This is a genomic window from Mucilaginibacter conchicola, from assembly GCF_003432115.1.
In the GTDB taxonomy this organism is placed as follows: Bacteria; Bacteroidota; Bacteroidia; order Sphingobacteriales; family Sphingobacteriaceae; genus Mucilaginibacter; species Mucilaginibacter conchicola.
Window position 1 is genome coordinate 1,960,243 of record NZ_QWDC01000001.1, and the last position, 57,671, is coordinate 2,017,913.

At 43.7% G+C, this 57,671-nt stretch carries 52 protein-coding genes (2 of these 52 only partly in view); 15 read left to right on the forward strand and 37 right to left on the reverse strand.

Translation table 11 applies throughout. From position 1 onward, the window contains the following. The 3 genes from D0C36_RS08860 to D0C36_RS08870 all read left to right on the forward strand — a co-directional run. On the forward strand, window positions 1-1,710 hold the 3' portion of the coding sequence (locus tag D0C36_RS08860; RefSeq protein ID WP_117391159.1) for a GumC family protein. It extends 717 nt beyond the left edge of the window; only the last 1,710 of its 2,427 coding nucleotides appear in the window; its start codon lies off the left edge, out of view; its stop codon occupies window positions 1,708-1,710. Between the two features lie 48 nt (window positions 1,711-1,758). Continuing rightward, window positions 1,759-3,168 (forward strand): exosortase Y-associated Wzy-like protein, encoded by a 1,410-nt coding sequence (locus D0C36_RS08865; protein ID WP_117391160.1) that lies wholly within the window; start codon window positions 1,759-1,761, stop codon window positions 3,166-3,168. Between the two features lie 247 nt (window positions 3,169-3,415). Beyond that, window positions 3,416-4,840, forward strand: a complete 1,425-nt coding sequence (locus tag D0C36_RS08870) for a hypothetical protein (RefSeq protein WP_117391161.1) — start codon at window positions 3,416-3,418, stop codon at window positions 4,838-4,840. Between the two features lie 76 nt (window positions 4,841-4,916). Here the strand turns inward: D0C36_RS08870 and D0C36_RS08875 are convergent, their stop codons facing one another. Then, window positions 4,917-5,417, reverse strand: coding sequence for an RICIN domain-containing protein (locus tag D0C36_RS08875; RefSeq protein ID WP_117391162.1), 501 nt, complete (start codon window positions 5,415-5,417; stop codon window positions 4,917-4,919). A 121-nt stretch (window positions 5,418-5,538) separates the two neighbouring features. On the opposite strand from D0C36_RS08875, the gene D0C36_RS08880 reads away from it, so the two are divergent. Then, window positions 5,539-6,426 (forward strand): dienelactone hydrolase family protein, encoded by an 888-nt coding sequence (locus tag D0C36_RS08880; protein WP_117391163.1) that lies wholly within the window; start codon window positions 5,539-5,541, stop codon window positions 6,424-6,426. A 32-nt stretch (window positions 6,427-6,458) separates the two neighbouring features. On the opposite strand, the gene D0C36_RS08885 is transcribed toward D0C36_RS08880, so the two are convergent. Together D0C36_RS08885 and D0C36_RS08890 are read right to left on the reverse strand one after the other, a co-directional pair. Beyond that, a complete protein-coding gene (locus tag D0C36_RS08885; RefSeq protein WP_117391164.1) occupies window positions 6,459-6,944 on the reverse strand; it encodes a DUF6176 family protein in 486 nt (161 codons plus the stop codon). Window position 6,945: 1 nt separating this feature from the next. Further along, a complete protein-coding gene (locus tag D0C36_RS08890) occupies window positions 6,946-9,339 on the reverse strand; it encodes a TonB-dependent receptor domain-containing protein (protein WP_117391165.1) in 2,394 nt (797 codons plus the stop codon). Window positions 9,340-9,544: 205 nt separating this feature from the next. Between D0C36_RS08890 and D0C36_RS08895 the strand changes: the two genes are divergently transcribed. Continuing rightward, entirely contained in the window at window positions 9,545-10,645 is a 1,101-nt protein-coding gene (locus D0C36_RS08895) for a hypothetical protein (RefSeq protein ID WP_117391166.1), read from the forward strand. A 117-nt stretch (window positions 10,646-10,762) separates the two neighbouring features. On the opposite strand, the gene D0C36_RS08900 is transcribed toward D0C36_RS08895, so the two are convergent. The 6 genes from D0C36_RS08900 to D0C36_RS08925 all read right to left on the reverse strand — a co-directional run bounded on the left by D0C36_RS08900 (window position 10,763) and on the right by D0C36_RS08925 (window position 17,280). Continuing rightward, window positions 10,763-11,224 (reverse strand): hypothetical protein, encoded by a 462-nt coding sequence (locus D0C36_RS08900; RefSeq protein ID WP_147321969.1) that lies wholly within the window; start codon window positions 11,222-11,224, stop codon window positions 10,763-10,765. A gap of 101 nt (window positions 11,225-11,325) precedes the next feature. Next, window positions 11,326-11,997, reverse strand: a complete 672-nt coding sequence (locus D0C36_RS08905) for a hemerythrin domain-containing protein (protein ID WP_117391168.1) — start codon at window positions 11,995-11,997, stop codon at window positions 11,326-11,328. Window positions 11,998-12,033: 36 nt separating this feature from the next. Further along, window positions 12,034-12,606: an RNA polymerase sigma factor gene (locus tag D0C36_RS08910; protein ID WP_117391169.1), complete on the reverse strand. Its 573-nt coding sequence runs from the start codon at window positions 12,604-12,606 to the stop codon at window positions 12,034-12,036. Between the two features lie 34 nt (window positions 12,607-12,640). Then, on the reverse strand, window positions 12,641-13,432 hold the full coding sequence (locus D0C36_RS08915) for a hypothetical protein (protein WP_117391170.1): 792 nt from the start codon (window positions 13,430-13,432) through the stop codon (window positions 12,641-12,643). A 93-nt stretch (window positions 13,433-13,525) separates the two neighbouring features. Then, complete coding sequence (locus tag D0C36_RS08920; protein ID WP_117391171.1) at window positions 13,526-14,158, reverse strand: response regulator; 633 nt, start codon at window positions 14,156-14,158, stop codon at window positions 13,526-13,528. Between the two features lie 59 nt (window positions 14,159-14,217). Beyond that, window positions 14,218-17,280 (reverse strand): sensor histidine kinase, encoded by a 3,063-nt coding sequence (locus D0C36_RS08925; RefSeq protein ID WP_158557095.1) that lies wholly within the window; start codon window positions 17,278-17,280, stop codon window positions 14,218-14,220. 134 nt (window positions 17,281-17,414) lie between these two features. Here D0C36_RS08925 and D0C36_RS08930 point away from each other — a divergent pair, with 134 nt between their 5' ends. Continuing rightward, window positions 17,415-17,825, forward strand: coding sequence for a hypothetical protein (locus D0C36_RS08930; RefSeq protein WP_117391173.1), 411 nt, complete (start codon window positions 17,415-17,417; stop codon window positions 17,823-17,825). Window positions 17,826-17,831: 6 nt separating this feature from the next. On the opposite strand, the gene D0C36_RS08935 is transcribed toward D0C36_RS08930, so the two are convergent. After that, the gene (locus D0C36_RS08935; protein WP_117391174.1) at window positions 17,832-19,769 is read right to left on the reverse strand and encodes a LuxR C-terminal-related transcriptional regulator; all 1,938 of its coding nucleotides are present in this window, start codon (window positions 19,767-19,769) and stop codon (window positions 17,832-17,834) included. Window positions 19,770-19,995: 226 nt separating this feature from the next. Here D0C36_RS08935 and D0C36_RS08940 point away from each other — a divergent pair, with 226 nt between their 5' ends. The 5 genes from D0C36_RS08940 (at window position 19,996) to tssD (ending at window position 24,013) form a co-directional block, all read left to right on the forward strand. Further along, window positions 19,996-20,361 carry a DUF4870 domain-containing protein gene (locus tag D0C36_RS08940; RefSeq protein WP_117391175.1) on the forward strand — a complete coding sequence of 122 codons (366 nt, stop codon included), beginning with the start codon at window positions 19,996-19,998 and terminating at the stop codon, window positions 20,359-20,361. 110 nt (window positions 20,362-20,471) lie between these two features. Then, the gene (locus D0C36_RS08945) at window positions 20,472-20,996 is read left to right on the forward strand and encodes a hypothetical protein (protein WP_117391176.1); all 525 of its coding nucleotides are present in this window, start codon (window positions 20,472-20,474) and stop codon (window positions 20,994-20,996) included. Next, a complete protein-coding gene (locus D0C36_RS08950; RefSeq protein ID WP_117391177.1) occupies window positions 20,993-22,429 on the forward strand; it encodes an ankyrin repeat domain-containing protein in 1,437 nt (478 codons plus the stop codon). The genes D0C36_RS08945 and D0C36_RS08950 overlap by 4 nt, the downstream gene beginning before the upstream one ends. A gap of 12 nt (window positions 22,430-22,441) precedes the next feature. Further along, complete coding sequence (locus D0C36_RS08955; RefSeq protein ID WP_117391178.1) at window positions 22,442-23,425, forward strand: ankyrin repeat domain-containing protein; 984 nt, start codon at window positions 22,442-22,444, stop codon at window positions 23,423-23,425. Window positions 23,426-23,467: 42 nt separating this feature from the next. Then, complete coding sequence (tssD, locus tag D0C36_RS08960; protein WP_117391179.1) at window positions 23,468-24,013, forward strand: type VI secretion system tube protein TssD; 546 nt, start codon at window positions 23,468-23,470, stop codon at window positions 24,011-24,013. Window positions 24,014-24,079: 66 nt separating this feature from the next. Here the strand turns inward: tssD and D0C36_RS08965 are convergent, their stop codons facing one another. The 4 genes from D0C36_RS08965 to dcd all read right to left on the reverse strand — a co-directional run bounded on the left by D0C36_RS08965 (window position 24,080) and on the right by dcd (window position 30,031). Further along, window positions 24,080-26,353 carry a GH92 family glycosyl hydrolase gene (locus D0C36_RS08965; protein WP_117391180.1) on the reverse strand — a complete coding sequence of 758 codons (2,274 nt, stop codon included), beginning with the start codon at window positions 26,351-26,353 and terminating at the stop codon, window positions 24,080-24,082. A 102-nt stretch (window positions 26,354-26,455) separates the two neighbouring features. After that, a complete protein-coding gene (locus D0C36_RS08970) occupies window positions 26,456-26,737 on the reverse strand; it encodes an ATP-dependent Clp protease adaptor ClpS (RefSeq protein WP_117391181.1) in 282 nt (93 codons plus the stop codon). A 61-nt stretch (window positions 26,738-26,798) separates the two neighbouring features. Next, window positions 26,799-29,474, reverse strand: coding sequence for a TonB-dependent receptor plug domain-containing protein (locus D0C36_RS08975; RefSeq protein WP_117391182.1), 2,676 nt, complete (start codon window positions 29,472-29,474; stop codon window positions 26,799-26,801). A 20-nt stretch (window positions 29,475-29,494) separates the two neighbouring features. Further along, window positions 29,495-30,031: a dCTP deaminase gene (gene dcd / locus D0C36_RS08980; RefSeq protein WP_117391183.1), complete on the reverse strand. Its 537-nt coding sequence runs from the start codon at window positions 30,029-30,031 to the stop codon at window positions 29,495-29,497. 400 nt (window positions 30,032-30,431) lie between these two features. Between dcd and D0C36_RS08990 the strand changes: the two genes are divergently transcribed. The 3 genes from D0C36_RS08990 to D0C36_RS09000 all read left to right on the forward strand — a co-directional run bounded on the left by D0C36_RS08990 (window position 30,432) and on the right by D0C36_RS09000 (window position 32,515). Next, window positions 30,432-31,070 carry a 4'-phosphopantetheinyl transferase family protein gene (locus D0C36_RS08990; RefSeq protein ID WP_117391185.1) on the forward strand — a complete coding sequence of 213 codons (639 nt, stop codon included), beginning with the start codon at window positions 30,432-30,434 and terminating at the stop codon, window positions 31,068-31,070. Window positions 31,071-31,073: 3 nt separating this feature from the next. Beyond that, window positions 31,074-31,805, forward strand: a complete 732-nt coding sequence (gene lipB, locus D0C36_RS08995; RefSeq protein WP_117391186.1) for a lipoyl(octanoyl) transferase LipB — start codon at window positions 31,074-31,076, stop codon at window positions 31,803-31,805. Between the two features lie 101 nt (window positions 31,806-31,906). Beyond that, entirely contained in the window at window positions 31,907-32,515 is a 609-nt protein-coding gene (locus tag D0C36_RS09000; protein WP_233524452.1) for an SGNH/GDSL hydrolase family protein, read from the forward strand. Between the two features lie 337 nt (window positions 32,516-32,852). Here D0C36_RS09000 and D0C36_RS09005 read toward each other — a convergent pair whose 3' ends face one another. Further along, window positions 32,853-34,202, reverse strand: coding sequence for a hypothetical protein (locus D0C36_RS09005; protein ID WP_117391414.1), 1,350 nt, complete (start codon window positions 34,200-34,202; stop codon window positions 32,853-32,855). A 294-nt stretch (window positions 34,203-34,496) separates the two neighbouring features. Here D0C36_RS09005 and D0C36_RS09010 point away from each other — a divergent pair, with 294 nt between their 5' ends. Then, window positions 34,497-35,858, forward strand: a complete 1,362-nt coding sequence (locus tag D0C36_RS09010) for an APC family permease (RefSeq protein ID WP_117391188.1) — start codon at window positions 34,497-34,499, stop codon at window positions 35,856-35,858. Here D0C36_RS09010 and D0C36_RS09015 read toward each other — a convergent pair. From D0C36_RS09015 to D0C36_RS09120, 22 genes are all read right to left on the reverse strand, one after another. Next, window positions 35,830-36,666: an amidohydrolase family protein gene (locus tag D0C36_RS09015; RefSeq protein WP_117391189.1), complete on the reverse strand. Its 837-nt coding sequence runs from the start codon at window positions 36,664-36,666 to the stop codon at window positions 35,830-35,832. The two genes, D0C36_RS09010 and D0C36_RS09015, sit on opposite strands and share 29 nt — an antisense overlap. Beyond that, complete coding sequence (locus D0C36_RS09020; protein WP_117391190.1) at window positions 36,653-37,510, reverse strand: fumarylacetoacetate hydrolase family protein; 858 nt, start codon at window positions 37,508-37,510, stop codon at window positions 36,653-36,655. The genes D0C36_RS09015 and D0C36_RS09020 overlap by 14 nt, the downstream gene beginning before the upstream one ends. A 94-nt stretch (window positions 37,511-37,604) precedes the next feature. Further along, window positions 37,605-38,369: an SDR family NAD(P)-dependent oxidoreductase gene (locus D0C36_RS09025; RefSeq protein WP_117391191.1), complete on the reverse strand. Its 765-nt coding sequence runs from the start codon at window positions 38,367-38,369 to the stop codon at window positions 37,605-37,607. Between the two features lie 2 nt (window positions 38,370-38,371). Then, window positions 38,372-40,036, reverse strand: coding sequence for a UxaA family hydrolase (locus tag D0C36_RS09030; protein WP_117391192.1), 1,665 nt, complete (start codon window positions 40,034-40,036; stop codon window positions 38,372-38,374). Window positions 40,037-40,134: 98 nt separating this feature from the next. After that, window positions 40,135-40,944, reverse strand: a complete 810-nt coding sequence (locus tag D0C36_RS09035) for an OmpA family protein (RefSeq protein WP_117391193.1) — start codon at window positions 40,942-40,944, stop codon at window positions 40,135-40,137. Window positions 40,945-40,968: 24 nt separating this feature from the next. Then, window positions 40,969-41,634: a DUF2461 domain-containing protein gene (locus D0C36_RS09040; RefSeq protein WP_117391194.1), complete on the reverse strand. Its 666-nt coding sequence runs from the start codon at window positions 41,632-41,634 to the stop codon at window positions 40,969-40,971. A gap of 26 nt (window positions 41,635-41,660) precedes the next feature. Beyond that, window positions 41,661-41,942 (reverse strand): hypothetical protein, encoded by a 282-nt coding sequence (locus D0C36_RS09045; protein ID WP_117391195.1) that lies wholly within the window; start codon window positions 41,940-41,942, stop codon window positions 41,661-41,663. Window positions 41,943-41,952: 10 nt separating this feature from the next. Continuing rightward, window positions 41,953-42,528 carry a DUF420 domain-containing protein gene (locus tag D0C36_RS09050; RefSeq protein WP_117391196.1) on the reverse strand — a complete coding sequence of 192 codons (576 nt, stop codon included), beginning with the start codon at window positions 42,526-42,528 and terminating at the stop codon, window positions 41,953-41,955. Between the two features lie 98 nt (window positions 42,529-42,626). Then, window positions 42,627-43,328 carry an SCO family protein gene (locus D0C36_RS09055; protein WP_117391197.1) on the reverse strand — a complete coding sequence of 234 codons (702 nt, stop codon included), beginning with the start codon at window positions 43,326-43,328 and terminating at the stop codon, window positions 42,627-42,629. After that, on the reverse strand, window positions 43,328-43,675 hold the full coding sequence (locus tag D0C36_RS09060; protein ID WP_117391198.1) for a cytochrome C oxidase subunit IV family protein: 348 nt from the start codon (window positions 43,673-43,675) through the stop codon (window positions 43,328-43,330). Before D0C36_RS09060 ends, D0C36_RS09055 begins: the two co-directional genes overlap by 1 nt. Window positions 43,676-43,694: 19 nt before the next feature. Then, a complete protein-coding gene (locus tag D0C36_RS09065) occupies window positions 43,695-44,405 on the reverse strand; it encodes a cytochrome c oxidase subunit 3 (RefSeq protein ID WP_117391199.1) in 711 nt (236 codons plus the stop codon). Window positions 44,406-44,412: 7 nt separating this feature from the next. Next, window positions 44,413-44,994 (reverse strand): cytochrome c oxidase subunit 3, encoded by a 582-nt coding sequence (locus D0C36_RS09070; protein WP_317126764.1) that lies wholly within the window; start codon window positions 44,992-44,994, stop codon window positions 44,413-44,415. Then, window positions 44,991-45,890, reverse strand: a complete 900-nt coding sequence (gene cyoE / locus D0C36_RS09075) for a heme o synthase (RefSeq protein ID WP_117391200.1) — start codon at window positions 45,888-45,890, stop codon at window positions 44,991-44,993. The genes D0C36_RS09070 and cyoE overlap by 4 nt, the downstream gene beginning before the upstream one ends. After that, the gene (locus D0C36_RS09080; RefSeq protein ID WP_117391201.1) at window positions 45,887-46,948 is read right to left on the reverse strand and encodes a COX15/CtaA family protein; all 1,062 of its coding nucleotides are present in this window, start codon (window positions 46,946-46,948) and stop codon (window positions 45,887-45,889) included. Before D0C36_RS09080 ends, cyoE begins: the two co-directional genes overlap by 4 nt. Window positions 46,949-47,090: 142 nt before the next feature. After that, window positions 47,091-48,983: a cytochrome c oxidase subunit I gene (locus D0C36_RS09085; RefSeq protein ID WP_199501976.1), complete on the reverse strand. Its 1,893-nt coding sequence runs from the start codon at window positions 48,981-48,983 to the stop codon at window positions 47,091-47,093. An 18-nt stretch (window positions 48,984-49,001) separates the two neighbouring features. Continuing rightward, the gene (locus D0C36_RS09090) at window positions 49,002-50,201 is read right to left on the reverse strand and encodes a cytochrome c oxidase subunit II (RefSeq protein WP_117391203.1); all 1,200 of its coding nucleotides are present in this window, start codon (window positions 50,199-50,201) and stop codon (window positions 49,002-49,004) included. Between the two features lie 50 nt (window positions 50,202-50,251). Continuing rightward, window positions 50,252-51,511 (reverse strand): quinol:cytochrome C oxidoreductase, encoded by a 1,260-nt coding sequence (locus D0C36_RS09095; RefSeq protein WP_117391204.1) that lies wholly within the window; start codon window positions 51,509-51,511, stop codon window positions 50,252-50,254. A gap of 12 nt (window positions 51,512-51,523) precedes the next feature. Further along, the gene (locus tag D0C36_RS09100) at window positions 51,524-52,099 is read right to left on the reverse strand and encodes a c-type cytochrome (RefSeq protein WP_317126765.1); all 576 of its coding nucleotides are present in this window, start codon (window positions 52,097-52,099) and stop codon (window positions 51,524-51,526) included. Next, entirely contained in the window at window positions 52,092-52,628 is a 537-nt protein-coding gene (locus D0C36_RS09105) for a DUF3341 domain-containing protein (RefSeq protein ID WP_117391206.1), read from the reverse strand. The genes D0C36_RS09100 and D0C36_RS09105 overlap by 8 nt, the downstream gene beginning before the upstream one ends. A gap of 2 nt (window positions 52,629-52,630) precedes the next feature. After that, window positions 52,631-54,103, reverse strand: a complete 1,473-nt coding sequence (gene nrfD / locus D0C36_RS09110; protein WP_117391207.1) for an NrfD/PsrC family molybdoenzyme membrane anchor subunit — start codon at window positions 54,101-54,103, stop codon at window positions 52,631-52,633. A 27-nt stretch (window positions 54,104-54,130) separates the two neighbouring features. Further along, entirely contained in the window at window positions 54,131-57,229 is a 3,099-nt protein-coding gene (locus D0C36_RS09115; RefSeq protein ID WP_117391208.1) for a TAT-variant-translocated molybdopterin oxidoreductase, read from the reverse strand. A 39-nt stretch (window positions 57,230-57,268) separates the two neighbouring features. Beyond that, a protein-coding gene (locus D0C36_RS09120) for a cytochrome c3 family protein (protein WP_117391209.1) crosses the window boundary here: on the reverse strand, window positions 57,269-57,671 show its 3' portion. Its footprint extends 866 nt past the window's final position; only the last 403 of its 1,269 coding nucleotides appear in the window; its start codon lies beyond the right edge, outside the window; its stop codon occupies window positions 57,269-57,271.

The window sequence follows — 57,671 nt, forward strand, 5'->3', positions numbered from 1 at the left end:
GCTAATATTTTGAATGAGATAATGAAATCATATATCAAATATGATCTTATTCAAAAAAGGCTCTCGGCTAACCAAACAGCAGAATTTATTGATAATCAATTATCTTTTATTGACCAGGCAACCAATAAATCGGGGAACAACTTAGCTGCTTACAAGGCTGTTAACAACATGACAGACATTGGAACTGCCTCTGCTGATGTTGTTGCCAAACTTTCAGATTACGAAAAGCAAAAGGCAGTACTAAAAATTGAAATGCTCGGCATAGATCGTTTGACGCAGCAATTGACCAGTAATAATAACAAAATAGATATTAATTTAGATCTGGAAGGCAATCTTGACGCCCTGGCCAGTGGTTTGGTATCGCAACTAAACAAGCTTATTTCTAATAGAGATGAAATGGCAGCGCAGTACAATACCAATTCTGCGCCTATGAAATCTATTGATAATCAAATATCAAAAATTAAAGATGCGATACAAAATAATATCCTTTCGTTAAAAAGCCGAAAACTTGAACAATTAAAATTTATTGACCAGCAAATTAATTCAATCAACGGGGCAATTAAAACTATTCCAAAAAAAGAGCAGCAATTTGTAAAGCTTAATGCAAATTTTGAGGTAAACAACAAAGTCCGTTCTTATTTATCGGAGAAAAAGCTTGAAGCAGAGATGAACGCTGCAGCAGTAGTTCCGGGTGCATCAATTGTAAACACAGCTTACCCAAGCGGTATTTCGATAGCTGCAGACTCAACCCGAATTTACGCCCTCGCTATCATGGCGGGTTTAGCAGCGGGGGTTGGTCTTATTTTATTAGTTCGCTTTCTTAATCCGTACATATATGATAAAGAAACCGTAGAGGCACTTACTCAAACCCCTATCATTGGCGTAATAAGACAATTTCCTTCTTTTATCGATAAAAGCAATACACAGGCATTATCCTTATCCAGGCCCAAATCTGTTTTCGCCGAATCTGTACGTTCGGTCAGAACAAACTTAAGCTTTATGGCCGGCCACAAAAAAAGTAAGATAATTTGCATAACATCTGAAATTTCCGGAGAAGGCAAATCATTTGTTACCATAAATTTGGCAAGCACCTTGGCGTTAATCGATAAAAAAATAATTTTAATAGCAGGTGATCTGCGAAAATCAAGGTTACATCACGCATTCGGCCTTAATAACGATAAAGGCCTAAGTACTTATTTATCAAATCAACACACATTAGAAGACATACTGGTGCATGATGAGCCTCATAAAATAGATTTCATCCCATCAGGCCCGGTTCCTCCAAATCCATCAGAGTTGCTACACACCGACAAGATGAAAACTTTTTTGCAAGAGCTATCCTCTGTCTACGATTATGTGCTCGTGGATACCGCGCCTGTTGGCTTAGTTTCTGATGCAATTCCTCTTATCCGGGAGTCGGATATCAATCTATTCATCATCAGGTCTGGAAAATCTCAATTAAGGGCCGCCAATATCCCGGAAAGGTTATCACGAGAGTATGGTTTAACCAATATGGCTATCGTTCTTAATGCTTTCGGGAACGATGCGTTGCATTCAAATTATTACACTACAGATTACAGTAAAGGCGGCGGCAACGAAACTTATTACTATTCAGATTATTCTGGCTATGCGGCTTCGGGCTATTATGAAGATGAGCCTAAAAAATGGTGGCAGTTTTGGAAGCTTAGCGATAAAAACGCTAAAGATTAATCTATCTTAAATCCAGGTTAAGAAGAAGATATTGCAAATAATCAGACAATGATTAAGAACAGTCCGTTTCGCTATCTTATAATCTATTTACCCTTTTTGCTTGCGTTACTGCTACGCAGCGATCCGCATGTTTCTTATTTAACAGCCTGGGCTGGTTCTTTCTTTATTTTCTTTATATCGTTTAGTGGTTTTTTAAAAGTCCTGCCTAAAGATTATCCTGTCTCGCAGCAGTTAATGCGCCCAATTTTCTTTATGCAACTCATTTTTGTTGGTTATATGAGTTGTACCTCAATATTTTACTACGTTGGTATTTTAGGCTATAAATATTTTGATTACGTAGGTAAAAGCCTCGGTATTTACGCATCTTCTTTTGATACAATTGCTCAATGCCAACGGTATTATGCACTTGGGCATGCAGCTTTGGTACATGGCATTTTCATGGCAATGAAATATCCGGTAAAAGAAAAATATGTTGCCTATGTACCCTCTATTAGCAATCTGTTATTGGGAATGTGCGTTATCTGTTTTCCGCTGGGGGTGGTATTTGCTAAAATTGGTGCATTAAGTCAATTCAGCGTTGCATTTACCGGTTTAAGCTTCGTATCAGGTACAGTTGGTTTAGCCTTTGCAATTCGCGAGAAAAAAAAAGGCAACTATTACTTTGGCATTTGTTTGTTCATGTTAAATCTTGTAAGCTCATTGTCCTCTGGATTTAAAGAACCGGTAATTGTTTGTGTTCTTTTACTGGGTGTATACCTTCTGCCTATATTTGGGAAAAAGATAATTCCTTTTTTCAGCGTCATCTTACTCTTTCTCTTTTTTGTGTTGCCCACGTTTATAGGAAACTTCCGCAATTTAACAGGCAATGGGGTTGACGTTATAACCGCCCGAGACGAAAGCATTAACGCTGTATTAAATAGCGGAAAAGAGGGCCTGTTAGAAGATAACTGGGTGTTTTTAACAGACAGGATATCTGAAATAAAAATGTTTACTCAATTTGCAGACAACACCCCATATTTCACACCATATTATCAATTTAAGTTAGTAAAAAACGCCATTAGTATGATTATCCCGCGTTTTTTTTGGCCGGATAAACCAGTGGTCGAAGATTTAGTGATGGAGCGGGTTTACACTGCACAAATTACAAGCAGGGATTCCTCGGTATCTGCCAAGCCCGCTTTTATTGTAGATTGCTATTTATCATACGGGGTGATCGGCGTTTGGATAGGCTTGTTTTTATATGGTTATTCAGCCCAGCGTATTGCTCAAAAAGCAGATCAATTATTTGGTGGTTATTTTTTAGGTACCTCAGTTATTTTTGCCGGTTTGTTTCAAATTTATTGGCGAGGTAACTGCTTTGAATTTATGGCAAATAACATATTCTGGAGCTATGTAACCATGCTTATTATCTTTCGTGTTTTAAGGGCACGGAGTATTTTAGAACTAAAAACAAACTAAGCCCGGGATTAGCTGCACCGCTATCTTTGCTATCCACGAAACCGAAGCACTTGTTTGTACTTTAAAGTTTATTGAAGCATTTGCACTTCAAACCGCCCGATAAACAATCACCCTATTCTCGCCTATACAAGTAAGCTAAAAACACCCTCCCCGTTAAGCCTTATCGCCCTCAATCTATACGTTTCTGCCTCAGTACTTTAGCCAGCACAAATAACAAACTCATTCACTTAACCTTACCTAATTAATCATGAGCATTTTTGATGACATTGCCGGCGCCTTTGAAGATCTTTTTAATGAGATAAAAAAAGGCGTTGATACTGTATTTAACAGTATTGTTAATCTTGCAGAAAAAGTAACACAGGCAGTTGAATTGGCATTTCGTAAAACTGCCGAAATTGCCGAAACTGTTGTTGACGCCCTAAAAGATGTGGGCATAACCCTTTCGCAAGGCGTAGTAGATGGCGCTAACATCGCTATAAATTTTGTTGAGAAAACAGCCCAGGACGTTCTCGACAGATTTAAAATACCTGAAGTGCCCGAGCCTACTCCCGAGTATAAACAAGCGATCAGTAAAGCTATTGCTTCTGTATTTTCAAAAATAGCTGCAGAAGGCCAGGAGTATGATGTATTTGGAATATTAGCATCGGCATGTAACGCTAAAGATCTTAACTACCAGATGCTTGAACTGGGATCAAAGATTGCTGCCGAGCGTTTGGGAAATGACATTTTTAATATCCCGACCGTAGCGCCTGTAATTGTTTCTAAAGAACTGCTAAAAGAGTATATTAACTTTCTAATTATCAAAGCAGTACAAGACAATCGCCAAAAAGTTGCCAATGGCAAATCAGTACAGGTAGTTACCGGCATTGTGATCACAGCAATTACATTATTGGTTACCGAAGGCCGTATTGCTGATTGGGGATGGGAGATACCTGAAGGTATGCAACCCGATAAAATTGACAGCGATGCTACAACAGTATGGACAGAGGGATCAAGACTGCAATTCAACAACGCTATTTACCTGGTGCTTGACGGGCAGGTACGCCACATCCCTAACCCTGCCACCTTTGATAATCTCTTTGCCAACGGAAACGGGGTGATCCAGTCAGAGCCCGGATTGCAGGTAGAAGGTAAGCCGCTTACAGATGGCGCGTATCTGGTAACTGCCAACGGCGGCGATGGTAAATATTATCTGGTTGCTGATGGTGTTAAACGCTGGATATCAACGCCACAGGTATTTAAAAAATATGCTTTTGACAACGCGAAGGTAAAAAAAGTATCAACGGGCGATCTGGATAAAATTCCTACCGGTGATACCATATACCAGTTCTCAAAAAGAGAGGGATCAATGCTTACTATCAATGGTGCGGTACACATTATAATAGATAAAGTGGCGCATCATATCCCTAACGAAAACACCTACAATCAATTGTTTAAAAACTGGAATGGCATACAGGAAACTAATAGGAGTTCTATAAAAATCGGCGAACCTATTACTAACGGGGCTTATCTGGCATCGGCAACAGAAAGGGTTTACTTTATCAGTAATGGCCAAAAACGTTGGATCATGTCGCCACTTGCGTTTAACAACTTCAATTTCGGATGGAACAAGATTAGAAAAGTATCTCAAGCTGATCTTGACAGGATACCTAACGGTAAGGAAATTTACTAATAGCCTTATCTTTACAACAAATAGCCCTGTATAGGTTACATACAGGGCTATTTTTATTTTCACAAGTGCAACCCAACTACATCGTTGGCGATTGTTGATAGATTGTCCATTGCTGGCTTTTATCGCCGCGCCTGGGCGCCAGCTTAACCAATGAGTTAACGCCTGCACCCTCACCTGCAGGCGTAATATATTGTTCGGTACCTTTTAGCTTTATCAGAAATATGTTTTTACCTGCAGGTTCAAAATCATACAGCTGGCTGGCCTTAGCTTGTTCTATAGGCTGCTCATCAAAATTTGAGCCTTCTTTAGTGCCAGATGCTTGCATTGTTTTACCGCTGAAAAGGTTTTCCAGCTGATAGGTATTCCCATCTATATGCTTAAAGTCCCAGGTCATGCACTTCCAGTTCTGCGGCTCATACAGCACTATGGGCGTACCAGTTTTTGTGTTGGCATCTTTAATACGCAGCAACATACCGGTTTGCACGTTTTTTATGGCATAAGTGCCTTTTATGGTTTGCGCAACGGTTGTGGTAAGAAACAGTACCATCGCAATCATGATTGAAGCAGGCGTTTTCATGGTAAGTTTTTGATATTTAACGAATATACGCGCAATTGATTGTTATTTTTAAACCACAAGCCGCCTTTCTTGTTCATTCATATATCCCTCGCCATGCTCACTATTATAAATTACATCACCCATGACCGAAATTAAAAAAGAGGACATTAAGCAGGAAGTCTTTGACCTGTATGATGACTATGCGCACAACCGTTTGGATCGCCGCGATTTTGTACAGAAGCTATCTATGTATGCCATCGGTGGCCTTACCGTACCCGCATTGATGAGCTTTCTGATGCCGGATTACAAGAACAATGTTCAGGTTAAGGCAGATGACCCGCGGCTTGAATCGGGATATATTACTTACCAATCGCCAAAAGGTGGCGGCAGTATAAAAGGCCTGTTATCAAAACCAAAAGATGCAAAAGGAAAGCTGGGTGGTATTATAGTGGTACACGAAAACCGCGGCCTTAACCCTTACATTGAAGATGTTGCCCGCCGCGCGGCCCTTGCCGGTTTCGTCACCCTGGCTCCTGATGCCTTAACCCCACTTGGCGGATACCCCGGCAATGACGATAAAGGCCGCGAACTGCAGGCCAAACGTGATAAAGGCGAAATGGAACAAAATTTTATTGATGCCTTTGAATATCTTAAAAAACACAAAGATTGCAATGGAAAGGTAGGTGTGGTTGGCTTCTGCTTTGGTGGTGGTATTGCCAACACCATGGCCGTACACGTGCCCGATCTGGCTGCTGCTGTACCATTTTACGGCGCACAGCCCGATGCTGCCGATGTACCCAAAATACATGCCCCGCTAATGCTTCATTATGCATCATTAGATACCCGCATTACCGGTGGCTGGCCTGCCTATGAAGCTGCACTTAAAGCTAACGACAAAAAATATCAGGCCTTTATTTACGAGAACGTTAACCACGGTTTTCATAACGATACCACGCCGCGATATGATAAAGCCGCCGCAGAGTTAGCCTGGCAACGTACCATTGATTTCTTTAAACAGAACTTAAGCTAATATGAATTAAACGCGGGCTGCTTAGTCCGCGTTTAGTTATCTCGCTGGTGTTCGGTAATACTTTGGGTGATGAAATCCGGAATGAGGCTGAACTCTGTTTTTAGTACGCTGCCTGATCCTTTCACCAGTATCTTTTTCATGTATTCGTTATGCTTCTTATCAATCTCTAAAGTTGAGGTATTAGACGTTTCGCCGCCCTCGCCGTTAATGCTTAACCAATAGATCTCATCGGGGGTATTAACCGTATCCCTGAAGACTGATTCAAAATACATGCGTTCGCGTTCGAGGGTTTTTATCATAGGACCGTACTCATCGTGGTGCCATTGCACCCACTCATGATAAGTGGCTATGTTCTCCTTGTTCAACTTAAAACGGTAGAGCGTAGCCTTTACGGGATATCTAAGTTCAGACTCAGTGATTGGGGTTTGATGCTGTTTATTTGCAAAAGCAACACCGCAAATAGTAAAGGCTATACCAATAAAAATCCCCGCTGTAAGGGCTAAAATGCTCTTCATCATATTATATCCTTGCTTTAATTCCTAATGATATATTTCTGCCGGGCAGCGGTGCCAGGTATTTCAAAAATGAGTTTTGCGGGCGTGCCTCAACGTTTAGCAGATTGTTACCACTCAGGTAATACTCCATATCCAGTCCGCTCAGCTTTCCTGTGTAAGATATACGCCCGCTAAGCATTGAATACGGTGGCATAGCAGGCTCCGGGTTAATGTTTTTACCGAGGTAGCGCTGACGCAGATAGCGATCAAAAAACAGGTTCAATGATATTTTCTTATATCCCGCCCCGCCATTAAAACCGTACCTGCTGGTTGGCATATTGGGCATGTAATCCCCCTCGGCCCATTGGCGCAGTTTATCTTTTGAAGTATTGATGTTCTTCACCAGATCAAAGTATGAAGCCAGTTCCCATTTTAATATTTTATTAGCCGGCGAGCGATAGCCTAACTCTGCTTCCCAACCCGTAATTTTAGTATCTGATTGCCGCCACTCTTTAACCAGGAAACCGCCCGAGCGGGCAATACCGGTATGTGCCAGATACATGTAATTGTTAAAACGGGTTTGGTACCGGCTTGCTGCAACATGCCATCCGTGGTAATCCATGCCGGCACCAAGATCTATTGCTTTGGCTATTTCTTTCTTCAGCCGGTCGTCGCCGTTCTCTTCCAGCATAATGGCAAAATGGTCGTTACCGGCATACAGTTCGTTAACATCGGGCGCACGTTCAGAGTGCGAATAACCCGCTTTGATGTAACCTATCTTCAGGATGCTCCATTGCGCATCAGCATTATACTGGTTGAGGCTAAAATCTCTCGGCGAAAGTTTGCCGCCTGCCAGTCCGCGGCCGGGTTTATAGGTTGGATCGGGCATAGCGCGGCGGGCAACCTCATCATGGCGGTAGCCGAGCGTTACCTGCACCGGTTCAAAATTTACACGCTGTAAGGTGAACAACCCCAGCTCGCGGCTGAGATTATTTGGCAGGTACCGCTGGTCGCCGGCACCTTTCATGTTCATGTAAGAATAATCAACCCCGCTTGTACCAGACAGGAATTTCCAATCCTGCTGCACAGCCTCAAACCTTGCCACATGGCGGGTAGTATTAAAACGATTGGCCAATTGGTCGCCAATAAGTTCTCGGTCATCAGATGCCTGCAACATATAGTTTAATCTTAGTATCGATATAAAATCCGACACAGGGCGATACCCCGTCTCAGACAATAAACTGTTTGATACCGATTGGGTATTAATGGGCCTGTAATCCGTACCAACCGGGCCATGATGCGAATCCTGACCAGGAACTTTTGGCAGCGCAAACCCGGGGATACCATAATAACCATACGCTCCGCGGAAACCTACACCGGTATAAAAATTATTGCCCAGGTAACTTGTACCTAAATTAATGGTTCTGCTCTCCGACCGGCTGTTGGGCATAATGCCTTTCTTAACCGGGGCATAATCAGTAATACCCTTTACTACGGTAGTTGACAAGGGTGTATTTGGATCCTGGCCGGGGATATATTTACTGTTGGCAGGGTTAGGCACCTCTTTGCCGCCGATAACCGAATTAGGCTGAAAAGTATACAGGTCGTCTTCGCTTAGATCCCATGCCGGGTTGTTAAGGTTATTGAGCACAAACTGGCTGATGTACGGGTACAGGCTTAGGTTTCGGATGATCTCTTTTTGCACATTTACCTGCGCCATACTTTCGGTAAGGTTATCTATTTTAGGATCGTAAGCAATGGGCGCTTTGGTGTTGCCGGGTATCTTCAGATCGTTATTAAACCGGTTCATGGCTCCGGCATGCCATACCCAGTTTGTGCCAACATTGCCATTCAGATCAAAAGCCTGCTTAATACCGTAATTGGTACCCGCTTCGCCGGTTATAAAACCTGAAAGTGGTTTATCCGGCCTGCTCAGCGGAATCGTATTATCCCTCATGTTTACCGCGCCGCCAATAGCTTTACCGCCAAACAATACACTGGCGCTGCCTTTGTAAACATCCATCCCTAAAAGATTATCCATATCAGCTATCACATTCAGGTTGGGGCTTATGCCCGATAGGTCATTCACCCCCAAACCGTTTGCAAGCACCCTCACCCGGTTGCCACTTAAACTACGAATGACCGGCATACCCGAGTTGGGGCCAAAGTATCCATTCTGCACACCCGAAATATGGCTCAGCGTTTCGCCGAGTGTGTTTGATTGTACCAGTTCCAGATCCTTACGGGATAGTTTGCGGGTATCGTTACCTCTTACATTAGGTTTTACAGAGATGGTAACCTCTGGCAAAAAACGAGTTTTAGAGGTATCTGTTGGGGCGGGCGCCTGGGCAAATACATCTGCATTATACAGGCCGGCAGCGATAAATAAAACACACGAAAAAGTAAAGGTTAACCGCATAAGCACACACTTTATCCGGCTCAGTTAACCGGTTTAAAATGAGGCAAAGATAATTTCATAATTTTTAAATGCAACACAATTGCTAATAAATAAAGTTTAATAAATCATTATAATTATTTATTAAATACACAAAATAATCTTATTTTAATTGCAACATAATTGCAATTAAAATAATTAATCATACTTTCGCCGAAAAAACAGATATATGAGCATCAATAACAATTACTTTAAATTATTCACACTGGCCTGCGGGTTGCTTGCCACGGTATCGGCCTGCAAAAAAGACCAGCAAACGCCGGTTAAAGAGGTGGCCATCAACTTACCATCAGACATGGTACTTACATACGGACAGGAGACAGACATTGCATTACCTGCCGACCTGATTAGCCAGGCTGATCTGAGTTTTAAACTTCAGTTTGATGAAACCGAAAACACGCAGATAAGCGCAGGCACTAAACTTTACGACCAGCTTGCCAAAGCCGTCACCATTGACAAAAGCAAAGGGAAAATACATGTAGATAGCCGCCTGCTTTATCCAAACGGCGCAACATCATCAGCAAATGGTAAAACAATTCCTGATATTTATAAGATAACTGTGGTAGCAAACTCCACTGCCGGTACACTGGAAGGCAAACAAACCTTCTCATTGAAAATAGCCCCTGCGCGCATAACTATTAAAGGCATAGATGATAAAAACGAAACCCCGTACGCCTACGTTTTATATAACGACAACGGTGCCTCTTTTGAATTGCAGGCGGAAAGCATCCCCACAAACGGCACTACCTGGCATTTGAACATGGATAGCAAATTTTCTTCGATAATAGGCTTACAGGGCAACCAGGTACAGTTTAGAGCCAACGCCGGCGACCCGGAGAAGAAAGCAGAGCAAGGCTATGACCTTACCGCCGAACTACAGAAAGATGGCTTCACTGTAGCTTCGAGGCCATTTCGTGTAATCTTCATTCCGCAGATAAAATTTTTCTACGGCACTTACTACCCCGATCTGAACCTTACTATTCTTACCAACCGCTTATACATAGCCCTGTCTAACGGTTACAAGTCTGCTGCACCTACTTTATATCCCGAGAAATATAGGTCGACATTTAGCCTGGTATCAGTAGAAAAAGACGGAAAACCATTTGATAACAAAGAGGGCATTATATCGGTAGACAGCACTACCGGCGCAGTTATCGTAAAACAAAATGAAACCCTTACCGAAGGCGATTACAAAATGATTATTAAAGCAATTACCACCACCGGTCTGGAGTTTCAGGCAGACCTGACATTGAATATGTCTGAAGGCTAAATTTTACTAATACCCCACTAAATTGATAATAGTTTGGGGCTGGCTGTGTGCCTCAAACTAAAAAGCCCCACATTTCTGCGGGGCTTTTATTGTTTATTATTAATAGGGGTATTGTTTCTAACGTATAGCTGTGATATCGGCAAAGCTCTCTTTAGCCGGGCATGCGGTAACCACACCGCTTTTATTTAAGGCTTTACTTTGGTAATACACTGCCACAAGCGGATAAACAGAAAGCTCCACGGCCAGTATAATAGCACTTACCGATGACCACGATAACTCAAAAAAAGCAAATTTGAAAGCTGAGAAAAGCAGGATACTATGAAATAACCATGATGCACCAAGCAATATCAGCCCCGGCAACACCGATGAAAATTGCTGATACGACCAATGCAGCAATAAGAGATTGATTGCCCTGCCCATTAACCAGCTCACGCCACCAAAGGCAAAACCGATAAACAACTGCGGCAACAATTGTAACGACATATACCATTTAAGGAAATCAACACATCCTTTGTTAAAGGTGTAAAAAATACCAGCCGCTGCCAGCGTAATCACAATAATCTTCAATAGTCTTCCCATCACTTTTTAATTAGTTACGTAAATATCGCAACAATAGTAACATTAGCGTTACAATAAACATTAGAATTCTCTTAGAAAATCACAAACATTTGTGGAAGGTGCTATACGGCCTGTAGCTGGCCTATCATTTCAAAACGCTCTGCAGGTAAATAGTTGCGGCATTCTTCAATTAAACCATTGTAAACAAAATCCGGGGCACCGGCTTTAACGGCGCTTAACCAATTGCTTAGTTCAATATTATTGATGCCTTTTATCATCCACTTTGAGTAAAGCCCCATTTTCTCCATCGGGATGTTTTGGGTGATGTTATGCTCCATCCCCATTATTTCCTCATCAGTAAATTTAGACCATAGCAATTCGTTTAGTTGCAGCTCTTCTTTGTTCATGTGGCTAAGGTTAAAAGCCACAAACTCATTTAAGGCATAATAAAGTTTGTTGCCAGCTTCAAATCTTTCGGCAGGGCTTTTGGCCAGATTGTAAAGGGCTATACCTGCACGCAGGTTTTCGGTCAGTTCCAGATCAATATGATGTTCGTTCTCGAAAGAAGCTATCAGGGCTTCGTCGTGCTGTTGGGCGCAGGCAAGGATGTAGGTGTCCTCATAGTAGGCGTGTGAATCAAAAACATCAAGTAAAGCATTTGCTTGCTCAATAACCGGTAACGAGGCTTCTGCATCCGTCATATCGGTTTGCTGCATTAAAGTGACTGTATCAAACATAAACAGCCTTAGCGCTTTGTGGATCTGGTTAAATACATTAAATCTGAGCGTTTTCATTATTAATATTATTAAAGGTGATTGTTATAAAATTTATTAAGCGGGTATTAGCTCTCTGTCGCGGCTACTGTAACTCTCTCCGAGCGACAAGCTTTTGCGCAGCGCCATGCGTGCACGGCAAACCGTAGTGCGCGATTGCATTACCGATATGCCCATCATTTCGGCTATCTCGTGGTGCGAGTAACCTTCAATGGCAAACAGGTTAAACGGCATGCGGTAACTCTGCGGCAGCATGTTGATGCTGTTATATAAATGAGCGGTAGCATCAGCGTCTTCAGTTTGGCTGTAGTTCATTACCGCGTATTCGCAACTTTCCAGATCACTGGTTTTTATGCGGCGCTGGTTATTGCGGTAAGTGGTTAAAGCCGTGTTTACGATAATGCGCCTAACCCAACCCTCAAAACTTCCGTCGCCGGTGTAGAGGTTAATTTTGGTGAATACTTTTACAAAGGCTTCCTGCAAAATATCTTCGGCCTCCATGGTATTTTGGGTGTACCTGCGGCAGATGCCAAACATCTGCGCAGCAAAGTGTTTATAAACCAGCTCTTGTGCGCGCCGGTCTCCTTTTTTACATGCCGCTATGCAGGCATCTAAAGCAATTGTTTTCATTGTTATTTAGGGGTATGGGTTTTACTTGATCAGGTTAATTTTTGTAGATGAATTTTATTAGGGTGGCCACAACATTTGGGTTATCTGCCGTGGTGGTTTTCTTTGTCGCGGTTAGCGGATAACCGTCAGCATCGTAGGTGTAGATGTAACTATGCTGGGCAACTTGCTCTCCATTAGCGTTAAAAACCGTTTCTTTTTTGATATTATGCGCAGGCGCGGCATTAAAGAAAGTATAGTTTACCCCTTGTATTGCAGTTAGCGGATTCGGTTTGTTATCGTACTCAAAAGCCGATCTACCTGCAGCTACATAAGCATTTGCCACAGTGCTCCAGTTAAACTGTTGCTGGGTAGCCACATCGCCGGCAGCGTTGTAGGTATAAACTATTTTATAATCGGGCGATGCTGCGTTTTGTAACCATGCAAAGCCTTTTTGTTCTGTTACTTTACCGTTCTGGTAACTGAGATCGTTATAAAAGCTTAGCTTATTCTCTGGTGCCGGAGTGTAGAATTCTACTTTAGAAAGTTTACCTTCTGCGTAAACGTATTTAAGATCCAGGTTTTTTAATGATGTTGCAATTACCTTCTTATCGCTATTGTAAGTAAGATTGGCAGTAATGCTTAAACCGTTTTGCAGGGTAGTTACTTTACCAACCAGGTTATTTGCATTGTAAGCAAACGTGGTAGTAAAATCAGCACCTTGTTCTATTTTAAGTATTTGATGCTTTACCGGTTGGGGGCCGGCTGTATTTTCCTTAACGCATGATGCCGTAAGGAGTGCAACTGCCGATAGTATGGCAACAGCTACATTTTTGGTGATCGTGTTCATTTTTACTTTTGCTAATTGTGATAAATATTACAAGCAAAAGTAGGTGTGTACTAAGTACACATCAATCACACGTTTATGGGATATTTATAAATATCAGTAATTGTTTTTCAGCGCTTTAGCCACAGCCTCGCTTTTAGAATTTACGTGAAGTTTCTCGTATATCTTTTTGATGTGCGACCGTACTGTATCAATTGAAATGAACAGATCTGATGCTATCATTTTATAGCTATGGCCGTTTACCAATAGTTGCAAAACTTCGTTCTCGCGGTCGGATAGATTAAAATCGTCGCCCCCGCTCATGGTACCAGCACCCGAGAACATCTTTAACACCTGTGATGCAATAGATGATGTCATTGGGGCGCCGCCCGTTTGGGCGTCCTGTATATACTCCAGTAGTTTGGCAGGTGGGGTTTTCTTTAGCAGGTAGCCATTGGCACCGCTTTTTATGGCTTCAAACACGTTTTGATTATCATCAAAAACGGTAAGCATCAGTATTTTAATCTCAGTATTATGTTTACGAATAAGCTTAAGGCCGGCCAGCCCATCAACATTGGGCATGTTGATGTCCATCAGTATCACATCAGGCTTTATAGTTTCACATTGGTTTACGATATCGGTACAATCAGGAAAAGAGCCGGCATATTCAAACCCATCCGTCCCATCAAGCAAAATTGCCAGGCCATCCCTCAGCTGCGGGTTATCTTCGTAGAGTAAAACTTTGATCATCAATAGTTAAATGTAGAACTGCAAATTACTTAAAACCAAAACAGCTGTCAATCACATATTTATGTTACCGGTATTTTAAGCGTAACAATAGTGCCCACATTTTTTTCTGATGTGATGGTAAAACTACCGGCCATTGCTTTGGCGCGTTTACGCATATTGGCCAGCCCGTTACCGTTAATGGCAGCATCTACATCAAACCCTTCACCATCATCCGTTATTTCCATTTGTATGGTATTGCTGCTTACCGCAAAGGCTACCTGCACGTTTTTTGCTTTGGCATATTTCACCAGATTGTTCAGTGTTTCTTTATAAATAAGGAACAGGTTACGGCGAACATCCATATCCAATTTTATGCCATGCAAACGTTCGTCGTTCACAACGGTATATTCAATATCGCGTGGCTCTAAAACAGTGGCGGCGTACTCGCGCATACGGGCCACAATGCGGGGCATAGTATCATTGGCGGGGTTAATGCTCCAAACAATATCATCCATGGCATCCATCATCTGGCTGCTGTTTTTACTTATACGCCCCAGGTAATCTTTAACCTGCAGGTTATCCTCATTTATCTTGGTATTGGCCACCTCGCTGAGGATATTGATCGATGTAAGAGTTGACCCCATATCATCATGCAGGTCGCGGGCTACTTTTTCGCGCAGGCGCTGCACGGCCAATAAGCGATTAATGCGGAGTTTGTATATGATATAGAATGGCACGGCCGCCAGCATAAACATAAGCACTACAAACCACCAGGTTTGCCAATAGGCCGGCCTTATGTATATTTTCATACTGGTGGTAGTTTTTGAAGGTATCCCATCCGGACTAACACATTTTACCATAAATACGTAATGCCCCGGCGAAAGTGAGGCATACGATGCTGTTAACGAGCTCTCGGCCTTAACCCAGTTATCGCCGGCACCTTTCAGCATATAATAATAGTTGAGCTTATTACGCTGGGTATAGCTTAATGATGCAAACTGAAAGGTGATGGAATTTTGGTTATGGGTAAGGTTAAGCCCGCCACTGTTTTCAATAGAATCTACCGGCAGGTAGCGGTTAAAAAGTTTAAGATCGGTAATAGTTACATCTTTTGGCGCGCCCACATCGCGCAGGGCATCAGGTTCAAATATCACGAAGGTATTGCCGCCTGCAAAAACCATCTTGCCATCAGGCAGGCGGCTGCTGCGCTCAAGCAAAGTTCGGTTATCAATAGTGGTCACCAGGCCGTCTTTCTGATCGTATGAGCGGAAAGTATTTTCGGTCACATCGTACTTCACAATCCCCGCCGGGTTACTCATCCAAAGATTGCCCTTCAGATCAGCCTGCATGGTTTTGATGGTTGGTAGCGGAAGGCCGTTGTATACGGTAAGGTGTTTTACCATGCCTGTTTTCCGGTTAAGAATATCGAGGTTATCCATGCCGGCTATGGCAAAAACAGAATCGTTAATTTGCGCCATAGCAGGTGCAAAATTGTCAGCTAAGCATCGTTTAGGGTTGTCCCCCGTTTTGTAGTTTTGGATGATGCGCCCCGTGTTCGGATCCATCACCATAACGCCTTTAAGGTTGGTAGCTATCCACAAAAGGCCGCGGGTATCTACCAGCATTTTGGTAACCATCAGGTTAAGATTGGTTATAAACCGAAATTTCCCATCCGGCGACCATTTGATGATCTTGCCCGATTGCGAGCCGAACCACAGATTATGCTGCCGGTCTTCAACTATTTGTTTGATGGTACTTTTCCTGAAAACCGTATCGTTTATAAACCGCGACCTGCGGGTTTGCGGGTCATAGTCTATCACAACTCCCGCCTGGCAACCAATCCAAATATGGTGTGTAACCGAATGCTGGCACATATCCCAGGTATATTCAAAACCAAAAATATTTGGCTTGTTGCGGTAGATATCGTCACGCAAAATTGTATCAGGCGTTATGCTGAGCTTGCTGCTTATTTTGTACGGAAAAACCTTACCGCCCCAAGTACCCACAATAAAGCCGTTATTGGCTATGTGTTTTGCAAAATTGATATTATGGGGTATTTGCCCGGTGCTGCCGTGCTTAATACGGTCTCCAATGATGGTGCATGAGTAAAGCCCGTTATCTGTGGCTACCCATAAGTTATGGTCAATATCCTCATACATCTGGCTGATGTTGGTGAAACGAATACCGAAGCCAACGTTGGTGTGTTCGTAAAATTTCTCAAAATAATGGCTTTGGCTATTATAGATGTTAAAAACATTATCACCAAAACCCCACACCTCGTTTTTAAACTCGCCGAAATGAGCAAGATCGGCATAGGCCGGCTGATCTGGCTGCGCACCAAATTGGGTTAGTTTCTTTTCATTGGGTTCGTAAACAAAAAAATCAGAGGCAGCAACAGGAGGCCAGCGGTGTATAAAGAAGCGGCGCTTACTGTCAATAAAAACTTTGAGGATATAGCGGCCAAACTTAAAATTAAGCACAGGTATATTCAGCGGATTGTAGCCCTCGTGATAAAACTGTTTATCCTTAGCATTCCAAACACCTAAACCGTTCTCTCCGGATATCCAGTAATCGCCGGTTTTGGTATCTTCAAAAACACTTAGCACTTTCCAGTCCTGCGGTATTTTAATATCCTGCCAGCGCTCAAAGGCATTGCTACGCCGGCTATAAATAAAAACACCCGACTGTGGCCCCTGCACCGTAAGTAATATTTGCCCTTTGCTATTGCTCCATAAGATGGTAGGCCCTTCGGGCACTTTACTAAGATCAGCCTTGGTATAGGTGTTGGTTTTAAGATCATATTTACCCACCTGCCTGCCCATGTGCAGCCACATATTGTGCTCGTCATCACCGGTCATTTCGCTTACCGAGAGGCCGGGCAAACTGTTATCTGTTGATTGTTTATATACCTGTATAAACTTATTCCCATCATACCGCTGCAGGCCACTCTCGGTACCTACCCAAATAAAACCCTTGGCGTCCTGCCATACACAGTTCACAAAGTTTGAGCGCAGGCCATCATTTACTGAGAGGCGCGAAAAGATGATCTCTTTACCTGAGGATTTGAAAGATAACAGAACAAGCAAATGCAAAACCACATACCATGGCTTGTAAAGCAACGCTTTTATTTGATTGAGGTTCAATGGGTTCAAAACAAAGAGGCTTCTTAAAAATATAAAATCATTTCCCGCAATCCAAATTTGCAGGCCACACCTTACAGGTGTGGAGACGTTGTTTTTGCCACAGGTGTTACGTAGATTTATAAAAAACATTTGCCATGGCCCAAAACTTCCTGCTAACCGGAGAATTAATGTGGAGTTACGAAGAAGAAGTGGCCGCAATAACCGCTGCCGAAAAAACCATGCGGGGACTAACCGGCTTAACCGGCCCTATGCACCACCACAGCGGCACCATTGCTTTAACAGAGGAATATGTACTGATAGAAAGTAATGCCGATGAAGATGACCTGATCATTCCGTTATCATCCATCACCCAACTTTACTTAGGCTTTGATGATGTGTACACCAACTATTCAGTAAAAAACTTCGGATTGTTCTGGCAGCCTCTGCGGCTGGAGTTTACCAACAGCCATCACCAGCCCGAAAAAGTGTACCTCATCATCGATTACATGATGCTGTACACCCAAAACAAAAAGTGGTATGATGCACTCACTTCTATTTTAGCCTGATGGTATTTACGCAGTTTTCTCGAACGACATGATAGCCTGATCCAGATTATCATCCTTACCCAGCTTAAGTTTTTGTTTTAAGCGATACCTGGCCATACGGATGCTTTTGGGCTCAACACCTAAGCGGGTGGCAATTTCTTTATTATCCAATCCCATTAAAATGTAAGCACAGTATTTAAGATCTAACCGCGTAAGCGAGTTATCGGCACGTTCCTGCAGCGATGCAAAAAATGCCGGATGGATATGGCTTAACCCCTGTTGCTCATCAAGGTTTTTATCGGCACGCAGGTTTTGGTTAATAATGCGTCCAATCTGCCTTGCAGCGTGTTCAGCATCGCCACCGCGTGTTTTCTCTTTAAGGATTTCCAGGATGGCATTTTTCTCTTCTATTTTCAGCGTGCCTGCAAGCAGTTCCTTTTCCAGCCACTCGGTGCGGTCTTGTAACAGGGCTTGTTGTGCTTCGGCGGTAGCGCGTCCTTCTTCTAACAGGCTTGCCTGCAGCTCAGCTTCCTGTTTCTCAAGCGTAAGGCGCTGGGCTTCGGCCTGCTGCAGTTCGGCAGTAAGGCGTATCTCTTTGTTCTCCTGGTCGGCAATTTGTTTTTGCTGTTGCGATGCTTTTAGTTTGTAATGGTACGAACTGAGCAACAAGCCCAACACCAAAATACTCACCGAGCCAATCACTACGTATAGCCAATTGAGACGCTTGTTATAATCAGCACGCTCTTTTAAACGGGCAATTTCGTTATCGCGCTGGGCGGCATGGTATTCTTCTTCCAGTTGCTGCACTATCCCCAGCTTTTGAGCATCAAACACTTTACCGTAGTAGGTAACGTACTGCTTATAATACTCAAGGGCTTTTTGTTTATCGCCTTTTTGCTCGGCCACGTTAGCCAGGCCAAGCATCAGCCTGGAGCGGGTAATATCTACACCCGGTGCGGCGCTTTCTACCTCGCCTATGCCGGTGAGCAATAACTGTTCTGCCTTAGCATAATTCTTCTCGCGAAGGGCGTATTCACTCAATATGCCGTAGCAATTGGCAATGATCTCTTTACCGTTTTTTGATCTCCTGCCTATCTCCAGGGCAATGTTCACGTAGTGTTGGGCGCTATCTTTTAAACTCAGCGGATAATACTTAAAATAAGCATTAGAGATATTTAAAGCAATGAGCGAAGCGTTGCTCTGGATAAAGATCCTCTCTTTGTTTTTTTGATAAAAGGCCATCGCTTTGCGGTAATAACGCATACTGGAGTCAAGCAACTCTCTTCGGCCCATGTTGTGCTCAAAAGATGAAAAGAAACTATGCGCCAGGCTCATGTAGCCCAATTGCGTATCATCAGCATAAGGGCTTCCTTTTGCCATAGCCATACAGGCCAAGGCATAGCGGTGCTGTTTAAGCGTATCGCTGCCGTAGGCGTATATACTGGATATGTAATGGTTAATAAGGGCTCTGTAGCTGTAAGTACGTTTATCATTGATATTCTCTACCATCGCGTTGGCTTTAAGTAAGCCCGAGATAGCTTTTTCATCATTCCCGCGTACCAGTTCAAGCCAGCCTTTGCGTAACCAGGCATAAGCAGTCAACTCTTTGTTGGTTGATTTTGCGGCGCAGCGCATGGCGCTGTCTATATAAACGGCGCAACGTTTTTCCTGCCCTTTCTGCATCAGCAGGTGGCCATAAGCAGCATAGCAATAGGCTTTTACACCTGCATCGCCGGTGGCTTTGGCAAGCGATATGGCGCGGCCGCCGATTTTAAGGGCTTCATCAGCATTTTTTTCAACAGTAGCGCGGGCCAGTTCGGCGGTAGCCACGGGGCGGTCATGTGGCGATGCGCTGTTGGCAACCCGGGTTAATGAATCAATAATAAGGCTTTGTGCAGAGGTAGCTTCGGCATAAAACAGTATCGCTAAAAAAGCGACGTGGGGGATAATTTTCTTTAAAAACATAAGTGCTCAGGTAGTTAACTGCAGCGAAACAGGCATAAAATCAGGTCACGCCAAATTCGCTTTGTTATATCTGTAACACAGGAATTTATGAAATTGTTGTAGATGATTTGTAGACGCTTGTTTTTTAACCTGTAGTCGCCTTGTAGGTGTCGCTTTTTTGGCGCGGGTTGCTCACCTAACTACTTTTGGGTCAACATCTTTATCGTTAACCATAAAATTAAAAACTATGTCAAACAAAACAATGGCTATTGTTAGCTACATCACCATCATCGGTTGGATCGTTGCTTATTTAGAATTTAAAAAACGCCAGGACAAAAGCGAACTGGTTAATTATCACCTTGGCCAATCGCTGGGTTTAATTATCCTAACCTTCGCCTTAAGTATCGCTGTATCAATATTGGCAGCCATTATACCGGGCCTTTACATCGTTAGCGGTGTAGTTGGTTTAGGTACTTTGATCCTATTATTATTAGGCATTGTTACCGCCAATAACGAGGCCATAAAACCACTGCCGGTTGTAGGCAAACTGTTTGAAGGCCGCTTTAATTTTACTGATCAGGTTGATGCTAAATCTCAGCAAAAAACCTTCTAAATCTATTGAAACCTAACCTTTTCTAAAGCCTGATGGTACTGCTGCCTTTTCCAAGTGAGGTGGCGGTTACCTGACGGCTATTTTAACATCATCTACCAAAATGAAATACTATGCTGTTAGGCTCAAACGCGGGCACAAACCCGGTAACAAAAGACCGACCGACAAAAAGTGAGACCGAACTGATCGCCACACTGATCAGCCAATCGCGCTATGCCGAGGCTTACCTGCTTCTAAAAAATGAAGCTACCGATAACACCGCCACTCAATATAACCTGGCTTTGTGCCTTTATTGGGCGGGCAGCTATCGCGAGGCCTTAATGAGCCTGGATAAGGCACAGCTTTTTATGCCGGTTAATACCGGCAGCGGCAAAACAAACCCTGCTACCGACAGTTTTTATAAAGCGATACGCGAGAAGCAAAACGGGCTGGATGATCATCGCAACCCTGTTACTCAAAAGAATATTGAACTAACCACACAGATGGTAGCCGACGGCATTGTACGGTTAAAAACCGACTGCTGGCTGCAATTGGGCGAATATGCCAGGGTAATTGATATTGCCACGCCAATAGCCTATAAAAACTATCTGAACATATTTGAAGCATTAACTATTGCTAAACAACATCTGAACAAATGAGCACAGAATATAACAAGATACGGGATACCTACCACCGCAACATGTTTGCCGGTGAGGCCGAGCGGGCTGATGTTTTGGAACTTTACAAAGCCCTGCCCGATTTGGATATAAAAGGCGATTACGAAGAAAACCTATATCACCTGGCTTCGCGATTTACGGATCCCGAAGCCATTAAATTTCTGAAAGAAAAAGGCCTGCGTGCCGATACCGATAAATATGGCAACACGCCTTTCCATGCTTTGGCTACCACAAAGTTCGATCTGCGAGATGCTAACCTTGAGACAAAAGCGGCAAAAATAAACGAGACCGCAAAAGCTTTATTAGAGATTGGTGTTAACCCGAAAAAGAAAAACGACAGTGGCAAACTGGCTTACTTTGAGGCGGGCCTGGTTTATATGTACCCCATGCTTGATGCGTTTGGCGATGCGGGCGTTAAAATGGATGCTACTGCCGAAGAAGGCAAAAACCTGTTGCATACCATCTGCGATAAACTGGTTCACCGCAAAGATATCCCAGGTGCGGTTGAGGCGGCTACCAAAACCGTACGCGTGCTGGTTGAAAAGAGCGGCATCGACGTAGAGGACAAAGATATTTTTGATACCACACCCCTTACTTACGCGCAGCGCAGCGGCGTAAAAGAGATTGCCGCCCTGCTAACGGGCGATGAAGGTGATACTGCTACAGGTGGCATGACCTTGCATGAGGCTATCCTTAACCGTGATACCGTTGCCGTGGAAACTATTATTAAAAACGGCGCCGACCTTAACGAGTTATCAGACCATTACCGCCGTACACCACTGATGCTGGCCTGTGAATACCCATCGCTACCAATGGTAAAACTGCTTGCCGATGGTGGCGTTGATGTGAACTATCGCACGGGCACCGGTGAAACGGCTGCTTATCACTTGTTAACTAAAGCTATCGGCAACTTTGGGCGAGGTATGAGCCAGGACCTGAAGGATATCATCAAAATGCTGCGAACGCTAATTGACAAAGGGTTAGAATTGGATGCCGCCATCACCAACGAAGGCGACACTGCCATTAATGTGGTTTGCCAGGCAGGCTATCTGGCCGATCTGAATAACTCTTTAGTGGAAGAATTAATTGATGCCGGCGCGGATATCAACAAACCCAACCATGCAGGCAGAACCCCGCTCATGTCGTTCGCAGCACGTGGAGACGAGCCTAAGTATGGCATTGGCGAACTGTTATTGGATAACGATGCCGACACTACTTACGCGGATAACACTGGCAATACTGCCCTGATGTATGCGGCATCAAACAGCAACCAAATGTCGGCCAAGAAATTGGTATCACTGATATTGGATAAGGATACATCAACCATTGAAAAAGTAAACAACGCCGGGCAAACTGTTATGGATGTTGCCGTACAAAGCGGTAACGAAGCGGTTGTGAAACAGATACTGGCTTAATAGCATATACCTATGGATAACATGTTTTTAAACACGTGTAAAAACGCACAAAAAGGAATAGTACAGGCCTTCCTTAAAAAAGGCGGCATCAACGTTGATAAGCGCGACGGACTGGGCAACACGCCTCTTTACTACGTTTGCATAAAGGGTGCAAAGGATATTGCCAAAATGCTGATAGACGCCGGTGCCGATGTAAACCTGGCCAATAACGTAAGCGAAGTGCCGTTGCATTGCGCATCACGATCAGGCAGTAAGGATCTGATCAAATTGTTAACCGATGCCGGAGCCGACGTTAACGCCGCTAACAACTTTGGGCAAACGCCGGTATTTTATGCCGTGCTTGCCGGCAAAACCGAAACTGCTTTGTACCTGATATCATTAGGTGCCGACACTTCGGTTAAGGATAACTCCGGCTATAACATACTGGACCATGCTACCGCAAATGGCATGCGCGAGTTGGTTGCCCAACTATCAGGTTCTGAAGGTAGCGACACAGCCCAAAAAGATAACAACGGCAACACGCCACTGCATCAGGCAGTTTACAACAACCAAAGCGAGGTGGTGATTTCCCTGTTGAAAAGCGAGACCGTTAAACCTAACGAGTTAAATAACGACGGCGTTAGTCCGTTGATATTGGCGGTGAACAATTCTAACACCCACCTGGTTGAGCTTTTGATAAAAGCAGGTGCCGATGTAAACCAGCATGTGTTGAATGGCAATTCGGCCTTGCATTATGCTGCGGGTATGGGCAACCATCACCTCGGTAAAACACTGATTAAGGCAGGCGCCGAAGTAAACTCGCGCAACAGCTACAGCGAAACACCATTGATAGTCGCCGCTCAATGCGGATACAACGATTTTACCGCCATGCTGATTGATAACGCCGCCGACCCTAACGCTGTTGACAACGACAGCCGCAGCGCCATGAACTTTGCCAGCGAGCGTGGCTACACCGAAATACTTGAACAGCTTTTAATGGCCGGCGCCGAAGAATAAAGCTCGGCTTGATATATCGTCTAACCTAAAATTCACATAACCATGAAAAAAGCAATTTTTCTGATAACATCCTTCGCCATGCTGCTGATGGCGGAACAAACCTTTGCACAAAGCGAGGTACAAACAGAAGAGAAAAAGAATAAGATTGTATTAACCGTGATGGATGGTGGCAAGGCGCTCAATACCGATATCAATTCGGTTAGTCTTTCTATCAGTCGTTATGAAGATTCCGACGAAGCCGAGGCTGCACCAGAGGTTAAGCCTGCCGGTAAGGATACCAGCAAAATAAAGATCCCTAACAGGATCCTGAAACAAGCAAACGGTATCTCTTACCTCAGCATAGAAGCAAAAAGCTTAAGCCCCGAGCTAATGAAAATACTGGCCAAAAGCAAATCGAAATTTGATGGCAGTATCACCATTACCGATCCGGCTACTAAAAAAGTGATCAAAAGCCTTAAGTTTAAACAAGCTTCACTTTACTCTTACTCAGATAACTTTTCGGCACTTAGCGATAGCTACGGCTATGGCAGCTCGGTAATATCAATTAATTGCAAAGGACTTTCAATTGATGGTGTAAGCTTTGATTAACCTATCGGCTAACATTAACCTATCACAGCAAAAAGGCTCCCGATTGTCAGGAGCCTTTTTGTTTAATTATTGCTGAGGCATTGGCGCTGCCGATGGCGGCGGCGAACCCGCGCCCCAGGCTTTATTGGCCACAGGGCCCATTACCAGTTCCAGTACACCACCGTTGGCAATATCGCTGTGGTTAAACCATGGTTTGTTCCACACCTTACCATTCAATTTAGCTGATTGGATGTATTTATTATTGAACGATGCATTCGTTGCTTTTATCTCGAAGAATTTACCGTTACCCAGATCCATTTTCATACACGGAAAGCATGGGCTGCCGATGTTGTAAGTTGGCGAGCCGGGCGTAACCGGGTAAAAACCCAACTGACTGAAAGCTACAAAAGCAGTCATACCGCCACCGTCCTCATCGCCGGGAACACCCATCAAATCGTTGCGGTACCATTGATCGAGCAATGAGCGGATGCGTTTCTGGGTACGCCACGGCGCGCCTGCGTAGTTGTATAAATATGGGATATGAAAACTCGGCTCGTTAGCCATTGAGAACATACCCACGTTGCCCGTATGATCGGGCAGGATGTTGTAGAAACTCCATCGGGCCATTGGGTATGGCTCGTTGAACATATTTTCTAACGCATCAACAAAAGCTTTGTTGCCGCCAACCATTTTCACCAGGTCGCCTATGTTGTGCTGCACATCCCAGCGGTAAATGTAGCCGTTGTTCTCATCATAATAGTCGCGTGCACCCGGCCCGCCCGATGTGCGGTAATCCAACGGCTCAATAAAGTTGCCTTCGCTATCTTTCGGATGGAAGAAACCTGTTTTAGGATTGTACACATTACGGTAATTGTACGATGCTTTAAGGTAATGATTAGCCTCATCTGTTTTACCCAAACCGGCAGCTATTTGTGAAAGGCACCATTCATCAAATGATGTACCCAGCGTAACTGCAATAGGCTGGCGTTTTTCCCATTTGCTTACCTGCTTAACGGTCTCCTCTTCGCCCGGCTTTAGGGCAGGGAAGTAACCTTTGTCTTTATAAAACTTATCCAGCTCGCCCGCAGGCACAGCATGCGACCATGGAATTAATGATTTTCCCTCGATAGCACCTTTTGATACCTCGTATGCTTTTGCCAGGTCAAAACCGCGCAGGCCTTTGTTCCAGGCATCGGCAATGCTGGCAATACCGTGGTTAGAGTTCATGCCTCGGTCATCGCCGCTTACGCCGGGGAAGGTTGGCAACCAGTTCTCGCCGGTTTGCTGCGCCATCAGGATGTACGAGTTCAGGATATTGTTCTCAACGCTTTTGTTGATGAGCACGCGTAGCGGGTGCGCTGCGCGGTAAGTATCCCACAGCCAGTCGTCGGTATAAAATGCTTTGCCGCCATCGTTATGTACCTGCCCGTCTGATGCGCTGAAGTATTTGCCATCTTCGCTGATATTGATAGGGCGCTCATACGTGCGATATAATGAAGTGTAGAAAACAGTAGTCTCTTTATCAACCGCACCGGATACAGCAATTTTGCCCAAAGCATCATTCCATATCTTGCGGCCTGTAGCTGCTACGGCATCCACGTTAAAATCCTTTACCTCTCGCTCCAGGTTTTTCTTAGCCTGCTCCACGCTGATGAATGATACACCATAACGGATGCCTATCTTTTTGGTACCTGCCGGATACTGCAGCGCCAATGAGTTTGACGGAGCGGCATTCCAGTTGATACCTCCATTAGTGGGAACGCCGGTTTTGGCCGGAGTGAGATCCGTAACCGCATAAACATATACACGTGTTTTATTGCCTAATTCCCGGTAGCCGCTTATAGTGTTGGCTTTTGCCTCTATATGGCCCTTTCCGGTGTTGAACACGAGGTAAGCACTGCCTTGTTTATCAAACGATATTTTGTAAACGGCACTCTGGTGCGATGGTGCAAAATCAACCCCGATGTTAAACTCATCAAGGTAAACCTGGTAGCGGTATGGGGTAACTTTCTCCTGGTCGTAACTTAAATTAAGTTTCGGGTAGATGCCGCTCTCACTGCCCTGGTATGGGTAAAAATTAAACTCCGACTCGGACCTATGGTGCGTTACAATCAGCGGCAGGCCACCAATATAATTGGTAGTATAATCATTGCGCACCGGAAAAACGCGCATCATGCTGTTTGGCAGATGGGTAGTAGGGTAAGTGGGTACCAACATGTGGCTAATGTTACCAATGTTTGGGTTTACATAATCTACAGGTGCTTTTGCAACAGGCTTTTTAGGCTTGGGGCCATCCGTAGCACCAGCAATGGTGGTAGTAACTACCAGGCCCAGCAGGGCAAATAGTTTAGCTTTGATCATAAGTGAGTATAGATGTATAGCGAGTTTGGCAAAACAGCTATCTGCCAATATAAATAAAGCCGCCTTTAAGGGGCGGCTTTTAATTTTTTATGTTGATACCGCTTAGTCAACAGAAACGGTTAAACCTTCCTGTTGCAATATCTTTCGGTATATCTCCATTTCGGTGAAAGAGCCCTCAAGCACGGCACATTTACCATCATTGTGAACCTTCCAGGCTATCTTTTCGGCCTGGCTTTCGTTATAGTCCAGATACTTCATCATGCAGTAAATAACATGGTCAAAAGTATTATGGTCATCATTCCACAAAATAAGGCGGTGCATCTCTTTAAGGCCCGCCAATATTTCTTCAAGCGTGAGGGTTTCTTCCTGTACTTCAGTTGGCATATAGCGCAAATTTACTCAAAAATAAACCTTACGCATAATTGCATTTGATTTTACTATTTGTCTATTGTACCGTATAGCGCAATACCTGCCTGCCAATGCGGCCATCGGTATCAACACCTTCAACAACAATACGGTAAGTGCCTGGTGCGCCATTAAAATAGCTGGTAGTTGCCTTACCTTCATTAGTAACCACATCAGGATTCCAAAAAATGGTTGAGCGCAGGTCGGCAAGTTTAGCATCAGCCTTAGCCTCATACTTTGGTGAGTAAAAAATTCTTGCCGCATAAATACCTTTAGGTGCGTAAGATCTAATACCCTTGCCATAACTTCTGGAACGCTCTGACGGTTCATCGCCCATTTTTGTGGTGATCACCAATACACCGTTAGATGCTGTTGGCCCATAGATAACAGCGCTTGCTAAACTTCTGATAACTTCTACTGCCTGCACATCATTAACGTTAATAGTGTTCATCAGATCGGCATCGCCATAAATACCATCAACCACCACAAGCATTGGCCCGCCACCCCGCGTAGAATAAGCCGCACCATTTCTGAAGATGACGCCGGCAACCCGGCCTTGCAAACAATCGGCCAGCCTAACACATCCCATACCAATGTCCTTTGCAAGTAGTACCTGGTCTGCATTGCCGGGGCCATTGAGGTTCCTGGAATGCTTTAACGCGTTCTTTTTCTCTGTGATCTTTACCTCGGCCAGGCTTATTACATGGTTACCCTGGCCAAGCTTCATTTGCTCAAAATAAAATTGTCTGCTGTTTTGGGCATAGGTAAGAATGCTTTGCCCTGCGTTGGCTTTAAAATCGGGCAGGCCTTTGTAATTTGCGGTAGCTGCCGGCGGGATAGTATCTATCACTAATACCACATCCTTTTTATTTTGGGCGGTACGTGCCTGTACTAAAAACTTAATGCTATCGGGGTAAATAATATCTTTAAACACAAACCTGCCGTTGGCATCTGTTAGCGTATCTATTTTCTGCATCCCGTGGTCAAAGTTAAGCAGGTTTAATTTCCCGCCCTTAACCGGCTGCCCGCCAAGTGTAGTTACCCTACCAGAAATACTGAACGTTTTTTGAGCCGGAAATTTATCAGCAACATTAGTAGCCGCCGCAATGGTGCGCCACTCAAAACGGTGGTAGCCCTGGGTAAGCATCAGCATATCCAGATCTGCACGGGTTTTCTCGTTAACATCGTTAAAATAGTAGGCAGGCTGCTCTATATAACCCTTTATATCTGCGTTAAGCAGCAACGATGCAAAAATATTGTTCTCGGTATTCTCGTCAATTGGTGTTTTGCTTTCGTTAATAACTGCTAATGACAAGCTACTAAACGCAGGTTTTCCGTCTGTTGATTTCGCTTCAACATTAAGCGTTACCGGCTTGCGCGATGCTTGGTTTTGGTTATCAGGTGTTACTGTAATATTCAGCTTATCGTTACCATGCACAAATACCAGGCGCTGGTTTAAGGGCTCGCCTGTTGGCGAAAAAAGTGTGAACTGCACAATGCCCGACGGGAATTTGGTTATGGGTATAACGGTAGCAAATGTTGCCTTATCTGCCGGGCTTTTAGCAGCATAATAAACCCGCCCGTGGGCCTGCGCCACCAAACTCAGCTGCCCTGCAACCGGCTTGGCCGATGATACACTTACAATGATACGGTTAGGATCGGTACCTATTACATTCAATACTGTGCCATCATCATTAGCTTTAGGTAAAGGTATAGTGCCTTTAGATCCATCGGTATAAGTTAGTTCGGCTTTATAGGTTTCGCCGGCTTGCGGTGTAAAAGCAAACATCCCCATCCCTAAATGTGTGGTATTTATCTCGGCCACCTGCTTGCCGTTATTATTAACAATAGTTCCCTTTGCATCAACGCCTAAACCATCAGTACCAATAGCTTTGAATGCCACGTGCGTTGCTATTCCGTTAACCAGGTTACCCCCTTCCGGAAAGAACTGCACATCGGCAACGCCGGCCATAAAACGCACCGGAATGCTTTTTGTAACCTTGTTTTCGCCCACGCCTGATATGGTTGTAACCACGCGCGCATTGCCCATTTTATCTACGTCGGCAACCGGAAAATTGATGGTTACGTTGCCATCAGCATCGGTTACGGCTTTGCCCTTTACATTTGCACCGGCAGGGCCAATTACAGAATAAGTTATTTGCTTGTTTGAGTAGGCGGCACCATTTGCATCGGTATATTTTATTACAGCGTTAACCTGCTTTTGCTGATAGCTGAAGGTAGTTTTAGTAAATACCTTATTAGATATGATATTGCCTATAACAATGGCTTTATCAAAAAAGTACTCGCTACCCGCATTACGCATATATTCGGTATATGCACGTATACGATAATTACCTTCATGAATAGTATCGGGTAGCGGGATATCACCATAGCCCAAACCATTATGGAGTTGAATTTTAAATGCTTGTTTTATTGAATCAACATCGTTTATCAGTTCAACATTCAGTATACCACTATCGGGTTGCAGTATTTTATCGGGGCCTGTTAGTACGTAGGCTTTAAACCAGATATCCTCTCCGGCAGTATAGTAAGGTTTATCAAAATGCAGGTAAGCTTTCTCTATCGGATGCTTTTCTGTCCAGGCCGCCAGGCGATTTGTGATGGTAGATATAACATCATCATCAACAGTAAAACTAAAAATGCCCGCCAATATAAATGCGGGAAATACGAAAGTGATAAGGCGTTTAAAGGTCATAGATTTAGGTTAAGGTTAGATCAGAATTTGTTCTTCCACATCATGCTTTCAACAGGGCGTGTGGTAGGTTTATTGTATTTGGCATTACCTTTTGTGTTGTACATGGTCTCGATCTCACCTTCAACCACAAAATATATCAGTTGGCCAATAGGCATACCGGCGTAAATACGCACGGGTTGCGCACATGAGATCTCCAGTGTCCAGGTATTGCAAAAACCAACATCGCCTTTACCGGCTGTGGCGTGTATATCAATCCCCAAACGGCCCGTGCTCGATTTCCCTTCCAGAAAAGGGACATGCTTATGCGTTTCGGTATACTCCATGGTTACGCCCAGATAAAGCGTATTGGGCTGTAAAACAAAGCCTTCTTTAGGTATCTCAAAATTGATGATTTCGTTATGCAGCTTGGCATCCAGCACACGATCTTTATAGGTAGCAAGATGCTTGCCCAGATGTACATCGTAAGAATTGGTGCCTAAATAATCGCGGTTAAAAGGCTCTATGATGATGGTGCCTTTTTCTATTTCTTCGAGGATGCGTTTGTCTGATAAGATCATACGCTAAATTACCATTAATAGGCTTAACTGGCAATTAATTTACTTAGTGTAATACAAATAAAAAACCGCCATGCATATCTGCAACGGCGGCACACTAAACCACCTTTATACGATGGTTCTCACTCACCCAATCCTTCTCTTGTTATATATTAAAAGCGCTTTTGCACTTGCTTACTTTTATAAGAGCCATCGGCAACCCGTAATTTAACGCAACCTTCGCCCATGGCAACTATGGCTAATATGATAGCCGATATGTATATCTTTTTCATTTTCTGCACATTGTGATAATTATTGAATATGACGCAGGTTGCTGCAGCAATGTTACATGCCGGCAAAAAACATTAACTTATTTTTAAATTAATGTGATAGATATTGTTAAGCTTTTTCGCAATTTTACCTTATGGCAATAGCGTACCGACAACAGATTGATGAGGATACCGAGTTTGCGCTATGGAAGATAGAAGAAAGCGCCGATGAGCTGTATCAACAGCTTAAGCTTGATGAGGATGAAAAAGCCTATACCCGTAAGCTCAGCAAAAGCAAACGTTACCTGCACTGGCTGGGTACCCGTGTTTTGCTTCGCAAGATGCTAAAGACCGAAGAGTATATTGATTGTAAAGTTGATGCCCATGGCAAGCCTTACCTGGTGAGCCTACCCTACCATATCTCGTTAAGCCACTCGTTTGATTATGCTGCTGTAATGATCAGCAAAACCAGCCCGGTGGGGATAGACATTGAGCAGATAAAAGAAAAAGTGGAGCGCATTGCCGGCAAGTTTATGCGGCCCGAGGAGTTGGCCACCATCACCGGGCATAAAAAGATTGAGCAGCTTTACGTTTGCTGGTGCGCCAAAGAAGCCGTTTATAAATGCTACGGACAAAAAGAGGTGTCATTTGCCGATAATATTACACTTTACCCGTTCACCTTTCAGCATCATGATGCGTTGCAGGCCAAACTGCAAAAAGGCGATGTAAACATCGACTACGAAGTTGGCTACATGCAATACGAGGATTATATGATTGGTTATGTTAAGGGATGATAAATGAAGAACAAGAAAGTACTTTTTGAAGATTGGGGATTAACCGATTATAAGCAAGCCTGGGATAGGCAGGAAGAAATCTTTGGGGCTACAGTAAAACTGAAATCAGACATACGTAACCGCGCTTTAGCTGTTGCTGCCGGCGAAGCCGAAGATGAATACACCCCAACCCCAAACTACCTGATATTTACCGAGCACCCACACGTATACACCCTCGGTAAAAGCGGCAAGGCCGATCATCTATTACTTGATGAAGAAGGGCTGAAAGAGAAAGAAGCAGTTTACTACCCCATTAATCGTGGCGGGGATATCACTTACCACGGCCCGGGCCAGATAGTGAGTTATCCTATCTTAGACCTCGATAACTTCTTTACCGATATTCACCTGTACCTGCGTACGCTGGAAGAGGCCGTTATTTTAACCATGGCCGATTTTGGCCTTAAAGGAGAACGTTACCCCGGCTATACCGGTGTTTGGCTTGATGCCGACAATGAACGCGCCCGCAAGATATGCGCTATGGGTGTACGCTGCAGCCGGTGGGTTACCATGCATGGCCTGGCGTTTAACGTAAATACCAACCTCGATTATTTTAAGAACATTGTGCCCTGTGGTATTGATGACAAAGCAGTAACCTCTATGCAGTTAGAGTTGGGGCAGGAAGTTGATATAAACGAAGTGAAACAAATCCTTAAGCACCATATTTCCGTACTTTTTGGTATGGAGATAATTGGATGAAAGGATTTTTGATATTATTAACACTTGTTGCCTCGGCCTGTACTAAATCAGTGACTGACGCGCAACAAAAGTATGGTACGCCCACAACTATAAACACACCTATGCCTCAGCCAAAAACTTTCAGTTATCTCGCCCTTGGCGATTCATATACCATTGGTGAAGCGGTACCGCAGGAGCAGTCTTTCCCATATCTGTTAAATAAGCGCTTTAGTAATACCACAGCACCAGAGATAATTGCCGTTACCGGCTGGACAACCGGCGACCTGAAACGCGGTATACAGCAACGCAACCTGCAAAAACACGACTATGATATTGTGACACTATTGATAGGCGTAAACAACCAGTACCGCCGCTACAGCAAAGACGAGTACCGTACTGAGTTTATAGAACTATTAAACACAGCCATAAGCTACGCAGGCGGCAACAAAGCCCGTGTGGTTGTGCTTTCTATACCCGATTGGGGTGTTACACCTTTTGGCAAAAACTCTGGTGACCCGGCCGCAATTGCAGCAGATATAGATGCTTTTAATGCCATTAACAAATCAGAAACTACAAAGCTTGGTGTTACTTATATCGATATTACCCCGGCATCTCGCAGGGCTGCCTATGATACTGATCTGGTGGCTTCGGATGGATTACATCCTTCGGGCAAGATGTATAACTTATGGGTTGAACAATTACAGCCGGTAGCAGAGGAAAAATTGAAATGATATTATAACATAAATAAAGCCCCGACTTGGTCGGGGCTTTATTTTTAGTAGCGCTTTGGGCGTAGCTATCGTCTGGCAGTAATGTACCGGGCAGCGCTTTGCTTAAGAACTTTAAATCACTCCCCTAAGTGTTAAACAACAACGCACCCGGTTACATTTATCTGCCACAACATTAATCCCGCATTTGCACCTGCGGAAATTGCTCATCTATTACACAGTAAAGTTAAACACAGGGCACAGTGCACAGGCGGGTGTTTTCACCCATTAAGTTTTGTTTTTTAACGCAAAAAAGGGGAGCACTTTTGGCGCTCCCCTTTTTATCTATAAAGAATAAATACTACTTAACTTTTCTGATACGGCTGTTATTAAAATCAGTTACAAAAACATTACCGCTGTTATCAGCAACAATACCTTTAGGGTAGTTGAAAGTTGCCGCACTGCCTTCGCCATCGGTATTGCCGGTAGCTGCAGATTTACCTGCCATAACAGTAAGGATATGATCTTTATTAATTTTAAGTACACGGCCTGCACCGTCAGCCACAAAAATATTATTATTAGCATCAACAGATAACGCTTGTGGAGCGCCAAAAGGCATAGATAAAGAATCAAGGCCACCTGCAAAAGTAGTTACCACGTTATCAAGGTTTATTTTGCGAATAGCTTTATTCGCAGGTTCGGCTACGTAAATATTACCGGTTGCATCAACAGCAATGCCTGCGGGCTTGTTAAAGCTGGCATCTGTTCCGCTGGCATTTTTGTAGGCAGCCACCCTGTTACCTGCAATGGTAGTCACCACACCTGCAGGGGTTATTCTGCGGATTAAACCTGTGCCACTATCAGAAACGTACAACACACCATTAGCGGCAATAGCTATACCTGTAGGGGCGCTAAAGCTTGCTGCTGTACCTGTACCATCCTGATAGCCGGTGTTACCGCTACCCGCAAATGTAGTTACCACACCTGCAGGGGTTATTTTACGTATAAGGCTATTGCCCATATCGGCAACAAAAATATTGCCGTTAGCATCAACAGCTAAACCCGCCGGCGAATAAAAAGAAGCCGCGGTACCCGTACCATCAGCGCTACCTAAACCACCCGTACCAGCAATAGTGGTTACCACGCCATCGGCAGTAATTTTACGGATAGTACAATTGTATGAATCGCTAACATATAGGTTACCGGCAGCATCCCGCGCGGTACCAAATGGGTGGTTAAACAACGCCGCAGTACCTGTACCATCTGCATTACCCTCTGCCGAGCCGGCAAAAGTGCTCACCGTTCCGTAAGCGTTAGACATATCGGTGCTGGTTTTAAATTGCACAACAGCGCCATAAACCGTACCGCTTTGGTTGGTGGCGTATGCCCTCAAATAATATGTTGTATTTGGCGTAAGGCCTTTTAGGTTACCTATAAAAGATGTGTTCTTTATCTTTACAAGCGATTTGATATCTGATATGGTGGGCTCCTGGTTGGTTGTACTGTAACAAACCCCATACTCGTTAACAATTGCACCTTGATTGATAACCACACCACCGGCCCAGGCCTGGGTAGAAGTTGCATCGATAATAACATCATTAGTTACTATTTGCGGCAGGGCTATCACAGTATTATCATGCTTTAGACATGAGGATAACCCCAGTATAATTGATAACGACAGTGAGCTTAAGAGAGTAATTCTTCTTTTCATTTAATCAGTTAGTGAGTGTACGCTAAATCGGTGTTAAATTTCAGTGTTATACCGCTATTTTAAAGGCCTGCAATTGTTAATTAATGTTAAACAACAAGCTTGTTACACCAATACGCGCAAATATCGGCATTTGCAACACTATTTGGGTAAAAAGTATCGGTAAATAAGTTATTTATACCGATGATAGCATTGTGGTAAAAACTGATTACAAATGCCTGACCTAATAAATTTTGCGCCCAAGCTGTTTAATCTATTTTTGTATAATTAACTGATAGCACATTTATTACCACCAGCATGGCTGAAAATACTTTGGCGCGCCGCCTTGGCCTTACGCAAGCCACTGCAATAAACATGACCGATATGGTTGGCATTGGGCCGTTTATTACCCTGCCAATGGTTATCCACATGATGAATGGCCCGTGGTTTCTGTACGCCTGGCTGGCCGGCGCCATACTCTCTTTTATTGATGCAATGGTTTGGAGCGAGTTGGGTGCTGCATTCCCTATGGCCGGCGGATCATACAACTTTCTGAAAGAAACCTATGGCAAAAACAAGTTAGGTAAGCTCATGAGCTTTTTGTTTGTATGGCAAACCATGATACAGGCACCTTTGGTAATTGCTTCGGCAGCTATAGGTTTCGCATCATACTTATCGTATTTATTGCCTTTAGATAGCTGGGAGTTAAAAGCGGTAAGCGGGGCAGTTGTTATAGCTATCGTTATTTTACTTTACCGTAAGATAGAATCCATAGGTAAAATAAGCACTGTACTTTGGATAGGTGTTTTGGCAACTATGCTCATCATCATTGGCGGTGGTTTATTTCACGGCAATTTCCTATCGCCCATTAAACATATTAATGATGGGCTTAACCTTAACTACGGCTTTGTAGCGGCAATAGGTTTTGCCAGCGTAAAAAGCGTTTATAGCTATTTAGGTTATTATAACGTTTGCCACCTGGGTGGCGAGATCATTAACCCGTCGCGCAATATTCCGCGCAGTATGTTCTTATCTATTGCCGGTATTGCCATCTTGTATATGCTGATGAATGTAAGCGTGGTGAGTGTTATACCGTGGCAGCATGCCAAAGACAGCCAGTTTGTGATAAGCGATTTTATGGAGCATCTGGCAGGGCATAACGCTGCAAAGGTTATCACCTGCCTTGTATTATTGGTGGCTTTTTCTTCGGTGTTCTCTGCTACGTTAGGTTACAGCCGTATCCCCTACGCTGCAGCTGCCGATGGTGCTTTCTTTAAAGTCTTCGCCAAATTGCATCCAACAAAAAACTTCCCTTATATATCATTATTGGTTTTAGGGGCAATAGCATTTGTGTTTAGCTTACTGTTTAAACTGAGTGATGTGATCAGCGCTATACTGGCTATGCGCATTCTGGTTCAGTTCATCTCACAGGCTTTCGGGCTTTACCTGTTGCGCCGACGAAAAAGCGAGACCTTATTCCCGTACAAGATGCCGCTATTCCCGGTGCCAATTTTTGCGGCGATATTAATTTGGATAGGCATCCTGGTATCAACCGGCTGGCACATGGTATTGGGTGGAGTGAGCGCCATTATACTGGGTACTGTAGTTTACTTTATCAAAGCCCGCATGAATGGCGAATGGCCATACAAGCTTAAACCCCTAACCGGTAAAAATCAATAGCATTTTTAGCCCAGAACCGTTCCTGCTCATGTTGGCTTAATTGATCTACATAGCCTTCGGCGATGTTATATGCTTTTTGGTAACCACCTGCTACGTTACAAACAGGCCAGTCTGAACCATACATTACCCGTTTGGCACCAAAGGCGTTAAACACCACATCAAGATATGGGGTAAAATCTTTGGGCTGCCAGTTTTGCCAATCGGCTTCGGTTACCATGCCTGATATTTTGCAGGATACATTTTCATGCTGCGCGAGAGCTTGGAGATCTTTTTTCCATCCGTCAATTTCTCCTGTTTTGATAAACGGCTTCGCCAGATGATCTATCACAAACCGTTGCTGCGGAAAAGCGGCAACAAATTCTGATGCGATCTTTAGGTGCTTGGGATAGATGAGAATATCATAGCTAAAACCCAATTTTTCCAACATACTGATCCCTCGCATAAAATCAGGGTTCAGCATGAAGTGATCATCGGTTTCGCCTTGTAAAATATGGCGAAAGCCTTTCATCAATTTCTCAAAGTGATAATGTTCTAAAACCTCTTCGATATTTACCGACTTAAAATCGGCCCAACCCACAATGCCTTTTATAAAGCTGTTCTGGCGGGCCAGTTCCAGCATAAAGTCGTTCTCCGCAATGGTTTGGTCAACCTGTACGGTTACGCAGCCGGCAATTCCGTTCTGTAGTAACAATGGTTGAAGGTCAGCAGGCAAAAAATCACGCCGGCATGCATGCATATCATCATTTATCCATGCATGCCTGTGCTTATCATACAACCAAAAATGCTGGTGACTATCAATTTTTAGCATAGGCTTTTACCGTTTGCGTGGCCGTGCCCAAGCCATCAATACCCAGCTCAACCACGTCGCCCGGCTTAAGGTATACCGGTGGGTTAAAGCCCAGGCCTACACCGGCAGGTGTACCGGTTGAGATAATATCGCCCGGCAGCAAAGTCATGAACTGGCTTACGTATGATACCAGGAACGGAATATTAAAGATAAGGTTGGCGGTAGTGCCATCCTGCATTTTTTCGCCGTTAACGTTAAGCCAAAGGCGCAGGTTGTGTACATCATCAACTTCATCGGCAGTAGCCAGGAAAGGGCCTATCGGTGCAAAGGTATCGCAGCCTTTCCCTTTATCCCAGGTACCGTTACGCTCCAACTGAAATTCGCGTTCTGATACATCATTATGCAAGGCATAACCGGCCACATATTCCATCGCCTCGTTTTCTTCAACATAAGATGCTTTCTTGCCGATCACTACGGCCAGCTCCACTTCCCAATCCGTTTTTACCGAATTTTTAGGGATGATGATATCATCATTGGGGCCAACCAACGCAGTGGTAGATTTAAAGAAGATGATAGGCTCGTTAGGTATCAGCGCTTTTGTTTCCTCGGCGTGGTCTTTATAGTTAAGGCCAATGCAAACTATTTTTGATGGCCTTGCAATAGGTGCGCCTAAACGCTCGTTATCGCTTATCTCTTTTAGCGAATCGTGGTTATCTGCAAGATATTGCTGTAAACGTGCTAAGCCATCAGTCTCAAAAAATTGCTCGGTATAATCTTCACCAAAGCCAGATGTATCATATTTTTTATCGTTAAGGATAACACCGGTTTTCTCTTTGCCGGCCTCGCCGTATCGTATCAGTTTCATATTGTTAGTTCAATGGTTGATTTGTTCATTAGTTCATTTGGGCCACCTCAATTGCTTAATTTGCACATCTGAAATCTGCATACCTGCACATCCATCAGTTGTTAAGTTTAATAAAGCCCCCGTCAATAGGATAATCGCAACCGGTGATAAAGCCGGCCTCGTCTGAGCAAAGATATAGCGCCAGTGCAGCCACCTCTTCCGGTTTGCCCATGCGGCCTATCGGCTGGCTTTTTGATAGTTTATCAAAGATCTCATCTTCTCGGCCCGGATAGTTTTTGGCAATAAAGCCATCCACAAAAGGGGTATGCACCCGCGCCGGCGAAATGGTATTGCATCGGATATTATCGCCCATGTAATCGCGCGCTACAGACATGCTCATGGCAAAGATGGCCCCTTTACTCATGGAGTAAGCAAACCTATCCGTAATGCCTATATGCGCTGCGATAGATGCCATGTTAAGGATAACCCCACCGCCAAGGCCTTTCATCACCGGCACTGCAGCGTAAAGCGCATTGTATGCTCCCTTTACGTTTACATTATAAATGCGGTCGATATCAGCCTCTGCGGTTCCCTCCAGGTTACCTACATGGGCAATGCCGGCATTATTTACCAAGATGTTGATACTACCGATATGCTGAAACACATCCAACACCTGTTGCTGCTTACTAATGTCGGCGGTATGGGCGAAAGCCTCTCCGCCATCAGCTTTTATTTCATCAACAGTTTGCTGTGCAGCATCGGCGTTTAACTCGATAATATGTACGGTTGCGCCTTGTTTGGCAAATAGTTTAGAGATCGCCTTACCTATCCCGCTGCCGCCGCCGGTTATTACCGCTATTTTATTTTTCAGACTAAACATAATTATAATGATACCCCCCTCTTCCAGGGTATAAAATCGTCCTGACCTAATTTTACTGCTTTGGGTTGTTTTAACCCGCTGGCTACTTCTATTACATAATCAAGCATGCGTGTGGCAGCCTGTTCAATGGTCTCTTCGCCCTCAATGATGGTTCCGCAGTTAATGTCCAATATATCAGGCATGCGGTTAAACACTGCCGTATTGGTTGCTATTTTTATTACCGGCGCAACAGGGTTACCCGTAGGTGTACCCAATCCGGTAGTAAACAACACCACGTTAGCACCCGACCCTACTTCGGCTGTGGTACTCTCCACATCGCTGCCGGGAGTGCATAACAAGTTGAGGCCAGGTTGGGTAACTTTCTCGGGGTAATCCAACACGGCCATTACCGGCGATGTGCCGCCCTTTTTAGCAGCTCCGGCAGATTTAATAGCATCAGTGATCAAACCATCGCGGATGTTTCCCGGCGAGGGATTAGCGTAAAAACCCGAGCCATCTGCCTCGGCTTTGGCATTGTAGGTACGCATCAGGTGCATAAAGCGCTGTGCTTCCTGTTCGGTAACGCAGCGGTCGCTCATTTCCTGCTCCACGCCGCAAAGCTCGGGGAACTCGGCAAGGATAACGCTACCGCCAAGGCTCACCAATATATCTGACAAATATCCCAACGTAGGGTTAGCCGATATGCCCGAGAAGCCATCAGAGCCACCACACTCCAAGCCTATACAAAGTTTTGATAGCGGGGCCGGCTGTCGGGTTTGTTTGTTGGCTTCTATCAATCCAGCAAAGGTTTGCTTTAAAGCTTCGTGCAATAAATTACTTTCAGTACCCAGCTTTTGTTGTTCTAACATTACCAGTGGTTTGCTGAAGTTGGCATCTCGTTTCCTGATCTCATCCTGCAGGATAGAGCCTTGAGCGTGCTGGCAACCCAGGCTCAATACCGTTGCACCGGCCACATTGGGGTGAGTGATGTATCCGGCCAATAAGCCGCAAAGTGCCTCGCTATCCGTGCGTGTACCGCCGCAGCCCATGTCATGGTTGATGAATTTTATGCCATCAATATTTTCAAAAAGTTTGCTGGTTGCTTGTGCTTCGGGCGATAGCTCCAGATCGGCCTGCAATATTTCTTGGGTGGTTTTTCCTTCTTTATACATCTGCACCAGGCTATCTACCTCGGTCTCGTAACCACGCGGTTTGGCAAAGCCCAGCTTGGCCGATAATGCATCTCTCAGCACATTGATATTCCTGTTCTCGCAAAATACCAGCGGTATTACCAACCAATAATTGCCCGTCCCTACAGAGCCATCAGCGCGATGAAAGCCCATAAAGGTTTTGTCACGATAGCTTGCGGCCACATCCGGCACATGCCACTTTGTTTTGCGGCTACTCAGTTTAAAATCATCTGATGCATGTTGCAGGTTCTCTGTGGTAATGGCTTCGCCTTTTTGGGCAGGTTTACTCATGCGACCTACCAAAACGCCGTACATGTGCACATCCTCGCCGGATTGCATTGCTGCAATGGTGAATTTATGTTTAGCGGCAACAGGCGTGGTCAACGTAAAGATATCGCCGTTAAATTCAATAACAGTCCCGGCATTAAGGTCGGTTAATGCTACCAGCACGTTATCGGCCGGGTGTATTTGCAAATACGTGTGCTTATTTGCAGGCATAATAAATGTAAATTTTACAGGTTTATAAGATCTACGAATATAAAAAAGCTAAGCTATAAACAAAAAAAGTCCCTCGGAGTGTGAGGGACTTTTTAATATTATTTGCTGATGAGGTTATATAGCTCATCCAGTTTTGGTGAGAGCACTATCTCAATACGGCGATTCTTAGATAAAGCCTCAGGCGTTTGTGCCGGGTCAATAGGTTGGAACTCGCCTTTGCCTGTAGCCGTTAACCTGTGCGGGTCAACATTCTCGGTTTCGGTTAAATAGCGGGTAACCGATGTGGCGCGCAACACGCTCAGGTCCCAGTTATCTTTTATCTGGCCAAGGTTTTTGATCTTCTTGTCATCAGTATGGCCTTCCACTGCAATGTTGATGTCGGCTTCTTTGTTTAGTACCGCGGCTAATTGTTTCAAGGCTTGTTTACCTTTTTCGTCTATCACGATACTACCAGATGGGAAAAGCAATTTATCAGTAAGTGATACATAAACTTTACCGTTGCGGATATCGACAGTTAAGCCACTTTGCTGGAAGCCTAACAGCGCTTTCTGCAATTTCTCTTTTAATGCATTAGTTGCTTCATCGCGCTTGCGCAAAATTTCTTCAACCTCTTTTAAACGGGCTTCGCGTTTTTGCAGGTCTGATGATAGCTGGGTTACTTTTGATGAACTTGCATCAAAATTTTTGTTAAGGGATGCATAGTTGGCTTTCAACTGAGCCAGTTCCTGGCGGATTTTCGAGGTATCAGCCATTAATTTGGCAACCTGGTCTTCTAATGTAGTGGTACGCGCGGCTAATGAATCGCGCTCGGCCAGTAAAGCTTTATGCTTTTTAGGCGACATGATGACACATGATTGTAGAGCTGCGGCAAGTAAAAAGAAGGCAAGAATTAGGTGTCTGAATTTCATAGTAGATTTAATAGTTTAAATGGATCAGGCTAATGCATTACGCAAAAAAACGTTCATTGGGTAAAGCTTGGCTATCACCCTCAATATCTCTTCGGCTGCGCCTTTTGAGGTAAGTTCCTTATCGGTTAGCGGGTGCCATGCAATAAAGCTTTTCAGCTTTATCAGATCAATGTTCTCGTTATCGGCTTCGTAACCTTTAGGTGTTGTTTTTAGTTGCTCCTGTTTACGGTATTCGCCGAATAGTTTAACGAACTCTTTATCGTCGATGATCTTTTTCAGGTCATCGGCATTGTAATCTATCTCCTGGCGGATAGCTTTCAGGTGTTCGGCCTCGGGCATCCAATAACCACCGGCAATAAAAGATTTACTGCCCGGTTGGATATGCATATAATATTCAACCCCGCCGTTTTTACTACCCTGTGTAGGGAAACTAACACCGAAGTTATTTTTATACGGTAGTTTATTTTTGCTGAAACGGATATCGCGGTAAATGCGCATTACGCATTTCTTAGGGTCAAGATCAGGGTTAACTGCAGGGTCTACGTTGTGCAGGCCCTTGATTATCTCGGTAGTAAAGGCGATAACATTTTCGCGGGCAACGTCATAACGCGCTTTGTTGGCTTGAAACCAATCACGGTCATTGTTATCAACCAATTCTTTCAGGAAAGTCAGCGTTTGGGTTTGTATCATTTCAAAAGCTGTTTGGCACCGTGGCCTTAGTTCAGATTGAGTTTTTGGTTTGGCATGTTGTTCAGGTCAACATTTTTGCGGCGGTATTTTTTGTACCAGATGTATCCGCCTACCGCAATTACCAGGTAAGGCGCTGCAAGTAAATACATAATACCTTTATTTAAACCTCGTGCCTGCGAGTCGCCATTTTCAGAGCTGGTTTCAACAGTAGCAGAACACATAGCACATTGTGCTTTTGCGGGTGCGCTTGCTGCCAGCATTAGCCCGAAAGCTAAGAACAGGTATAAGAATTTCAATTTCTTTTTCATATCACACCGATTAAAAGTGGTAGTATGGTTTCACCATCAAATATACAACAACCCCAGAGATTGTCACGAATAACCATAATGGAAACGTCCATCTCACTAATTTCTTATGTTTTTCTACCTGCATTTGCAAACCGCGGTAAAAGCTTAACAATATTAGTGGCAATACGCCGGCGGCTAAAACAATATGCGGTAGCAGTATAGCCCTGTAAATAGTTCTAACACCGCCTACTGCATCTAATTCTGCTTTAGAAAGCTCGCCGTTACCATCTACATCGCCAAAAAGTGTATCGCGCCTCATGAGGTAGTGGAACAGAATATATGATACCAGGAACAGTGACGATAAACAAAAGGTAAGGATGTTGATGCGTTTGTGCAACACGATGTTTCCCTTTTTGATAAAGTATAACGATAGCAACAGCAATACACTACAGGTACCGTTCAATATGGCATTTAACAACGGCAAATACGGAGTAAATGCCGGCGGCGTAGCGGGGCCGGGAATTAAATGGCGATTAAGCACCACAACAACGGCTATCACAAAAATGGTGACACCGGCTACAAATCGAAATATGAATTTATCGGTCATTTGTTATTCAGATTCAAGAATCAAGATACAAGAGTCAAGATTCTTCAGTAATTAATAAAAGCAGTGTCTTGCCTCTTGATTCTAATATCTTGGCTCTACTAATAAAGTGCTTTATCTACCTTACGTAATTCCTCTGCTATCTGCACTTTTATCTCGTCATTCAGTTTGGTGATATCGCCGCTGGTGGTACCAGAGTAATATCCACGGATGCGTTTCTCGGCATCTATCAGTATTAGCTTATCGCTATAAATAAATTCATCTTTGCCCGGCACTTTTAAAGCATCAACCAGGAAACCTTTACGGGCCAGGTTGTATGTGGTAGTTGTATCGCCAGATAGGAAAAGCCACTTATTGGTAAGCTCAAATTGCTTGGCGTACTGTTTTAATACTGCCGGCTTATCCTTATCGGGATCAACCGTAATGGTAAGGAAATAAACCATCGGGTTTTTGCGATAGGCATAAACCAGTTCGGCAACGTTCTTATTCACTGTGGTGCAAACGCTTGGGCAGCCGGTGTAAAAGAAATTGGCGATGAAGATCTTTTTATCAAAGTTTTTAAAAGACACTTCCTTACCGTTTTGGTCGGTTAATTTAAAGTCGCTTAGCTTATGATAAATAGTATCGGGGATATAAGTACCGTGAAACTTGTGCCCAGTTTTGGCCACTTCCTTAGGGCCAAAAAAAGGTAGCGGTTTGTAACGGTTCTTACCCTTTGCGGTAAGTAAATAATATAAAAATCCCGGTAGCGCTAATATGGCTACCAGGATCAATATCTTTTTCGGAAAAGAAGCTTTGCGCATTATCCCCTTATGTCTATCCAGTAATGGCTTTCATTAGTTAACACCAAAATTAGGCCGATGATGAATATAATAGGAACTATAATGGCAAGCATTAAACCAATACGCTCAAATTTTAAGTGCATAAAGAATGCTACTATGTAGAACGCTTTAAACAAAGTTAACACAATGTATATTGGGTTAGCGATGTGTAATGGCATAATATCATGCGGAACCAGGTAAAGCGCTATAAAGAATTCTACTGCAGTAATTGCAGATAAAATTCCGGCTACTTTCAAAATACGGCCTCTGGTCATGCCTTCACCATGGTGCTCGTCGTGATGAAGTTCTTCTGTATGTTGTGATGACATAATATCTTGTAATAAAAAATTAAACTAAATAGAAGAAGGTAAATACGAATACCCAAACAAGATCAACAAAGTGCCAGTAAAGGCCAACTTTCTCAATCATTAAATAGCTACCGCGTTTCTCGTAAGTACCGGCCAATACGTTAATAGTAATGATGATATTGATAACCACACCACTAAATACGTGGAAACCGTGGAAACCGGTGATGGTGAAGAAAAGGTTAGCAAATTGTTGTGTACTAACTGCAGATATATCCTTTTCACTTTTAAAATATTCGCCTAACTCATGCGGAATGCTGCCCCACCAAAAACCTTCGTGGTGTAAGTGGCTCCACTCTAATGCCTGGCAACCCAGGAACATAAAACCACCAATAACAGTAGCGATCATCCACCATACAACTTCTTTTTTAGCGTTACGGTGCCCGGCCTCAACAGCCAATACCATAGTTACTGAGCTTAGGATAAGGATAAAGGTCATGATACCCACAAATACAAGTGGTGCCCCATGATCTATCATTCCCGGAACAGACTGGAATATTAGGTCGGCCATTGGCCAAGTGTGTGCGCTGAAACGAAGTGCGCCGTAAGCGATAAGCAATGATGAGAATGTGAATGCATCCGATAAAAGGAAGAACCACATCATCATTTTGCCATACTCAACGTTGAACGGCGATTTGCCACCAGACCACGGCGTTGTTTTTAATTCATCAATAGAAGATACTTGTGCACTCATTGTGTTTTTAATATTGGTTCAAAAGTAAAAAAACATACAGATAAATCCATATAATATCGACAAAATGCCAAAATATTGAGGACATCTGCATGTTAAACAAATTTTTAACCGGAGCTACATTTTTATAGCTGCGGATAAGTGTATTGATTAAGAGTAATAAGCCTGCTAAAATGTGTAATAAGTGCATCCATATAAATACATATACAAATGACTGTGATGCATTGGGGTTACTGAAATATATCCCCATAGAAGGTAAAAGAATAAGCCACGCATAAACCTGTATGGCAAAAAAAGCTACCCCTAAACCTATGGTAAGTGACAGAAAAAGGCGTTGCTGTGCAATCTGCACGCGCTTAGCTGCGCGCGATGCCATGAACATTGTAATACTGCTGGCGGCTATAATAATGGTGCTGTATAAGAACACCTGTGGCATTTTAAAGTTAATACCGTGTTTGCCGCCCCCTGCATAAACAATAAAACCACTGGTTAATGCCGCAAAAAACATAAACGATGTGAATATGAAAATCCACATGTTGAATTTTTTGGGCGCCAGGTTTAATTTATCTTCTTGCTGAATTTGGGCCATCATTTTCCTATAAAATCAAATAAAAACATTAACTGCACTACCGGCAGCCAGTAAAACGAACCGAACATTAAGGTACGCGCCGCTTTTATCTCCAGCGTACGCAGCAAACCAAATGCCTGGTATAAAAACAGCAGGCTCATTATTAACGATACCCCGCCTACGTAGTAACCAGCGTAACCGTAAATAGTTGGTAATAAACTAACTGGCACTAATATTACGGCAAATATAAAAGTAACAACTGCACTGGTTTTATCGCGCTCGCCGGTTGGCAACAGGCGGAAACCTGCCAGTTTATAATCATCATCCAAAACCCAGGCAATTGCCCAGAAATGCACAAACTGCCACACAAACTGTATCAGGAACAAGATAATAGCTATCTCGTCTATCCTGCCGTGCGGCTGGCCGGCAACGTAACCTATCAGCGCAGGTAAAGCACCCGGTATAGCACCCACAAATACTGCAACTGCATTTACACGTTTTAACGGCGTATAGGCAAAAGCGTAAAGCAATATTGAGAATACCGAAAGCAAACCGGTTAATAAATTCAAAGAACCTAACAAATATGTACCAATGATACCCATTGCCATACCCAATACAAGGCCCTGGCCTGTGGTCATGCGGCCGGCAGGCATTGGCCTGTCCATAGTACGTTTCATCAGTTTATCGTATTTTACTTCGATAACCTCGTTGAAACAGTTGGCCGCCGATGTAACAAGGAAACCACCCACAACCAGTTTTATCCAGTTAATCCACATGGTGGTGCTGTATAACAGGCCCCAGGTATCAACACCTTGCTTATTAGCCTGCTTTACCGCTATGATAAAAGATATCGATGCAGAGAACGTAACCAATACGGTTAAGCGCGTTTTTATCAGTTTTGAAAAATCACTTCCTTTCATTGCCCTGCCCCCTGTACACTTTCAGATCTGAATAAATTTAACAACAAATAAAACTGCGCCCCAAACATCAAGCTGGCCAGCACAATATGCGATGCCTGCGCAAATGGCGGCAGCGCGAAGTATGAAAGGAATATGCCGGTAACTATCTGCAGCATTATCATCAAAAACGTAAAGCTCATTAATTGTTGCTGAATGGCATGCCTGTTAAAGCTTTTGCGTATCAGCGCGTATAATACCAGGTTAAGTATCAAAACTATTACCGCCACATCTCTGTGCTGGGTAAATATATCACCTGCTTTGGCAACCCAGCTATCGCGGTAACTGCCTTCCAGATGAGTGGCTACTGCATCAACCTTTTCGCGTACTTCGGTACCAAAGGTTATCTGCAATATGCTTAGTGCCAATACTATCAGCGTAAGCACTGCAACCAATGGTTTCACCGTTACTTTGTAACGCCCCTGTACTTTAGCCATGTGATAGGTGCTGATGGTGATGGCCAAAATTGCCAGTGCCAAAAGCATGTGTACAGTTACAATCCAGGCTACCAGGTTTGTTGATACCACAATAGATCCTAACCATCCCTGAAAGCCTACCAAAAACACATTAAATATGCTCAGGAAAACGATCAGTTTATTTGTTTTACGATACTTGAACGAGTAAATAGCACTTAACAGCAGAAACACTCCTGATATTGCCCCTATCAAACGGTTAACATACTCTGTCCAGGTGCGGGCGGTGTTAAACTCTTCCGGTATCAGTATAGATTTATCGTTACGGATACGCATAGCCATCTGGCTATAACCAAACACATCAAGCATTTTGGCAAAACGCTGGTTTTTTGCCATGCGTTTATCTACATACGTTTGTTTATAATTTGCCGGCAACTCTGATATGCTGGTTGGCGGTATGTAACGGCCAAAACATTTAGGCCAATCCGGGCATCCCATACCAGAGCCTGTGCTGCGCACAACACCTCCTGCAAGTATCAATACAAAAAGCAGGATGATGGTTATAAGATTTATCTTAACAAAAGTATTCCCGGATGCTTTTATGCCCATTTATATATTCTAAAAAATTAGGGTATCTATCGAAGTCGAAAGTTCAAAGTTGAAAGTCGAAAGTCTGTTTAACAACTCAGGACTTAACACTTAAGACTTAGGACTTAAACAGATACCCTAAAAGAATCAGATCAGTATATAATTACTTAACCTGTTCGTTGCTTTTTTGAGTGTTAACCCACTTGTTATGCTCTTCTAAACCGGTAGGGTTATCTTCAAAGTCATGTGGCAGGTTAGAATTCATGGTTTGTGAAAGCGGCACAGTCTGCAGGATGAAATCCTCATCGGCACCCGGCTTACTGTAGTCATAAGGCCAACGGTAAACCGCAGGGATATCACCAGGCCAGTTGCCATGGATGTGCTCGACCGGTGCAGTCCACTCAAGGGTGTTAGCCTCCCAAGGGTTCTGCGTTGCTTTCTTACCAAAGAATATTGAATAGAAGAAGTTGAACAGGAATGCAGTTTGTGCTACAGCAGCCATAATAGCAGCCCAGGTAACAAACATATTTACTGACAACCATTGTTTCATTGACTCAAACTCGGTAAACGCGTAGTAACGGCGAGGTACACCATCCAAGCCCATAAAGTGCATTGGGAAGAATACCAGGTAAGCGCCGATAAACGTTAACCAGAAGTGCAGGTAACCTAAACGCTCGTTCATCATACGACCAAACATTTTAGGGAACCAGTGGTAAACACCCGCAAGCATACCAAATATAGCTGCCGAACCCATTACAAGGTGGAAGTGAGCTACCACGAAGTAAGTATCGTGAAGGTTGATATCCAATGCTGCGTTACCTAAGAAGATACCGGTGATACCACCAGAGATGAAGAACGATACCATACCGATAGCGAACAACATACCTGCTGTGAAACGGATGTTACCTCTCCACAATGTAGCTAACCAGTTAAAGGTTTTTACTGCCGATGGTACCGCAATGATCAATGTAGTGATCATGAACACACCGCCCAGGAACGGATTCATACCCGTTACAAACATGTGGTGACCCCATACAATGAATGATAGTACCGTGATACCTATTAGTGAGTAAACCATCGCGTGGTAACCGAAGATCGGTTTACGAGAGTTTACAGACATGATCTCTGATGAAATACCCATCGCAGGCATAATAACGATATATACCTCTGGGTGACCTAAGAACCAGAATAAGTGTTGGAACAGGATTGGGCTACCACCCTCGAAAGGCTGAACCTGCGTACCGTTCAATACTATTTCTGATAAATAGAAGCTGGTACCAAAACTGCGGTCAAATATCAATAACACAACACCTGCAACTAATACAGGGAATGATAAGATACCTAATATAGCAGTTAGGAAGAATGCCCAGATAGTTAAAGGCATTTTCCAAAGGTCCATACCTTTTGTACGCATGTTTAATACAGTACTAACATAGTTGATACCACCCATCAATGATGATGCGATGAAGAATACCATACTGATTAACCAAAGCGTCATACCCATACCAGAACCCGGCATAGCTTTAGGCATTGCTGATAGTGGCGGGTAAATTGTCCAACCACCGCTGGCTGGGCCTTTTTGGATAAAGAACGATGAAAGCATGATAACACTGGCTAAAAAGAAGAACCAGTAAGAAAGCATGTTCATGAATGGTGATGCCATATCGCGTGCACCAACCTGCAATGGAATAAGCAAGTTACTGAAGGTACCGCTCAAACCTGCTGTTAATACAAAGAATACCATGATGGTACCGTGAATAGTAACCAATGCCAGGTAAAAGTTTGAATCTAAACGGCCTTGTGGCGCAAAACGGCCTAATAAAGTTTCCATTAAAGGGAAAGCTTTATCAGGGTAAGCTAATTGTATCCTGAAAAGGATAGAAAGTATCATTGCGATAACCGCCATAGTAATACCTGTAATCAGGAATTGCTTCGCGATCATCTTGTGGTCCATACTAAATATATATTTAGATATGAACGTTTCTTTATGGTGATGATGTCCGTGATCGTCTTCGTGATGTGCTACGCCGTGATCGTGAACTGATAATGTTGACATACTCGCTAATCTTATGTATTAATTGTTTAACGCTAATCTGTTTCCTTGTACTTTGGTGCTATCTGCAGGCGCATCAGCAAAATGAAGTTTTTGCTTAAGCTTGTCTGTCAGATATGGTTTTTGTTGTGCTAACCAGGCTTGGTACTCGGCCTCAGAAACAACACGTACAATCTTTTTCATATTATAGTGGCTACCACCGCAAATTTTGTTGCAAAGTACTTCGTACTCAAAATCCGGCTTATCTAACTTGGCGCGCATTTGCGTAGTAGTAAGGATAGGTTTGAATTTGAAGTAAGTTGGCATGCCCGGAACCGCGTTCAATTGTACACGGAAATGTGGGATGTAAACGCTATGGATAACATCCTGTGAGTGGATATTTAACCTTACTGATTTATTTACAGGGATAACCATGGTATCTGCCTGTAAATCATCAAAAGATGCTTTATCGGTAAAGTCTAAACCTAATTTGTTGGTACCGTTTACCAATTTGTAATTGGTTTTACCCAATTTACCGTCTTTACCTGTATAACGAAGTTCCCAGGCAAACTGGTGACCGGTTATGTCAATATTGATTGAAGCAGGTTGGCCTTTAGCGTCAACACTGTTCATGATTGATTGCCAGGTGAAGAAACCGAAAATAACCAATACTGTTAATACTATCGCCGGAGCAATTGTCCAAACTTTCTCAATGGTATTATTGTGCGGCAAGAAGTGACCACGACGTTTTGCATTATAACGATATTTGAACAAAAAGGTGAACAGTAATATCTGTGTGATAATGAAAACCGGCATGGTGATACCAGTGGTCGTCCAGAACATGGTATCCAATACGCCACCGTGCTCAGAAGCGGCAGAAGGCAGTATCATGCTACCATGTGTAGTGAATGACCAGTATACTCCGTATAAACCGGCAATAAGGAATATAAGGAATAATGTGCCCATTACGTTATTCCAGTTCATAGGCTGCTTGCCTCTTATCTGCTGGGTTAGATCGTATACGCGGAATACCTTGCCAATAATGCCGATGAAGAAACATACCACAAGGAACATCAGGATATAGTAACCGGCAGTAGCCAGGCCATTATCCTTAGGAGCATCAGTTGCTGCCGCACCTGCTGCTTCAGTACCCTGGGCAAAAAGCATGTCGGTGCCCGCAAGCATAAACACTGCTAAAAGCGAAAGTATCTTTTTAGAATTGAATAGATTTTTGAATCCCATTTTATTGGTTATTTGAAATTGCTTTATCCGGGTTGCAAATTTAACAATTATTATCTGTGATGATGTAAGCTCTCTTGCAAGAATGGGTGCTTTTTAGGAACCAATGAAGGTGCCTTAGCAATTTTACTCAATACTGCATAGATGAACAAACCAGCAAATCCGGCAAATATAAACACCTCTTCAATAAAGAAGCCTCTGTGCTCACCTACAGTACCAGGCATGATCATCAGGTAATAATCTAACCAGTGGCCGGCAATAAGGATGATACAAACCCAGGTTAAACGATTTCTTAAACGCTTTGCATCTCGAGACATCAATGCTAAAACCGGTGTAACAAAGTTGATAACGATGTTTAACCAGAACCACCATTTGTACTCGGGCTCCCAACGTTTGTAGAAATATACAGACTCCTCAGGCATGTTGGCATACCAGGTAAGGAAGAATTGTGCAAACCAAACATAAGTCCAGAAAATAGAGAAACCGAAGATCAGTTTACCCATATCATGCAGGTGATTTTCATTTAACCAGCTAAAGTTACCGCGTTTTTGCAGGTAGATGATCACCAGGGTGATTACCGCTAAACCGCTAACGTGCATAGCTGCTAAATTGTACCAACCAAACATAGTTGAGAACCAATGTGCCTCTAATGACATGATAACACCAAATGCGAAAATCGGGAAGGTGAAACCAAAGATGGTTAAGAAAATACAAGCGTATTTAAAGATCTTATCGTAATTAGCCATGCCACCTTCAGTATCTTCAGCTTCAGAAAACTTAGCCATTTTAATACCAAGGAAGCTGTAAGTACCTAAAAGAACTATCAATACCGCGTAAAAGAACGGGATATTTAAGAATCCTTTTTTACCGTAGATGATAGCATCAAAGTTTTCGCTACCGGGAATAGTGATACCGTGTGCAGCCCAGTGAGCGTACAAGTAAGGTACAACTTCTTTTTTACCATGTTCTTCTACAGTGTGGGTATGTAATAAACCAGCTGTAATGATCAGGATAAGGATAACACTTGCTATAGGTAATACCTTGGCAAATGCCTGCGGTATGCGAATCAACGACGCAGACCAACCTGCCTGTGCAACGTAGTTATAGGCGCTAAAGAACACACCTGCAATACAAACACAAACAAAGAAGTATCCCATCAGCAACAAGTTGCTGTAAACGCGTTGGATGTGGTCGCCACCTAAGATAAAACCGAACGCGATGCCTATGACACCAAGTACAATACCTACCAGGCTAATGGTTTTGGCATTGCCGGTAAATTCAAAGCGTTCGTCAAAATTATTATGAGTCTTCATTAATTAATAATCTTATAAAGTTTGTAAATGGTGTACATACATCACAATTTTCCAGCGTTCTTCTGGTGCAACCTGAGATGCGTATGAACCCATTGCATTTACACCATAAGTTATAGTGTGATAAATTTTACCGTCGGTAAGATCTTTCATAGCACCACCGCGTGATGACTGTCCTTTTGAGTATGATGGTGGTGGCGGGTAGCCGTGGCTAACCACTAAACCGTCGCCCTGGCCTGTAACACCGTGGCAAGGCGAACAAAAGGTTGTGAATAGCTTTTTACCTTCTTCAATGTTGTTTGATGTAAGTGGCAACGGGTTTTTAACCTCAAGACTTGCCTGCTGGTAACCACCAACATTATTAGGGTAATCAAACTTTTTAAATCCTACCGGTATAGTACCTGCAGGCGGAGTTTGTGCGGTTTGACCATTCTTGAAGTTATCGTTTGCCTGGTCGTACTCGTAAGCTTTGTGCTCGTACATATTGGGAGCATATTCCCAGCCGGTGCTGCGCTTATCTTTGCATGATGTAATTACTATCGATGCAGCAATAACGAAAGCCGTTGTGCCCAATATTTTAATTTTATTCATAGCTAACATATTTCCTTTCGTTATGCTTTACTTCTACAGCGCCTGCGTCTTTTAACAAATTAGTTATATCATCATGCGGGATGTTACCTTTTGCATCAACCGCAATAATAAAGCGGTCGTCAGTTGCACGCAGGTCCATTACTCGTGGTGCACGGCCCGGAAAAAGGTGCGTTGCTGCAAAGAAGGTCAACGTCATACCAAATGCTGTGAACAAGATAGTCCACTCAAACATAAATGGAATGAAATCCGGCATTGCAAAGCTTGGTTTGCCACCAATGTTCTGAGGCCAGTCGCCTACCAACGTATAATAAACTATGCTGGTAATAACAGTCAGACCAAGGCAACCAAAGCAAAATGCTGCATAACCTAAGCGTGAATCTTTAACACCCATTTTAGCTTCAATACCGTGTATTGGCATTGGTGTGTAGATATCATAAATAGGTACGCTATTTTTTTGTAAGTTGGTGATACCCTGCATCATATCATCAGGATCATCAAAACAGCCCAATATAATTTTAGTCTTGCTCATTTTTATACGTTTTCGTAGTCAGCCATATCCACGCTGTCATACTTGGTTAACGACTCTTTGTAGTACTGAACTTCTGCCGGCTCTAAGTGACCCTCTTTAATTTGTTTCATCTTAGCTTGCTCTGATGCTGTTTTCAGCAATAGTTTCACCTCGGCAATAGCTACTGAAGGTAATACACGGATGAACAACAGGAACAGGGTGAAGAATACACCGATTGATCCGATGAACACGCCTACATCAACCCAGGTTGGGTAGAACATAGCCCAGCTTGATGGGATGTAGTCGCGGTGTAACGAGGTTACGATGATCACGAAACGCTCAAACCACATACCGATGTTCACTACAATTGAAAGTGCCCATGAGAATGGAATGTTTCTGCGCAGTTTGCTTGACCAGAAAAGCTGCGGAGAAATTACGTTACAGCTCATCATGCTCCAGTATGCCCACCAGTATGGCCCGGTTGCACGGTTAATGAAAGCGTATTGTTCGTATTCTACACCAGAGTACCAAGCAATAAAGAACTCGGTGATGTAAGCCACACCCACAATTGAACCTGTTAATAAGATGATCTTATTCATTGATTCGATGTGGAACATGGTGATGTAGTTCTCTAAACCCAATACTTTACGGGTTACCAATAACAGGGTTTGCACCATGGCGAAACCTGAGAAGATAGCACCCGCAACGAAATATGGAGGGAAGATGGTAGTGTGCCATCCCGGTTCCAATGATGTAGCAAAGTCAAATGATACGATGGTGTGTACCGAAAGTACCAGTGGAGTTGAGATACCTGCCAGGATAAGTGACACGGTCTCGAAACGCTGCCATGTTTTTAATGAACCTGTCCATCCAAATGAAAGGATAGAGTAGATACGGCGGCGTAAGCCTTTAGCGCGATCGCGGATAGAAGCGATATCTGGCAACAAACCAGTGTACCAGAATAATAATGATACAGAGAAGTAAGTTGAGATCGCAAACACGTCCATCATCAGCGCCGAGTTCCAGTTTACCCAAAGTGAGCCGTACTGGTTTGGCAGTGGTAATGTGAAGTAAGCTAACCAAGGGCGGCCCATGTGAGCTACAATGTATGTAGCGGCACAAATTACCGCGAAGATGGTCATTGCCTCTGCCGAGCGGTTGATGGAGTTACGCCAGTTTTGGCTAAATACCAAGAGTACCGCAGAGATCAGCGTACCGGCGTGACCGATACCTACCCACCATACGAAACCGGTGATATCCCATGCCCAGCCTACAGTTTTATTTAAACCCCACTCGCCCAAACCATACCAAAAGGTTAAGCTGATGGATACTACCCATAACATAGCGCCTAATGCAGATACGATGAAGCCGATCCACCAGGCCTTGTTTGGTTTATTTTCTACAGGTAACAAAATTTCGTTAGTGATGCGGGCATAGGTCATGTCCTTGCCTGTCATTAACGGTTCCCTGATTATCGATTCATGATGATGAGCCATATTTTGTTATATATCTCGTTGTAAAAATTAAGCCAATGATTCAGTTCCTGTGTTTCTTACTTTCACCTGGTAACCAATGCCCGGTTGTACGTTAAGCTCTTCAAGTACGTAGTAAGTTCTTTCGCTTTGCAGTGCTTTGTACACTTCAGAGTTTTTATCGTTACGGTTACCGAAGATGATAGCGTTTGCAGAGCAGGTTTGCTGACAAGCCATTTTGATCTCGCCATCTTGCAGAGGGCGTTTTTCCATTTTAGCTTTCAGTTTACCGGCTTGTATACGTTGTACACACATTGAACATTTCTCCATTACACCACGGAAACGGGTAGTAACGTCTGGGTTTAACACCAGTTGAGTATGCTCGTTGTTCAGGTAGTTATCAAAACGTGAGTCGTTCCAGTAGTTGAACCAGTTGAAACGACGTACTTTGTACGGACAGTTGTTTGCACAGTAACGTGTACCAACACAACGGTTGTAAGCCATCTGGTTTAAACCTTCTGATGAGTGTACAGTTGCTAATACCGGACATACGGTCTCACACGGAGCGTGGTCACAGTGCTGGCAAAGCATTGGTTGGTGAACTACGGTTACATTGCTGAAATCTTCCAGTTTGGCAATTTCTTTCTCTTTAGTAACCATACCTGTGCGCTCGTCTGCTTCAGCTTCGCCATTTTTGTCAAAGCTGTAGTAACGGTCAATACGGATCCAGTGCATCTCGCGGCGGCGACCAACTTCTTCTTTACCCACAACAGGTACGTTGTTCTCAGCGCTACAAGCAACCACACAAGCACCACAACCGGTACAAGCGTTAAGGTCAATAGCCATTACCCAGTCATAAACAGGGCGAGCGTGGATGTGGTCGTTATTGGTATTTTCCCAAAGATCGTATTTCTTGTGTTCGCCCTCTTCTTCGCCTTTACCAGCCTCAGGGTTCTTTTTGTACTCAGCGAAAGTAGTTTCGCGGATAACGTTACGGCCCTCGTAAGAGTGGTGGGTTTGGGTTTGAGAAAGCGGGAAAGTATCACCTGTAGATTCTATAGTAGCTTGTGCAATAGTTTGGAACGTACCGTTTAAGAAGCTATAGAAAGGGAATGCATTTTTACCTACACCATCACCTACTTTACCTGCAGCTGTACGGCCGTAACCAACAGCGATAGATATCGTATCAGGAGCCTGGCCCGGTTGCTCAAGAACCGGAAGCTCAACGGTGTAACCGTTTGCAGTAACTTTAACTACACCAAACTCATCTAAACCTAATTTCTTAGCATCAGATGGTGCCATGGCCACAAAGTTATCCCAGGTAACTTTTGATACCGGATCTGGCAACTCTTGTAACCAAGGGTTGTTTGAACGTTTACCATCGCGCATTGCGTTGTTCTGGTAAACCTGTAATTCAACTTTTTTACCAGCTAAGCTTACACCTTCGCCCAGTTTAGCGCTTTGGCTGAAAATGGTTTGTGCAACGGCGTTAAGATCAAGGCTGAAGTTATAAGTACCGGCTGCAACTGGTGCTGCTTTAACAAAACCTGTTTGCAGCAAAGTTTCCCAGCCAGCCTGGCCAGATAGGCCACCAATAGCCAATAATTTTGTATTCCAGTTGTTACGTACGTAGGTGTAGTAATCTTTAGCTGTGTTATCGCTCCATACCAAAAGGCTTGTTTCTGCCTGGCGGGTATTGTAAACCGGGTTAATAGCCGGTTGGATTACAGTGTAATAACCTTCAATAGCGCTGTCATCACCCCATGACTCAAGGTAATGGTGGTTTGGAGCAACTACGTTACAAAGTGCAGCAGTTTCATCAGCGTGGTCAGAGAAAGATACTTTTAAACGTACTTTTTTCAATGCACCAGCAACAGCAGCTGTTGAATGGTAGTCATAAGCAGGGTTAGCATCCAGGAAGATAGCTGCACCTACATTACCACCTTTTGCAGCAGCAATAAATTCAACAATATCGCTATCGTTACCGGCGTACTGGCGAGATGGGTTATCCAAATCAATAGTAGTGCCGTAGCTACCCAATAATGAGTTGATAGCATTAACCAAAACCTGTGTAGCTACATCGTTTGAACCGCAAACAACCAGTGCGCGGCCTTTAGCTGCTTTCAGTTCGTTTGCCGCAATTTTAATAGCTGTATCAGCTTTTGTATTGCTTAACTTTTTAGAACCCGGTAAAGTAGTACCGCTGATAGCGTTGTACAGGTTTACCAACGCAGGGCCTTCTTCTGAAGGTTTGATGGCTATACGCGCATCAGCGTTGGTACCGGTCATGCTCATACCGCTTTCGAACTGGATGTGACGTGACATCTTTTTCTCTTCAAGCGATTTTAAATTTCTGTTTGATACGTACTGGCGGGTAAACTCCTCGCCAGAGATCCATGTACCAAGGAAATCAGCACCGAAGCTTACAATTACATCAGCCTTATCAAAGTTGTAGTGTGGCAATACGGCTTTACCAAAGCTGTTTTGGTTAGCTTTGATGATACCGGTATATGATACTGCATCGTACGTTACGTGTTTTGCAGTAGGGTATTTTGTGATGAAATCAGCAATTACAGCCTGGGTTGAAGGGCTTGATTTGGTTGCTGTTACAATGCTGATGGTTTTACCTGCTGCTACAACTGCTGCAAGTTCGCTTTTTACAAAAGCATCCACTTGTGCCCAACCACTGGTTGAACCGTTAAGCATTGGGTCCTGCACGCGGTTAGTATCATACAGGTCAAGTACTGATGCCTGGCCCTGTGCACTTAAACCACCTTTTGAAAGCAGGTCATTAGGGTTACCTTCTACTTTAATAGGGCGGCCTTCGCGGGTTTTAACCAATATGGCGTTACCTTCAAAAGTTGAGGTATAGTAGTTAGCTACACCCGGGGTAACCTCTTCAGGTTTTACCAGGTAAGGGATTGATTTGTGTACAGGTACTTTTTGGCAAGCTGCTAAAGTAACGGCACCCACACCAAAGCCTAAAGCTTTTAAGAAATCGCGGCGAGGGGTTTTTGCTGATAAGCCACCACCGCTAAGCACTTCCTCGATAGGAATTGGCTCAGCAAATTCGTGTTTATTTTTCTCAACAAATTCTGGTGTTCTGTTTAGTTCTTCTAAACCTTTCCAGTATTTTTTATTGCTATCCATTTAAGTTATATAAACTGTAATGTACGTTCTTGATAAATATTAATAGTGACACTTAGCACACTCAATACCACCTAATACTGCGGCAGTAACTTTCTCGCCTTTCTTGATCTTATCATGAGCAGCAAGTATGCTATCGTAGTAAGCATTGCCTTTACCGTTAACTTCGGTACGCTTGTGGCACTGGATACACCATTTCATGGTTAGTGGAGAGTATTGGTAAACCTCTTTCATCTCCTGAACCTGACCGTGACAAGTTTGGCATTTGATGCCACCAACTTTAACGTGTTGTGAGTGGTTAAAGTAAGCCAGATCCGGCAGGTTGTGTATACGCACCCATTGGATAGGCTTAGCTTTAGTGCTATCGTATTTAGCTGTATTTGGATCATAACCCAATGCGTCATAGATCTTGTGGATCTCAGCAGATTCGGTTTTAACTGATTTG

Coding starts and splice junctions, on each gene's coding strand:
- D0C36_RS08865 (WP_117391160.1), top strand. CDS start 1,759: ATGATTAAGAACAGTCCGTTTCGCTATCTTATAATCTATTTACCCTTT.
- D0C36_RS08870 (WP_117391161.1), top strand. CDS start 3,416: ATGAGCATTTTTGATGACATTGCCGGCGCCTTTGAAGATCTTTTTAAT.
- D0C36_RS08875 (WP_117391162.1), bottom strand. CDS start 5,417: ATGAAAACGCCTGCTTCAATCATGATTGCGATGGTACTGTTTCTTACC.
- D0C36_RS08880 (WP_117391163.1), top strand. CDS start 5,539: ATGACCGAAATTAAAAAAGAGGACATTAAGCAGGAAGTCTTTGACCTG.
- D0C36_RS08885 (WP_117391164.1), bottom strand. CDS start 6,944: ATGATGAAGAGCATTTTAGCCCTTACAGCGGGGATTTTTATTGGTATA.
- D0C36_RS08890 (WP_117391165.1), bottom strand. CDS start 9,339: ATGCGGTTAACCTTTACTTTTTCGTGTGTTTTATTTATCGCTGCCGGC.
- D0C36_RS08895 (WP_117391166.1), top strand. CDS start 9,545: ATGAGCATCAATAACAATTACTTTAAATTATTCACACTGGCCTGCGGG.
- D0C36_RS08900 (WP_147321969.1), bottom strand. CDS start 11,224: ATGGGAAGACTATTGAAGATTATTGTGATTACGCTGGCAGCGGCTGGT.
- D0C36_RS08905 (WP_117391168.1), bottom strand. CDS start 11,997: ATGAAAACGCTCAGATTTAATGTATTTAACCAGATCCACAAAGCGCTA.
- D0C36_RS08910 (WP_117391169.1), bottom strand. CDS start 12,606: ATGAAAACAATTGCTTTAGATGCCTGCATAGCGGCATGTAAAAAAGGA.
- D0C36_RS08915 (WP_117391170.1), bottom strand. CDS start 13,432: ATGAACACGATCACCAAAAATGTAGCTGTTGCCATACTATCGGCAGTT.
- D0C36_RS08920 (WP_117391171.1), bottom strand. CDS start 14,158: ATGATCAAAGTTTTACTCTACGAAGATAACCCGCAGCTGAGGGATGGC.
- D0C36_RS08930 (WP_117391173.1), top strand. CDS start 17,415: ATGGCCCAAAACTTCCTGCTAACCGGAGAATTAATGTGGAGTTACGAA.
- D0C36_RS08935 (WP_117391174.1), bottom strand. CDS start 19,769: ATGTTTTTAAAGAAAATTATCCCCCACGTCGCTTTTTTAGCGATACTG.
- D0C36_RS08940 (WP_117391175.1), top strand. CDS start 19,996: ATGTCAAACAAAACAATGGCTATTGTTAGCTACATCACCATCATCGGT.
- D0C36_RS08945 (WP_117391176.1), top strand. CDS start 20,472: ATGCTGTTAGGCTCAAACGCGGGCACAAACCCGGTAACAAAAGACCGA.
- D0C36_RS08950 (WP_117391177.1), top strand. CDS start 20,993: ATGAGCACAGAATATAACAAGATACGGGATACCTACCACCGCAACATG.
- D0C36_RS08955 (WP_117391178.1), top strand. CDS start 22,442: ATGGATAACATGTTTTTAAACACGTGTAAAAACGCACAAAAAGGAATA.
- tssD (WP_117391179.1), top strand. CDS start 23,468: ATGAAAAAAGCAATTTTTCTGATAACATCCTTCGCCATGCTGCTGATG.
- D0C36_RS08965 (WP_117391180.1), bottom strand. CDS start 26,353: ATGATCAAAGCTAAACTATTTGCCCTGCTGGGCCTGGTAGTTACTACC.
- D0C36_RS08970 (WP_117391181.1), bottom strand. CDS start 26,737: ATGCCAACTGAAGTACAGGAAGAAACCCTCACGCTTGAAGAAATATTG.
- D0C36_RS08975 (WP_117391182.1), bottom strand. CDS start 29,474: ATGACCTTTAAACGCCTTATCACTTTCGTATTTCCCGCATTTATATTG.
- dcd (WP_117391183.1), bottom strand. CDS start 30,031: ATGATCTTATCAGACAAACGCATCCTCGAAGAAATAGAAAAAGGCACC.
- D0C36_RS08990 (WP_117391185.1), top strand. CDS start 30,432: ATGGCAATAGCGTACCGACAACAGATTGATGAGGATACCGAGTTTGCG.
- lipB (WP_117391186.1), top strand. CDS start 31,074: ATGAAGAACAAGAAAGTACTTTTTGAAGATTGGGGATTAACCGATTAT.
- D0C36_RS09000 (WP_233524452.1), top strand. CDS start 31,907: ATGCCTCAGCCAAAAACTTTCAGTTATCTCGCCCTTGGCGATTCATAT.
- D0C36_RS09005 (WP_117391414.1), bottom strand. CDS start 34,202: ATGAAAAGAAGAATTACTCTCTTAAGCTCACTGTCGTTATCAATTATA.
- D0C36_RS09010 (WP_117391188.1), top strand. CDS start 34,497: ATGGCTGAAAATACTTTGGCGCGCCGCCTTGGCCTTACGCAAGCCACT.
- D0C36_RS09015 (WP_117391189.1), bottom strand. CDS start 36,666: ATGCTAAAAATTGATAGTCACCAGCATTTTTGGTTGTATGATAAGCAC.
- D0C36_RS09020 (WP_117391190.1), bottom strand. CDS start 37,510: ATGAAACTGATACGATACGGCGAGGCCGGCAAAGAGAAAACCGGTGTT.
- D0C36_RS09025 (WP_117391191.1), bottom strand. CDS start 38,369: ATGTTTAGTCTGAAAAATAAAATAGCGGTAATAACCGGCGGCGGCAGC.
- D0C36_RS09030 (WP_117391192.1), bottom strand. CDS start 40,036: ATGCCTGCAAATAAGCACACGTATTTGCAAATACACCCGGCCGATAAC.
- D0C36_RS09035 (WP_117391193.1), bottom strand. CDS start 40,944: ATGAAATTCAGACACCTAATTCTTGCCTTCTTTTTACTTGCCGCAGCT.
- D0C36_RS09040 (WP_117391194.1), bottom strand. CDS start 41,634: ATGATACAAACCCAAACGCTGACTTTCCTGAAAGAATTGGTTGATAAC.
- D0C36_RS09045 (WP_117391195.1), bottom strand. CDS start 41,942: ATGAAAAAGAAATTGAAATTCTTATACCTGTTCTTAGCTTTCGGGCTA.
- D0C36_RS09050 (WP_117391196.1), bottom strand. CDS start 42,528: ATGACCGATAAATTCATATTTCGATTTGTAGCCGGTGTCACCATTTTT.
- D0C36_RS09055 (WP_117391197.1), bottom strand. CDS start 43,328: ATGCGCAAAGCTTCTTTTCCGAAAAAGATATTGATCCTGGTAGCCATA.
- D0C36_RS09060 (WP_117391198.1), bottom strand. CDS start 43,675: ATGTCATCACAACATACAGAAGAACTTCATCACGACGAGCACCATGGT.
- D0C36_RS09065 (WP_117391199.1), bottom strand. CDS start 44,405: ATGAGTGCACAAGTATCTTCTATTGATGAATTAAAAACAACGCCGTGG.
- D0C36_RS09070 (WP_317126764.1), bottom strand. CDS start 44,994: ATGATGGCCCAAATTCAGCAAGAAGATAAATTAAACCTGGCGCCCAAA.
- cyoE (WP_117391200.1), bottom strand. CDS start 45,890: ATGAAAGGAAGTGATTTTTCAAAACTGATAAAAACGCGCTTAACCGTA.
- D0C36_RS09080 (WP_117391201.1), bottom strand. CDS start 46,948: ATGGGCATAAAAGCATCCGGGAATACTTTTGTTAAGATAAATCTTATA.
- D0C36_RS09085 (WP_199501976.1), bottom strand. CDS start 48,983: ATGTCAACATTATCAGTTCACGATCACGGCGTAGCACATCACGAAGAC.
- D0C36_RS09090 (WP_117391203.1), bottom strand. CDS start 50,201: ATGGGATTCAAAAATCTATTCAATTCTAAAAAGATACTTTCGCTTTTA.
- D0C36_RS09095 (WP_117391204.1), bottom strand. CDS start 51,511: ATGAAGACTCATAATAATTTTGACGAACGCTTTGAATTTACCGGCAAT.
- D0C36_RS09100 (WP_317126765.1), bottom strand. CDS start 52,099: ATGAATAAAATTAAAATATTGGGCACAACGGCTTTCGTTATTGCTGCA.
- D0C36_RS09105 (WP_117391206.1), bottom strand. CDS start 52,628: ATGAGCAAGACTAAAATTATATTGGGCTGTTTTGATGATCCTGATGAT.
- nrfD (WP_117391207.1), bottom strand. CDS start 54,103: ATGGCTCATCATCATGAATCGATAATCAGGGAACCGTTAATGACAGGC.
- D0C36_RS09115 (WP_117391208.1), bottom strand. CDS start 57,229: ATGGATAGCAATAAAAAATACTGGAAAGGTTTAGAAGAACTAAACAGA.